Genomic DNA, 49,512 nt, shown 5'->3' on the forward strand with positions numbered 1-49,512 from the left:
GGCGGATTCCAGTGAACGTCGCAACACCCGACGCTAATCGGAGGTTGCGATGCACGACTCGACACAGCCCAACAGTGGGCACCCCGGTGTTGCTCTGACGGAGAAGCGGGAACAGTTCGCTCGGCTGATCCGGCAAGGGGTTGGTAACTCCGAGGCGTGCCGCCGTGTCGGAATCAACCGCCGGACCGGGACACGATGGCGGTTCGGGCGCACAATCACCAATACGGCCGGCGAGCCGGTGCACTATCCGCCAGTGACTTCTGACGTTCGCACGCGGCCTCGCTCGCCCCGCTACCTGTCCCTGGACGAGCGGATCATGATCGCAGATCTCCGCCGGGCCGGCTGCGGTGTCCGCGCGATCGCATCCGAGCTCAACCGATCACCGTCGACGATCAGCCGGGAGCTACGCAACAACGCCACCGACAATGAGTACCGTCCGCACGCTGCCCAGCGGCTGGCCGTGCACCGGATCGGGCGCCCTCGCGCCCGCCGCCTCGATACCGACGCCGTCCTGGGCGCGCACGTCGCACAGTTGCTCAGCGACCTGAAGTTCAGCCCGGAACAAGTCGCGCATCAGCTCCGCGTCGATTTCCCCGGCCAACGAAACCGGCATCTGTGCCCGGAGAGCATCTACCAGGCGATTTATGACCAACGGTGCGGCCTGACACGGCCCGCGAAACGGTCCTTGCGGACCGGCCGATACCGGCGTCGCCGCCGCCTGTCGGGCTTGGAACGTCGCGGCCGGTTGACGAATATGACGATGATCGACCAACGACCCGACGAGGCGGCCGACCGCAGCGTGCCCGGGCATTGGGAAGGTGATTGCATCATGGGAGCGGGGAACAAGACGGCGATCGGCACGCTGGTCGAACGACGAAGCCGGTACTGCATGCTGATTCACCTTCCCGGCCGAAACCGTGCCCAGGAACTTCGTGACGGCATCGCGGCGGCGATGGCAGCACTGCCGCCGCAGCTTCGGAAGACCCTGACCTGGGATCAGGGCAAGGAGATGGCATTGCACCAGCAGATCTCCGCCGAGACCGGCCTGGACGTGTTCTTCTGTGACGCCCACTCGCCGTGGCAGCGCGGCAGCAATGAGAACCTCAACGGGCTTCTGCGTCAATACTTTCCCAAGAGCAGCGACCTCGGCATCTATACGCCGGAGCGTCTGGTCGAGGTTGCCTCCCAGTTGAATAGTCGACCCCGCAAGACCCTGGAGTGGGCAACTCCGGTCTCGCTTCTTACTGAGATACCGTCATCCCACGACAGGCCCAACTGTTGCGACGTTCGCTAGATTCTGCCCCACGAATTCCGGCCCCGGCTGAGGTGGCCGGTGGTTGCGGACGGGTGGTGCGGCGTGTCGGCACGAATCTTGGCCCCACCCGGGTTCGGATTCTCCTCGTTGGACGTGTTTCAGCGAGGGAGGACCGGTGAAGAGATCGGGTTCGCGGATGGAATTATTCGAGCAGATCCGCCGTGATCGGCGGGATTCGGAATTGTCGATTCGGGAGTTGGCCCAGCGGCACGGGGTGCATCGACGCACGGTGCGGCAGGCGTTGGCCTCGGCGGTGCCACCACCGCGCAAACCGTATCGCCGCCGGGTCCGGCCGGCGATCGATGACTGGGCCGAGCTGATCGATTCCTGGCTGATTGCCGACCAGCAGGCGCCGCGCAAGCAGCGACATACCGCGCGGAGGGTGTGGCAGCGGTTGGTCGCCGAGCACGGGGCGACGATGTCGGAAGCGACGGTGACCCGGTATGTGCGCCGCCGACGCAGCGAGTTGGGGCTGGTCGAGGTCGAGGTGACGGTGCCGCAGACCCACCTGCCGGCCGCGGAGGCGGAGGTTGACTTCGGGGAGGTCTACGCGGTCATCGGCGGGGAGATGACCAAGTGCTGGATGTTCGTGATGCGCCTGTCGCATTCGGGGCGGGCCTGTCACGTGGTGTTCGGCACCCAGGCGCAGGAGGCGTTCTTCGAGGGACACGTGCGGGCCTTCGAGTGGTTCGGCGGTGTGCCGCATCGTATCCGCTACGACAACCTCAAACCCGCTGTGGTGCGGGTGCTTCGGGGCCGTGACCGGGTCGAGTCGGACCGATTCGTCGCCCTGCGCAGCCACTACGGCTTCGATTCGTTCTTCTGTATCCCCGGCCGGGGTGGCGCCCACGAGAAAGGCGGCGTGGAAGGCGAGATCGGCAGATTCCGGCGCCGGCACCTGGTTCCGGTGCCGAAGGTCGCGTCGTTGACCGAACTCAACGAGAAGGTCGCCGCCGCGGACCTGATCGACGACACCCGGGTCATCGGGGCCGACCGATCACGGTGGCCGCCGCGTTCGCCGACGAGCAACCCGCGTTGCTCCCGCTGCCTGCTGAGCCGTTCGACTGCGCGCGACTGTTGTATGCGCGGGTCGACACCCATGCGCGGGTGTCGGTGCGGCAGAACTTCTACTCCGTGCCCGCCCGCTACGCGGGCCGGCGGTTGCCGGTGCGGCTGAGCGCGGGCCGGGTCGAGGTGCTCGACGGGTCCAGGATGGTCGCGGTTCACGACCGGGCCTTCGGCCGGTTCACCGAGGTCCTCACCCTCGATCACTACCTCGAGGTGTTGATCCGCAAACCAGGCGCCCTTCCCGGGGCGACCGCGTTGGCGCAGGCCAAGGCGGTCGGGGCGTTCACCGTCAGCCACCAGCGGTACTGGGACAGCGCCCGCAACCTGCTCGGTGACCGCGCCGGCACCCGCGCCCTCATCGACGTGCTGCTCGCGCACCGCGGCCTGGCCCCCGAAGTACTGCGCCAGGCCCTGGACCGGTCCATCGAGACCGGGTGCATCGATCCCCAACTCGTCCTCATCGATGCCCGCCGACTGGCCCGCACCGATTCCACCCCCGCGGTCCCGATCGGAGTGCTCACCCGTTACGACCGTCCCGTTCCGTCGTTGACCGCCTACGACACCCTGCTCACCGGAAGCTGAGTAAGTGTTTGGAAAGCTGTGCGATTTCGGCCCCGAAACGAATCGGTGACTCATGATGGGGGATGGGTTCTCGTAAGCAGCATCGCAAGCCGAAGCCGTATCCGTCCGATCTGACCGATGCGCAGTGGGAGTTGGTCGCACCGATGGTCCCGGTACCTTCGGCTGGTCGCCCGCCCATCCACTCGCGCCGCCGGATCGTGGACGCGATCTTGTATGTCAACCGCACCGGCTGTTCCTGGCGCCAGTTGCCGCATGATTTTCCCAAGTGGGAGACGGTGTACTGGTACTTCAAGGTGTGGAACGAGTCTGGGGTGACCGACCGGATCCACGACGCACTGCGGGCGCGGGTGCGCGATCGCGGTGGGCGGGATCCGATGGCCTCGGCGGGGATGGTCGACGCCCAGGCGGTCAAGGGTGCCGACACCGTCGGGACGGACACGCGCGGTTGGGACGGCGCGAAACGAGTCAATGGGCGCAAAAGGCACTTGGTGACCGATACGCTCGGCCTACTCGTGGTGGTGTTGGTGACGGCGGGGAGTGTGCAGGACCGTGACGGCGGACGCCGGGTACTGGCGCGGGCGAAGACGGCGATGCCGTCGATGGTCGTGGTGTGGGCCGACGGCGGCTACGCCGGGAAGCTGGTCGCCTGGATCGACACGCACTGCCGCATCGCACTGGATATCGTTCGGAAACCCAAAGGGCAGCGTGGGTTTGCTGTCCTACCGCACCGCTGGGTGATCGAACGGACGCTGTCGTGGCTGGTGCGCTGTCGCCGCCTCGACCACGACTACGAGCGCCTCCCCGCACACTCGGAGGCATTCATCAAGTGGGCCATGATCGGGCTCATGACACGACGACTCGCACCGACACCGGGACGCCGCCCATGGCAATCGACCCGCGCATCGTGACCATTTCCAAACACTTACTCAGGTGAAATGCGCATCGTGGGGTCATCCGGATAGTCGATCGGCAGGCGATTCGAGATCTGCTCCGGACTCCACGCCGTCGCCCACCGACGATCACCGCGCCGAGGCTTGTTGCGGCCAATCCAAGCCGCATCCGGACCGGACACCACGGTTCCATCGTCGGCACGAATCACACCGGACAGCTTGTCCTGCACATATTCTCGTAACCGATCGTGTTCGGCGAGCTTCGCCGGCTTCGGGCGCCTCGCGGCGAGATCGGCCTTCCACTGCGCGGTCGACGCGCGATACTCGAGCTTGCCATTGCGGGTGGCGGCGTTCCGCCGCAACTCTCGCGAGATCGTCGACGGTGACCGTCCGATCCGGTCAGCGATGTCGCGCATACTCATACCCTTGGCTCGCAGCAGCGCGATATCCTCACGCTCGGTGAACGACAGGTACCTCCCCGAGACCGGGGTCAACTCGATCGGTGGCATCCCACCAGCCTGGCGGAACCACCGTGTCCCTACCGGCCCCGACACGCCGCATGCGGTCGCTGCGTCGTCGCTCGTGAGACCCTCGGCGATCCGCGTCCAGAATGCCCGCTCTAGATCTCGGCGTATCGGAGGACGTCCCGGTGACCGCATCACCGCACGCCCCGTCAACGCTGCCGCCCACCCGGGTGGTCGTCCCATCCCACACCTCCGTTATCGAGGTGTTGCTTCCACCGGTTGAGCCTGGTCATACCACCATGATCATCATCGGGATCGATGCGCACAAGCGCACCCATACGGCCGTTGTCGCCGATCAGAACGGAAGCCAGCTGTCGACGAGAACCATTCGGACCACCAGCAAGGACCATCTGGCGCTGCTGCGTTGGGGCGCGGAACAATGCGACGATCGCATGTGGGCGGTCGAGGACTGCCGGCACCTGAGCCGCCGCCTGGAGCGGGACCTGTTGGCCGCCGGAGAACGGGTCGTGCGGGTGCCGCCGAAGCTGATGGCGAATGTGCGCGACGGGGCCCGTACCTACGGAAAGTCTGATCCGATCGACGCGCTCGCGGTGGCTCGTGCCGCCCTTCGGGAGCCAAACCTACCGGAAGCCCGTCTCGACGGTATGGAGCGAGAAGTCCGGCTGCTGGTCGATCACAGGGACGATCTCGTCGCCCAACGGACTCGCATCATCGGGCGGTTGCGCTGGCACCTGCACGAACTCGATCCTGGCTGGACACCGCCGAAGAGGTTGGATCGGGCCAGCGCCTACGACAAGATCGAGGCCTTCCTGTCGGAGTTGTCGGGGCTCGTGTCGGACTTGGCGACGCGCCTCGTCGACCATCTCCGGCGCCTCACCGTCGAGATCAAGGAACTCGCCACCGAGATCACCACCCGAATCACGGTGCTGGCACCGTCATTGCTGGCCATCCCCGGATGCGCGCCGCTGACGGCGGCCAAGCTGATCGGTGAGACCGCCGGCGTTGATCGCTTCCGGTCCAAGGATGCCTTCGCCCGCCATAACGGAACCGCACCGCTGCCGGTGTGGTCGTCGAACCGCGCACGACATCGTCTCTCGCGTACGGGAAATCGGCGGCTCAATGCAGCAATCCATATCATGGCACTCACCCAGGCTCATTGCCACGACGATGCTCGTGCACTCATGTCCCGGCGTAAGGCCAACGGCGACGGTGGCATGGAAGCTCTGCGCATCCTCAAGCGCAGACTTTCCGATGTCGTCTATCGCGCCATGCTCGCAGACCGACCATTGATGGGCTCCGCTACCGCTGCTTGACAGAGGAGCAAGTGACACTTGCCGATCTTTCAAGGGTGCCCGAGTACGGCGCAGTCACGACTACGCCCGCAGCGGCGTCACCAGCCTGTTCGCGGCGTTCAACATCGCCGACGGCACGGTGATCTCCGAGCTTCACCGACGTCACCGGGCCGTGGAGTTCAAGAAGTTCCTCACCGCGATCGACAAGGCCGTCCCCGACGAGTTGGACGTGCATCTCGTCTGCGACAACCTGGCCACCCACAAGACGCCGGCAGTGGGCGACTGGTTAGCCAAGCACCCACGTTTTCACGTCCACTTCACCCCGACCGGGTCCTCCTGGATCAATCAGGTCGAGCGATGGTTCGCATTCCTGACCGATCAGCTGCTCCGCCGTGGTGTACACAAAAGCGTTGCAGCATCGGAGAAAGACGTTCGCAACTGAATCAAGACCTGGAACGACGACCCGAAGCCGTTCGTCTGGCACAAGACCGCCGAGGAGATCCTCGATTCCCTCCGCCAAATATACCTCACGAATTTCTGACGCGGGACACTAGCCACCGGCGAACGGAGGAAGAACGTCCACCCTGTCTGACATCTGGTAGGTCAAGTCTCGGGTGATTTCGCCTCCAACCAGATAGGCCGATATCGGCAATAGTTGGGCGATTCCTTGGCCGTACTGCTTGAGCAACTGCTTGTGCAGATCGCCGAGAGATGGTGACTCCGTGAACGTGATCGTTTCCTCGTCTCGCCCGATGATGTCCGCAGCCGCGGCGAAATAGCGGATGCGTATGTGTCTTTCAGCCACCGATTGCTCCCATGCTTCTGACGGGTGGTGCGAATCCGGCGTTTCCGATTTCATGTCCGAACGGTTTGCGCCACATTGCATCGCGCCAGGAGTGTGCGAGTTCTTGGTCGCTTGCGCCGGCACGCAGGGCGGACCGGAGGTCGGTCTCGTTGTCACTGAATAGGCAGGGGCGAACTGTCCCTTCCGCGGTCAGTCTCGTGCGATCGCAGTCCGCGCAGAATGTACGGGTTACCGAGGCGATGATGCCGACCCGAGCTGGGCCGCCGTCGATCGCCCATTCCTCGGCGGGGGCCGATCGATCGATCCGGCCGTGCGGCGTCAACCGGAAGCGTCGTCGGAGGACACCGAGGAGGTCGTCTGCGGTGACTGTGTTGGTGCGATTCCAGGTGCGGTCCGCGTCGAGCGGCATTTGCTCGATGAAGCGTAGGTGCACGTTCTCGTTCAGGCACCACTGCAGCAGGTCCTCTGCTGTGATGAGGGTGTCGGCGTTGAGTACCGCGTTGACTTTCACCGGGGTGAATCCGTGGATGCGGGCTGCCCGGATACCGGCGAGGACGGACGGCAGACGGTCCCGGCGGGTGAGTCTGGCGAACAAAGCGCGGTCGACAGTGTCCAGCGAGATGTTCACTCGATCGAGTCCGGCTTCGGCGAGGCGCCCGGCGCGTCGGTCGAGTCCGATCGCGTTCGTGGTGATCGACAGTGGGAGCTGAGAATGCAGCTGTCGGCAACCCGCGATGATCTTCTCGAGATCGCGGCGTACGAGTGGTTCACCGCCGGTGAACCGCACTTCTCGTATCCCGAGGTGGCGGACCGCGATGTCGACGAGTCGAACGATCTCGGATGCAGTCAGCAGGGCATGCGAGTCAATTGGGGGTAGCCCTTGTTCGGGCATGCAATAAGTGCATCGCAACGTGCATTTCTCGGTTATCGAAACCCTCAGGTCGCGTGCGACTCGGCCGTATTCGTCGATCAGCTCCGGATGTGGTGGGCGCCCTGGTTGAACACCACGACTGCGAATCGTTGGGAAACCCAGGCCGACCGACGTCACTTGGCCGGCGCTTCGAGGTTGGATGCCGGTGCCCCGACCCACTCGATGGTGCCGTCGGCGAAGGTTTGGTGTTTCCAGATCGGAACGCAGACCTTGATCCGGTCGACCAGAAGTGTGGAGACGGTGAAGGCATCTGCTCGGTGCGGAGCGGCGACAGCTGTCACCAAGGCAAGATCACCCACACGGAGCGTGCCGACCCGGTGCACCGCGGCGACGGAGAGCCCGAACTGCTGTGCAACACCTTCGCAGCAGTCGCGTAGAAATCGTGCGGCGTCGGGATGGAATCGGTATTCGAGGCCCGTAACGATCTGGCCGTTGTCGAGGTTGCGCACGACGCCGGTGAACAAGACCGTGGCGCCGTTTTCGGGACCGGCGACCGCGGCGTTGACAGCGACGGGATCGATCGGTTCCGTGGTGATGCGGGCGAGTACTTCGGTCATGCCGTTCTCCTCGTCATCCAGGGAAGGATGGCTCTGGGCCGGAGGCGACCTCCGCCTGGGTTCCGGATGTGCGCTGTGTTGAGGATTCTTCGTGCTCGTGGATGGGGCATTCGTGCGCGGGCTCTGTTCCAATGCGGTTGATTTCCGCGGCCGCCTCCTCGACGGCGTCGACGATTCCGACGTATCCGGTGCATCGGCAGATGTTGCCGGACATTTCTTCGCGGATCCGCTCCCGGCTGGGTTCGACTTCCCGGTGGAGAAGGTCGAGTGCTGACATGAGCATTCCTGGGGTGCAGAACCCGCACTGAAGGCCGTGGCGGTCGCAGAACGCCCGCTGCAGGGGGTGCAGTGTGCCGTCGTCGGCGGCCATGCCTTCGACCGTGGTGACCGACGACCCATCGGCTTGGACGGCGAACATCAGACATGCCCGCACGGGGCCACCGTCGACCAGGACGGTGCAGGCTCCGCAGACGCCGTGCTCACATCCGAGGTGGGTGCCGGTCAGCCCGAGATCTTCGCGGAGCGCATCAGCGAGGGTCTTGCGGGGTTCGATGTCGATCGCGGCTCGTTCACCGTTGACGGTCAGTTCGATACGCATCAGTTCACTCCTGCCTTGATTCCTATTGCCTGGGTCAGCGCTCGGAGCGTGAACTCCTCGGTCATCGCGACTCGGTAGTCGGCCGATGCGTGCAGATCCGACGCTGCGGTGATCGCGGTCGCGGCGACGCGCGCCGCCTCGGCGATCCTGTCGTCGGTCATAGGCCCTGCCGCGAGGATCGCTTCGGCCGCCAGGGGCCGGATGGGTACGGCGCCGACACCGCCGATGGCGATCCGCACAGTGCCGGCCACCTCGGCGACGGCGACGGTGACGAGGCCGAAGTCGCCGTGCCGGCGGGCGAATTCGGCGAATCCGGACCGTTCCGGGACCGGGAAGTCGACGGCGGTGACGATCTCGTTTTCGTCGAGGGATGTCTCAAGGGGGCCGACGAAGAGGTCGTCCACCGAGAGTGTGCGTTTACCGCCGGGCCCGTGGACGTGAATAACCGCGCCCAGCGCGGTCGCCACGACCGGTAGCTCCGCGGACGGGTCGGCGTGGGCGATGCTGCCGCCGGTGGTGCCCCGGGTGCGGATGGCGCTGTGGCCGATCCACGTTGCCGCCTCCGACAGCAGGGGCAGGTGGGTTTGCTCGATCAGCATGGAGTGGCGGACGAGGGCACCGACTCGCACGGTGGTGTCGTCGAGCTTGTCGATGGTGTCGAGTCCGGGCACGCGGTTGATGTCGACCAGGATCGTCGGGCGCCCGAGGCGCATCGCCAGGACCGGGACGAGACTCTGTCCCCCGGCCAGGACTTTGCCGTCGCCGCCCGCGGATTCCAGGGTCTTGACGGCCTCGGCGATGCTGGAGGGTCGGCTGTAGTCGAATGGTGCAGCCTTCATGGGTGCATCCTCACTTTCCCACGAATTTCGGCGAGCGGTTCTCGGCTCGGGCGAGCTGGCTCTCGGCGAAGTCCTCGCTCGCCCAGCACTGATCGAACTCGGCGTCGAGCCGGTCGTCCCAGATGTCGGGTTCGGTCAGCGCCTGCACAGCGTGCTTGGAATACATCAGCGAGAGCGGGGCATAGGAGGCGATCTCCTGCGCGAGCTCACGTGCATCGTCGACGGTACCGATGCGGTCCGTGAGCCCACGGGCGAGCGCCGCCGGTGCGTCGAGGGTGTCGCAGGCGAGCAACACCGCGCGGGCGGTTCCGCCCCCGGCCAGTCCCGCAAGCCGGCGGATCGTCCACGGGTCTACGGCCAGCCCGTTGCGGGCCGTCGGGATCGCGAACTTCGCGCCCGGTGCGGCGACGCGCAGGTCGCACGCGATGGCCAGCTGCGTGCCGGCCCCGATCGCGGGCCCGTTAACCGCAGCGATCACGGGAATCGGTGCCGAGGTGATCGCACGCAGTGCGGTGTAGAGGGCGGTGCGGAACCCGTCGCCGTAGACGCCGCCGAAGTCGGCACCGGCACTGAATGCGCTCCCGGCGCCGGTGATGACCAGTGCCCGCCGCCCCGACGACACACATCCCTCGACGGCGGCGGTGAGCTCGGTCAGGTGCGCAATGTCGAGGGCGTTGCGCTTGTCGTGACGATCGAGGGTGATCTCCGCGAAGTCGCCGTGCTCGGTCAGGGTGATCATCGCAGCGCCTCCCACAGGGTGGCCGGTGTGATCGGTAGATGATGAATCTCGATACCGACCGCGTTGTGCACCGCACCGGCGAGGACTGCATTGGGCCCGAGTGTGCCGCCCTCGCCGACACCGCGTACCCCGAGAGGATTGTCAGCGGGGACGGAGATGTGTTCGATGATCATCTCCGGCACCTCATGACTGGTCGGCATCAGGTAGTCCATCAGCGTTCCGGTCGACAAGTTGCCGGAGTCGTCATAGATCAGATGCTCATACATGGCACCGCCGATGCCCTGCGCGATGGACCCGACGATCTGCCCCTCCACGACCATGGGGTTGATGACGCGGCCGGCGTCCTCGGTGCAGACCCATTTGAGAATTTTCAGGTCGCCGGTCTTGCGGTCGATCTCGATGGTGGCCGCCTGGGCACCCGCGGCGAACGCACCGCGGATCGGGTCGAAGAATCGGGTGGCTTGCAGGCCGGGTTCGATTCCTTCGGGGAGCTTGTTCGACTCCAGGTACGCGATTCGTGCCAGCTCCGCGAGCGTGGCCAGAGGTTTGGTGTCATCGGGGCCCCAGATTTCGCCGTCTCGGCAGTCGAGGTCTGACTCGTCGACTTCGTGCAGGGCGGCGGCGAGTTTGAGGACCTTGGCTTTGACCGCTTCCCCCGTTCTGTGCGCGGCACCGCCACCGATGACCGCCTGCCTAGAGGAGAAGGCGCCGAATCCCCACAGGGATTCGTTGGTGTCGCCGATGCGCACGTTGACATCGTCGTAGGGGACGCCTACCGCGTCGGCGACGATCTGGGCGATGGTGGTCTCCGAGCCTTGCCCTTGGGTGGTGACCCCGCTGAGCACGGTCACCCTGCCGTCGGGGTCGATGCGCACGGTGCACGCGTCGTGGCCGGTGCGAAACGGCATCCGCGGGCCGGCGGCGGCGGCGCGGCCGAGGCCGGTGAGTTCGTTGTAGCAGGCGAATCCGATGCCGATCGGGTTCTCACCTGTCTGTCGCCGGCGTTGTTGTTCGGCGAGGAACTCGTCGTAGCCGATCGCGTTGACGCACTTGTCCAGACAGGCCCCGTACCAGCCGGAGTCGTCGACCAGTCGACTCGGCATCCGGTACGGGATCTCCTCCGGAGTGACGAGGTTCTTCCGTCTGATTTCGAGGTCGGTCATGCCCAACTCGTCGGCGGCTGCGGTCAGCAGAGATTCCATCGCGAACACCGTTGCGGGCCTGGCCACTCCGCGGTATGGCCCCGCATAGGATGTGTTGGTGGTGACACCGCGGGTCACACAGCGGTAGTTGTCGAGCCGGTACGGTCCGGACAGCAGACCACCGGCCATGAGCGGTTCGATACCCGCGGTCCATGGATACACCGAGTAGGCGCCGACGTTGCAGGTAACGTCCGCGTCGAGGGCGAGCAGCGTTCCGTCCTCCGCGAACCCTGCCTTGACGAGGTACCGGTGGTCGCGGGCGTGGGCGGCGGCTTGCAGATGCTCGGCCCGGTCTTCCACCCACTTGAGCGGGTATCCCCGCATTTCGCGGGCCATCACACACAGTGCGAGATCCTCCGGGTAGAGCACGGCCTTGGTGCCGAACCCGCCGCCGACGTCAGGGGCGATGACGCGCACATTGGATTCGGCCAGGCCGAGTAGTTCGGCGAGCATGTTACGCACCAGATGCGGAATCTGTGTTCCCGACCAGAAGGTGAGCTTGTCGTCGACCGGATCCCACAGTGCCACTCCCGCACGGCATTCCATCGGGTTACCGGCGTGCCGGTTCGTGGTGAGTTCGCGTTCGACGACGACATGTGACCGCGCGAAGGCGGCCTCGACGTCCCCGGCATCGAACTTCCGTTCCAGCAGAACGTTATCGGGGGCTTCTTCGTGGACCGGCACCACAGGCGGGTTCCAGGCAACTACCGTGGCCGGCAGCTGCTCGTAGTCGATGTCGATCCGCTCGATCGCATCCTCCGCGACGTAGCGACTTTCGGCCACGACCGCTGCCACCGCCTCACCGGCGAAACGGGCCTTCTGCCACCCGAGGATGGGTTGCGCGGTCTCGACGTAGGACGGGAGCGCCGACTGAGCGCGCAGCGCGATCGACCGAAACGCGGACATTCCGCCGGCGAACACGCCGTACACACCCGGAACGGCCTCCGCAGGGGTGACGTCGACGTGGGTGATGGTGGCATGCCCGTACGGGCTTCGGAGAAAGGCCACATGCCGCATCCGCGGCAGCTCGAGATCGGAGACGTAGCGGCCGTGGCCGGTGATCAGTCGCGCGTCTTCCTTGCGGCGAACGGACCGGCCGACCGCACCGGTGACGGGTTCTGCAGCATGCTCGTGTGTCATGGCATCGAATACCCACCGTTGACGGACACGATCTGGCCGGTGGTCCAGGATGACTTCGGTGAGGACAGCAGCAAGATTGTCGGAGTGACGTCGTCGGGGGTGCCGAATCGGCGCAGCGGATATGCCGAAAGGATGCGCTTCATTTTCGCGTCGTCGGCGTTACCCGTATGGGCGTCGAGGCTGCCGGTCTGCACGAGTGCGATCGAGACGGCGTTTGCGCGGATCTTGTAGCGTGCGAGTTCCTTCGCAAGGGATTTCGTCAGTCCCACCGTGGTAGCCCGGGTAGTTGCGGTCACGAGGAGGCGGGATTCACCCACCCGGCCGGAGTCGCCCATCAGGTTGATGATCGAGCCCTCGACGTTGCAGTCGACCATCTGCTGGGCCACGGCTTGGGTGACGCGCAGTGTGCCGGCAACGGTGATCTCGATTTGCGGCGCCCAATCCTCCTCCGTCGTCTCCAGGAACGGCTTGCTCTGGGTGACGGCGGAATTGTTGATGAGGATATCGATCGGTCCGAGTTCGGACTTCACTGCGTCGACCGCGGCTTTCACGGCGACACCGTCTGCCAGGTCGGCGCCGACAGCGATGGCACGCACACCGAGGGTCGCGGCCTCCTTCGCTGCTTCCTCGGCACCCCGAGCGGACGAGTTGTAGTGGAAGGCCACATTGGCACCCTCGGCCGCGTAGGCCATTCCGATCGCGCGGCCGAGGCCCTTGCCGGCTCCGGTAACGAGGACGGTCTTGTCGGCAAGATCGAGGTTCATAGTCAGTTCTCCTTGGTGTAGACCCAGCGCGGTGCACCGTTGGTGGTGGTCAATCGTCCGGCTTGCATGCCGGGGAAGTGTGCGGCGAGGATGTCGGTGTCGGTGTCGGTGAATTCTCGGACGAAGTCGGCGCGGACGGTGGCGGCCGCGACGGAGTCGAAGTCGAAGGCGAAATGCCAGTGCGATTCGATGAGTTCGACTGGGGTGTGGGCGAGGTCGCCGATCAGTGCGGCACGCTGCCCCTCGCTGGAGATGATGAAGGTGGTCGATCCGGGGGTGTGGCCGGGGGTGTGCCGGGCGTCGAGTCCGGGGGCCAGAGTCTGGTCACCGGCGAAGAGTTCGAGCCGGCTTTCGAGCGGTTTGAGCTTGCGTACGGCGCCCGGTTCGGCGCCGGGGCTTTCGACGAAGTGCTCCCAGTCCAGCTTGTGCACCCGGTACGTTGCGTTCTCGAAGACGACGGCGCCCTTCTTCGTCGCCCATCCAACGTGGTCGAAATGCAGGTGCGTGAAGACCACATCGGTGATGTCGTCCGGATCCAGCCCGTGGGACTTGAGGCTTTCGAGGAACTGGCCGCCGCGGTACTTGCCGTTGTCGATCGTCCCGACACCGGCGTCGACGAGAATGTTTCGCTCGCCAGCTTGGAGGAGGTACCCGCCGACGGCGAGTTCGAGGTTTCCGTTCTCGGTGAGCAGTTCCGCGTGGTCGTCCCAGGGATCACCGGAGATCTCGGGCCGGAACAAAACTTCTCGGGGGTCCTCGTAGCCTGCGCCGTCGATAAGCGGCGTGAGAAGCAGCGAACCTATCTTCATCGGGTCTCCTCGGCGGTGCTTGCATAAGACGGGAAGACCGAGCCGGCATCGGCGAACGGTCGCTCGTGCCCGGTGCTGGTGGGAAAGATGAGGTTGATAGCGAGCGGAAGTCCGATACCCGCCGTCGGGTATCCGGCACCGAACGCAGCGGGCTGGAAGGCTGGTCCGCGTCCTCGCCCCTTTCGGGCGATCAGCGTGATCAGCGCGATTACAACCGCCAGCACTCCGGCGCCGGGCAACGCGTACTTCATCACGGTTCCGCTCATGCTGCCCATGACATCGAGCGGTTCGACCTCGTCGATCGTCTTGGGACGCACGGGTGCACTGGTGGAGCCGTCCGCGCCACCCACGATTTCCGCCTCGAGGTTCTTGGCGAACTGACCGAGGATCTTGTTGGACACATCAGCGATGACGCCGCGTCCGAAGCCCGCCGCACGCCCCGAGAGGGCGAGATCGGTGAGCACGTGGACAGCGGTGCCCGACCCTTGTTCGGAGAGGGTGGCGGTGATGGTGGCCTTGGCCCCGCCCTGGCCGCCCACGTCCTTGCCCTCGGCCGCGATGACGGCCCGGTAGCTGGCCGGATCCTTTTCGACGAACCGACCGGCGCCCTTGTACTGGGCCGAGACCGGGCCGACCTTGATCTTGACGGCGCCCTCGAATTCGTCGCCATCGAGGCTGAGGACCGCAGCCCCGGGCAGACAGGGGATCACCCGTCCGAGATCGAGGAGGGCGTCCCAGGTCTTGGCCACGGGAAGGTCCACGGAGAAGGTGTTGGTGAGTTCCACAAGAACCATCCTAACTAATAATCGTTAGTATCGAGAGTACGGAGCGTGCATCATGGTGTCAATGTTCAATCGGAACTCGCGGCGGTCGTTGCAATCACCGGGGCCGAAAAGGCACGATCGTCGTGCAATAGTTCATTGCCCCAACCTTTTTGGCGACCACGAGGATGTTCGTCGCGGTGCGATGGGCCCCACAGAAACGGAGTTCGAGAAATGAGCGCAACAGCAATCGACGTGCCGGAGCACCTGACGGTGGCGGACTTCGCGGTGCGCCGCGCGGCCACCACACGGTGGTCGGACAACGACATGTACGGCCATCTGAACAACGCGGTGTACTACCAGCTCTTCGATGCAGCGATCAACAGCTGGCTCATCGAGCAGTCCGGGTTCGACCCGGTCACCTCCCCCACCCTCGGTGTCGTTCTCGAGTCCGGATGCCGCTACTTCGAACAACTGGGTTTCCCCCAGGAGCTCGAGGTCGGAATTCGTGTGTCCCGGCTGGGCCGGACGAGCGTCACCTACGACCTCGGGCTCTTTCGTGCCGACGCGGCGAAAAACGCATCGGTCGCGGCACGGGGCCGGTGGGTGCATGTCTACGTCGACCGGGACACGCGGCGCCCGGTGCCGATCCCCGCCGAGCTGCGCCGACTGTTCGACGCGGTCGCTGGGTAGCGGAGGCAATCACGAGAGGGTTCTGTGGCTGCGGACTTCTCCGCAGCCACAGAACCGATTTCTAGGAGGTTTCGGCACCTAGCCCGACCTGGGAGCGGACCCGCAGCTCGGTGAAGGCACTGTCCTGTCGTGGGTCGGGTTTGCCGATAAGCGTTCCTATCCAGCAGGCCACGAATCCGACGGGAATCGATACCAGCACTGGGAAGGTCAGCGGGAAGGGGGCGCTCTCGGCGCCTCCCGGCCACACCTGGGGGCCGAGGATGATCAGGGCGACCGAGGTGAGCAGTCCGGCACCGATTCCGATCACCGCGCCGAGGGTATTGAAGCGCTTCCAGCTCAGGCTAAGTGCGAGTGCCGGGAAGTTTGCGCTGGCCGCGATCGACAGCGCCAATCCGACGAGGATGGCAACGTTGATGCCGGAACCAAGTAAGAGGGTCAACAGGATCGCGACGACTCCGACACTGCCCGCGGCGATTCTGGCGACGACGGCGCCTTCGCGTTCGGAGGCGGGTCGCCGTTTGACGACGTTGAACCACAGGTCGTGGGACAGCGCGCCCGAGGCGGAGAGCACCAGCCCGGCAACCACTGCGAGGATGGTGGCGAATGCGACGGCGCTGACCAGCGCGATGAAGACGTCGCCGCCGAAGCTTCCCTCCCCGCCGCCGAGGTATTGCGCGAGCAGTGGGGCGGTCAGATTTCCTCCAGCGGTGGCCTTTTCCGATCCGGGGGGAAGAATCGCGCGTGCTCCGTATCCGATGATAGAGGTCATGATGAAGAAGACGCCGATGATCCCGACCGCCCATCCGACCGAGCGTCGGGCGGCGCGCGCGTCGGGAACGGTGAAGAAGCGGATCAGAATGTGTGGAAGGGCCGCGGTGCCGATGGCGTAGGCCACCGCCGAGGACAGGGTGTTGAGCGGGTTCGCGCTCGACCCTCCGGGGGCCAGGTAGCCGTCGCCGCGGGGATGGTTGGCGGCGGCCGCTTCGAACAGGCTCAACGGGTTGAAGTTGAATTTCCACAGCACACCCACACACATCGCGCCGCCGACGATCAGCAGCAACGCGGCCTTGATGATCTGGACCCAGGTGGTCGCGAGCATGCCTCCGAAGACGACATAGAACAGCATCGCGACGCCCGTGATGATCACCGCAGGGGTGAAGTTCATTCCAGTGAGAGCTCGGATCAGCACGCCCGCACCAACGAGCTGGGCGATGAGGTAGAAGACGACCACCACCAGCGTGGCGAGTGAGGTGGCGGCCCGAACGGGGCGCTTGTTGAATCGGAAGGAGAGCACGTCGGCGATGGTGTATTGGCCGGCGTTGCGCATTTTTTCCGCGAACAGCAGCAGAATCAGTAGGAAGGCGAAGATCGCGGCCGTGGCCAGCACCCAGCCGTCGAATCCGGTGAGGAAGATCAGTCCGGTGAAGCCGAGGAAGGTGGCCGCGGACATCAGGTCCCCGGAGATGGCGAATCCATTCTGGACGCCGGTGACGCTGCGGCCGGCCGCGTAGAAGTCCGACTGGGTGCTCGTGCGGCGAGCGGCACAGAACGTGACGATGACCGTGATGGCGAGTACGGCGGCGAAGAAGAGCAGGCGGGTGAGGTTCATGCGCGGCCTTCCGGCGTGGGGGGATCTGAGATCGCATTCAGCGCTTCGTGTTCGAGCGGAACGAACGTCCGAGTCGATGCACGGAGGTAAGCCGCGGTGACAATCCAGACGAGCGCGAATTGCGACAGACCGAGGACATAGGCGACCGTGAGGCCCGGCAGCAGGACTTGCCCCATGAACTCGTGTGCGTAGGCGGTGAGCAACAGGAACGCACCGAACCACAGACCCGATCCGGCGAGAGCGGTTGTGACAAAGCGGGATCTGCGGTCCACTAGCTCATTGAAATGCGGTGATAGAGAGACCTTTTCAACGCTCAAATCGATGGGTGCATCCTGGGCACGCCGGGTGTTGGAGTAGTTCACTTCCATGGGCTTTCCTCTCGGGCGGGCCGCCGATATCGGCGCGCGGCAGGTACTAACTAATATGCGTTAGTATTATGTTGTGATCGTCCTCACGTCAAGATGCTCCGAGCCGACGTCGCCACACGCGCCGACCTTCCGTCAGGGCCGAGGGTCCGACGACAGATCGTCGCCCCGATTTCCGCATCCCCCTTCCCTCACCACCACCCGAGGACTACACTAACTAACAGTAATTAGTCTATCTGGAGGCATCGTGCTGCACACCGACGTGATCGCGCCCATCCCTCAACTGCTGGCCAAGCATGCGGCGGAACGGCCTGATCAGGTCGCTTTCCGCGACCCCGACAGGGCCGTGACCTACGCGGAACTCGACACGCGAACCGCGCATCTCGCAGGCCACCTTCTCGACCTCGGCATGATCCCCGGCGACCGGCTGCTGATGTATCTCGACAACTGCGTCGAAGTGGCCGAGGGATACCTGGTCGCTCCGCGAGCCGACATCGTGACCGTTTGCGCCAATCCGGGCGGAACGAGACACGAGTTCGAACACATCCTCACCGATTCCGACGCCACCGCCGTCCTCACCGACGATGCCCATCTGCCGACAATCCTCGAACTGATCGAGAACGACGAAGCCGGTACCTCGCCGGTACGAGTCGTCATCGTGACCGGTGCACGTGGTCACCACGGCTCCACGGCGGGCGTCAAAGTCGTCTACTACGACGAACTGCTGGCTGCGGCTCCTCGGCACACCGCACCCGATTCCACCGACCTCGACTCCTGGTGTTGGATGCTCTACACCTCCGGGACCACGGGCCGGCCGAAAGGGGTGCACCTTACCCAGCGCAGCTGCCTGTGGGTGGTCGGTGCGTGCTGGGTGCCGATCGCCGGACTGAGCAGTTCCGACGTGGTGCTCTCCGCCCTCCCCCTCTTCCACTCCTACGCCCTGGTGCTGTGCGTCCTGGGAGTCGCGGCCACCGGGGCCACGCAGCACCTCCTACCGAAGTTCTCCCCTACCCAGGTACTGCACGCACTCGCCGACGACGACATCACCTTCCTGCCCGGGGTGCCGACGATGTTCCGGTACCTGATGGACTCGACGACCGACCCCCGCCTCGACGCGCCGACGCTGAGACTGTGCGTCTCCGCCGGAGCGTTGATGGCCACCGCCCTCAACGAGGCATTCGAGGAGTTCGCCGCGGTACCGTTGCTGGACGGATACGGCATCACCGAAACCTCCACCATGGTGACGATGAACTCACCGACCGGAGGCAGAGTCCCCGGCTCGTGCGGCCTACCCCTTCCCGGCCTGACCGTCCGCCTCATCGACCCGGCGACCGGAACCGACGCCGCCCCCGGCGATGAGGGTGAACTGTGGGTGCAGGGCCCCAACGTGATGCAGGGCTACCACAACCTGCCGGACCCGACCGCCGAGGTACTGACCCACGGCTGGTACCACACCGGGGACCTGGCCCGCCGCGACGACAACGGATTCCTCCGCATCAGCGGGCGGATCAAGGAACTGATCATCCGCGGCGGCGAGAACATCTACCCCGCCGAGATCGAGGACGTCCTCATCGCATGCGACAGTGTGGCCGACGCAGCCGTCGTCGCCGCACCCCATGACGCACTCGGTGAGGTCCCCATCGCGTTCGTTGTCGCCGCGACCGACACCGGCATCGACGAGGACGAACTGCGCGCGCGCTGCGCAACGGCGTTGTCCTACTTCAAGGTGCCGACCGAATTCATCGCGGTGCCCGCGATCCCGCGCACCGGGTCGGGGAAGATTCAGCGCCATCGGCTGCACCGACCGGCACCGACCGCCAGCAAGTAGTGCACCGCATTTCGCTCACACCAGCCCTGTCACCGGAGCGCGCCGAGCGCAGCTGCCAGACGGCCCAGGAAGGGAACCACACGATGAAAATTCACGGAGCAGTCCTCGAGGCGAGCGGCCGCCCACGCCCCTACGCGGACTCCACACCGATCACAATCGCCGAACTCGACCTCGACGAACCCGGGCCGGGCGAGGTCCTCGTCCGGATCGAGGCCGCCGGGATCTGCCACTCCGATCTGTCGGTCGTCGACGGCAACCGTCCGCGGCCGGTCCCGATGCTGCTCGGGCACGAAGCGGCCGGGCGGGTCGAACGGCTCGGCGAGGGTGTATCGGAACTGAGTGTCGGTCAGCGCGTGGTCATGGCCTTCCTGCCCCGCTGCAATGACTGCGCCGGATGCCGGACCGACGGCAAACTCCCCTGCTCCCCCGGCAGCGCCGCGAACAACGCCGGCACCCTGCTCGGTGGCGGAATCCGCCTGCACCGCGACGGCGTCGACGTCAAGCACCATCTCGGCGTCTCCGGCTTCGCCACCCACGCGGTCGTCGATCACCATTCCGTGGTTCCCGTCGGCGACGACGTGCCACCCGAGATCGCTGCCGTGCTCGGCTGCGCTGTGCTGACCGGCGGCGGTGCCGTCATCAATGCCGGCCACCCGCAGCCCGGACAGACCGTGATGGTCGTCGGGCTCGGTGGTGTCGGGATGGCGGCCCTGATCACCGCCCTGTCCCTCGGCGAGGGCGAGGTCATCGGAGTCGACTTCAACGCCGACAAGCTCACCCAGGCAACGAAGTTGGGTGCATCGGCGACCTACACCCCACACGAGGTCGCCGAGCTGAACATTCAGGCGCCGATCGTCATCGAGGCGGCCGGGCACCCGAGCGCCTTCGAAACCGCCGTCAACGCCACCGCCGCCGGCGGAACCACCGTCACCGTCGGACTCCCGGCACCGGACGCCCGGTCCACCATCTCCCCCCTGGGGCTGGTGGCCGAGGCGCGGACCGTCATCGGCAGCTACCTCGGTTCGGCGGTACCGGCCCGCGATATCCCGCTCTATGCGCAGCTGTGGCGTGAAGGAAAACTCCCGGTCGAGAAGCTGATCTCGTCCCGGATCGCCCTGTCGGACATCAATTCCGCGATGGACCAGCTTGCCGACGGCAACGCCATCCGGCAAGTCATCGTTTTCGACGAGAAGTGAGGAATCATCTTGACCACCACCACCGCTCGAACACCCCGGCAGCTGCTGCTCGAGACCGTCCCGACCGGACTGTATCTCGGCGGCCAGTGGCGCCCGTCCGGCTCGGGTAACACGTTCCCGGTGCATGATCCGGCGACCGGCCGGGAACTCGCCGTCGTGGCCGATGCCACGGTCGCCGACGGGGCCGCCGCCCTCGACGCCGCGGCAACGGCCCAGAAGGCGTGGGCGCGCACCGCCGCCCGCGAGCGCGCCGAACTTCTCCGGTCCGCGTTCGACGCGGTGATCGCCCGAGCCGACGACTTCGCGCTACTGATGACCCTGGAAATGGGCAAGCCGCTCGCCGAGGCACGCGGCGAGGTGACCTACGGCGCCGAGTTCCTCCGGTGGTTTTCCGAGGAGGCCGTCCGGGTGTCGGGCCGATACGCGGCGGCGCCCGACGGGAAGACGCGGCTGCTGGTCCACAAGCGTCCCGTGGGCCCGTGCCTGTTCATCACTCCGTGGAACTTTCCGTTGGCCATGGCGACCCGCAAGATCGCCCCGGCGATCGCGGCCGGCTGCACCATGGTGGTCAAACCCGCCACCCTGACGCCGCTGACCACGCTGTTGTTGGCGCAGGTCCTCGACGAGGTCGGGCTGCCGGCCGGGGTGCTCAATGTCATCCCCACCTCACGGGCTGGAGCGGTCACCGGGCCGCTCATCGCAGACCCCCGGCTGCGCAAGCTTTCGTTCACCGGATCGACCGAAGTCGGCCGGCGACTGCTCGCGGACTCGGCCCAGCAGGTCCTGCGCACCTCCATGGAACTCGGCGGCAATGCGCCCTTCCTCGTCTTCGCCGATGCCGACATCGACGCCGCCGTCGAGGGCGCCGTGGCCGCGAAGATGCGCAACATGGGCGAAGCCTGCACCGCGGCCAATCGGTTCATCGTGCACGAATCTGTCGCGGACGAGTTCGCGGCCAAGCTCGCCGACCGGTTGGGTCGTCTAGTCGTCGGACCGGGCATCGAGGCGGACTCCCAGGTCGGCCCGCTGATCGACCAGGATTCCCGGGACAAGGTCCACGCCCTCGTCGAGGACGCGGTACAGACCGGCGCGTCGATCGTCACCGGCGGCGCCCCGGTGCCCGGCGACGGATTCTTCTACTGCCCGACCGTGCTGACCGGGGTGACCGCGGATGCGCGGATCCTCCACGAAGAGGTCTTCGGGCCCGTTGCTCCGATCACGACCTTCCGCGACGAAGACCAGGCCGTCGACATCGCCAACAACACCGACTACGGACTGGTTGCGTACGTCTACACCCGTGATACCGCCCGCACCCTCCGCATGAGCGAGGAACTCGAGACCGGGATGCTCGGAATCAATGTCGGTGTCGTGTCCAACCCGGCCGCACCGTTCGGCGGAGTCAAGCAGTCGGGTCTCGGCCGTGAAGGCGGCTTCGAGGGGATCGACGAGTATCTCGAGACTCGGTACGTCGGGGTCGCAGACCCGTATGCCTGACCGGGCATGCAGGAAGCCGGTTGCCGCCGCCTCGTCAGCGGGCGGCGGCCCGCTTCCGTGTCCCGCTACGGCGAGTGGCCGACGCCCGTTTGGCGCCCACCAGACTCAAGGCGTACTCGCTGTACTGCCGGGCCACCTCCTGCGCGGTCAGCTCACCACCCTCGTGAAACCAGCGGGCGATGCTCACACACATCTCCCGAATCGCGAACGAGGCGAGCTTGGGAGTCTCGACGACGAACACGCCGGCCTCCTGGCCGTCGACGATGATCTGGCGGAACGCCCGCTCGTGGTCCCGGCGAATCTGTTGCGCACTGGTGCGCTCGGGCTCGTCCAGGCTCGACGAATCCTGATTGACCACTAACGCCTCCCGGGGATGGGTGGCATGGTGCAGCGCATACACCTCGGTCGCCGCGCGCAGCCGTTCCACCGGATCCTCGACCTCGGCGAGCACCCGGTCGAAGTCCGCCACCACACGGTCGAGGGTGCCGAGGACGATCTCGCGCAACAGCGAACTCTTCGACTCCATGTGGTTGTAGAGGCTCGGTGTCCGAATGTTGAGGCGCTCCGCAACCTGCTTGAGCGAGGTGCCGTGGTAGCCGCGTTCGGCGAACAGTGTCAATGCTGCATCGAGCACGTCCGCACGAGTGACGGACGGCGCGGATGCCGAACGCTTGTCGATGTAGTCGGTCATGGGCCCCATCTTCTCAGTCGCCGAAACCGGGCGTGCTCGCCCATAAAACGAATGTTAATTAGTTTAGGTCAGTGTTTCACCTGGGAGGTATCGCATGCGCGAGATTCTCGATCAACTCGTCAGCTGGGCCGGCGAGGGAACCCGCTACGCGGTCGCCACCGTGGTGCGCACGTTTGGTAGCGCTCCACGAGGACCCGGCGCCGCCATGGCCGTGTCCGAGACGGGCACGGTGGTCGGGAGCATCTCCGGCGGATGCGTGGAAGCAGCTATCGTCGACATCGCCCACGATGTCATCGCGACGGGGCAGTCGTCCTACCAACGATTCGGTGTCTCCGACGACGACGCCTTCGCCGTCGGCTTGACCTGCGGCGGCACCATCGAAGTCATGGTCAGCCCGCACACCCCCGAACTCGGACAGATGCTCAAGTGGATGCGGCAGAGGGCAGCGACGCACACACCCGCGGCCCTCGCCGTCACCCTCGAGGGCCCCCACCCCACATACCTGTTCTACGACGGCACTCTGCACGGATCCACGGGCGAGGCCGACCTCGACCGTGCCGTCGAGATCCGGATGGCCGGCATGCTGGACGCCGGCGCCACCGCGGTTGCCGAATGCCGCGCCGGCGACCACTGCCAGTCCGCCGTGCGACTCTTCGTCCACAGTTTCGCCCCACCGCCGCGCATGGTCGTCTTCGGGGCGATCGACTTCGCCCGCGCCGTCATCCAGGTCGGCAAACTCCTGGGCTACGTCGTCACCCTGTGTGACGCTCGACCGGTCTTCGCCACCCGTGCACGGTTTCCCGAGGCGGACGAGATTGTCGTGGACTGGCCACACCGGTACCTGGAATCACAGCACCTCGATACCCGGTCAGCGATCTGCGTGCTGACCCATGATGAGAAGTTCGACATACCGCTGCTCGAACGGGCTCTACGTCTCGAGGTGGGGTACGTGGGAGCAATGGGCTCCCGCCGAACGTGCCACAACCGCGAACAGCAGCTGCGACTGCTCGGTCTCACCGACACAGAACTCGATCGACTGCACGCACCGATCGGACTCGATATCGGCGGCCGGACGCCCACGGAAACCGCAATCTCCATCGCAGCGGAAATCATCGCCGCTCGCGAACACCGGCCAGGTCATCCACTGCGGGAAGGCCTTTCGTCGATCCACACCCCGGTTCGCGAGGCGATGACCGCGGGGCCGCGTCTATGAAGGACATTCCAGCCCGGCCCGGTCCGGGCATGGTCCCATCACGGAGTGCCGCGACCGCGCCCTCGGTTGATATCAACACTGCGCGCACGACCGCCACTCAGCAGGACAGGAGCCGTGCACTAGGTCTGGCGCAGGCGCGCTGGACGGGTGGAGCGCCTGACGGTAGGCTAACTACCATTAGTACGTTCCCTCTCGGTCGCCCAACCCGGCGAGGCCCCTCATCCATGCCGCGGTTTTATCAACGATGCACTGCCACTCCCACCACGAAGGGTCAGCGAATGCGACTTGTCCTCATTGGTCCACCCGGCGCCGGAAAAGGCACGCAAGCGCAGTTGCTCTCCGAACGCCTCGGGGTGCCGCACATTTCTACGGGTGAGCTGTTTCGCACTCATATCCGACAGGAGACGACTCTGGGTAGGCAGGCCAGTCGCTACCTGGATGCCGGTGAACTCGTTCCGAGTTCGTTGACCATCGACATGGTCCGCGATCGTCTCGCCCAGCAGGACACCGAGATTGGATTCTTGCTCGACGGGTTCCCACGGTCGCTCGACCAAGCGGAAGCACTAGGCGACATGTTGGCGCAGGACGGCCGGACACTCAACGCCGTCCTCTCCTTCGAGATCAGCGACGAGTTGGTCATCGAACGCATGCTGGCACGAGGGCGGCCCGACGATTCTGAGCACGTCATTCAGAACCGCCTGCGCGTGTACGCGGAAGAGACGACCCCACTGCTCGATTACTACTCGGACCACATCATCGCAGTTGACGCGTCCGGCGAGGTAGATCACGTGAACCGTGACGCCCAGCAGAAGCTTCGCGACGTAGCGCACTCCCGCTGATCCGACCATGTCTGGATCCGTGAAGCCGGGAGAGGACGACAACATGACGCGTCGAGTGCAGGTGCGGTCGGCCCCTCCTCGGTCGGTCACGAAAGCGGATGTCTTGGAAGCCGCACTGACGCTCTTCGCCGAACGGGGGTACCACGGCACTTCACTGAAGGAAGTAGCGGAGGAACTAGGCATTCGAACCCCCAGCCTCTACAACCACATGGAGTCGAAGAACGCCTTGTTGAGGCAGATCGTGCTCCAGACACTCCACCAAGTGGTCGACGACTTCGAGTATGTGCTGGCGCAGACCAGCGATCCGACTCAGCGTTTGCGGGCGGCAACGGCTGTCTATGCGTACCGGCACGCCACCCACCGGCGCGAGGCACTGGTGGTCAATCACGAGGCGGTTCATTTGGAGGATCCCGATTGGACGGGAGCGCACGATATCCGACGTCAGCATGAGCACGGGTTTCGCCAATTGATTGCTGATGGGTGCGCTGCAGGTGTTTTCACGGTCGATTCGCCGAAGGTGGCATCGTTTGCGATTCGTGAGATGTGTGTGTCGATCGCTCGATGGTTTCGCGCCGACGGGCCTTTGTCAGCGGTAGATGTGGCCGAACAGTACAGCGCGTTCGCGCTGAGCATTGTCGGTGTCGACACAGCAGCTTCGCGGCCGGCTCCGCTGGCTCAGTCGCTGATTGATGGTGCGCATCTCCCTTCGCGTTGTCCTCTGGGACGAATCGAGGATCCGACGGCCTGAGCGGCGGCGGCGTGGACCCTAAAAGGAGTCCACGTCCGCCATCGTCCATTCCGTTGTGGCTCAGCGTCCATGCGGTGGGCTCGCCAGGGTGTCCTCCTCCCGCCGCTCGACCGTCTCAGGCGGTGGAGGGCAGTCGGACACCGCCGTCTGCCCGTGCCGACCGGAAGAGCTACGCCGCCGCCCGCCTCGACCGTGGCTACGCGGACCAGAGGGCTATCGACGCCGCTTTCTCCGGCATCCCAGGACGGCGACCGACATCGGCGCCGCCCCCTCCCAAGGGGCTGAGCAACGAAAGCCTCGACCTCGTCCGGCACGCACTGGCAGGTGGGGAAGAACTCTCCGCGACCGTCTGCGGCGAGGCCACCGGCATGGCCCGCTCCACCGTCCGCCGCTACCTCGAATACCTCGTGGAAACTGGGGAAGCCAAAGTTCGGCACAAATACGGTGGCGGCCGACCCGAACGGCTCTACCAGGTAGCCCTCTGACGACAACGGTGGCAAGACAAGTCAACTACTGTCGGCGAGTTCGGGTGCACGACAGTCGCTGTCGACTCCGCTGACGCCGACGACGGTGACATACGTTCGAGAAGAGGGACAACGTTCTGTCTTCCATCAACGTGGTAGGACGCGATGCCGGAAACCCTCTGATTCGCGCGTCTCAGCGGCCGGGAGAGCGGTGTCGTCGATCACTCACGGCGGTATTGGGAGTCGATGGTTCGGACGGTGCCCGACTTTGCGCGCATGACAATGGATTGCGTGGTGACAACGCCCGGGGTGTAGCGCACGCCGCGCAGTAGGTCGCCGTCCGTGATTCCGGTGGCGGCGAAGAAGACGTTCTCCCCACCGACGAGGTCTTCGGTGGTCAGTATTCGGTCGAGGTCGATTCCGGCAGCTTCGGCCCGGCACTTTTCGTTCTCATCGACCGGAGCGAGGCGACCTTGGATGGCGCCGCCCATGCACCGGATCGCGGCGGCGGTGATGATGCCCTCGGGGGTGCCGCCGGTGCCGATCATCATGTCGGTCCCCGATCCGGGACGGCACGCTGCGATCGCGCCTGCGACGTCGCCGTCGGCGATCAGGCGAATGCGGGCTCCTGCGCCGCGGACCTCGGCGATCAGTCCCTGATGGCGGGGGCGATCGAGGATGCAGACGGTCAGGTCGGCTGTGCTGACGCCGCGGGCGATGGCGAGGCGGTAGATGTTGTCGGCGACGGGGGCGGTGATGTCGATGAGGTCGGCGGCCTCTGCTCCGACGACGATCTTGTCCATGTAGAACACCGCGGAGGGATCGAACATGGCCCCGCGTTCGGCGACGGCGAGCACGGAGATGGCGTTGGGGATGCCTTTGGCCATCAGGGAGGTGCCTTCGACCGGGTCGACGGCGACGTCGCAGGCGGGCCCGGTGCCGGTTCCGACGTGTTCGCCGTTAAACAGCATTGGTGCTCGGTCCTTCTCGCCTTCCCCGATCACCACCACCCCGGTCATCGAGACGGTGGAGAGGAGTTGGCGCATGGCGTCGACGGCGGCGCCGTCGCCGCGTTCCTTCTCACCGCGTCCGACCCAGCCGGAGGCGGCGAGCGCGCCTGCTTCGGTGACGCGGACGAGTTCCATGGCGAGGTTGCGGTCCGGGATCAGTCCGGTGGTGGCGGTATCGGCGAGAGTCATGCTCGGGTTTCCTTTGTCGGATGCGGGACCGGGTGCGGGAGGGTTCGTCAGGATCGGGTGATCTGGGTCTTGATGCCTTCGCCGCGGCGGACCAGGTCGATGGCCTTGTCGATGTCGGGCAGCGGAACTCGGGCGGTGACCAAGGCTTCGCCGTCGATCACGCCCGCGGCGAGGGCCTGTGCGGCGCGGCCGAAGGTGTGTTGCAGGGATTGGGATCCGGTGATGGTCAGTTCCTTGGCGAAGATGTCGTATGGGGACACCTGCGCGGTCGTGTCGGGGCTCGAGACGCCGAACACGTGGAATCGGCCCGCCGAGCGCACGGCGTTCAGGCCGGCGTGGAAGCCGCCGACCGATCCGGTGGCCTCGACGACGAGATCCCAGCCCCCCGGTTGGTTGAGGTTGCCGATGTCGGCGGCGGTGCGGTGTGCACCGAAATGCCGGGCACGCGAGTGGCGCTCGGGATTGCGGTCGACGACGTCGACGCGTGCTCCGGACGCGGTGAGGAGTTGGCTGAGGATCAGTCCGGTCGGGCCGGCGCCGAGGACCAGGGCGGTGTCGCCGGGATGGATGGGCCCGATCCGGTCGAGTGCGTGCAGCACGCAGGACAGCGGCTCGACCAGCGTGGCCCACTTGCGGGGAACGGCGGGGGGCAGCGGCTGGGCGTCGACCGCCCGCACCCGGACGTATTCGGCGAAACCACCGGGCAGGGTGACCCCGTAGCCCTGCCAGTTCGCGCACAAATTCGTGCGTCCGGCGCGACACTGCCGGCAGTGGCCGCACTCGACGACGGGGTCGACGACGACGAATGCGCCCTCCTCGAGGTGCCGTGCGTCGGCGCCGCGGGCGACGACCGTCCCGGCGATTTCGTGTCCGGGCACGATCGGGAGCCGCGCCGCGGGGTAGTCCCCGTCGATGATGTGCAGGTCGGTGCCGCAGACACCGCAGCTGTCGACCTGGACGATGACGTCGGCCGGTCCGGGGGTCGGGTCGTCGACGGTGGTCAACGTCAACGCCCCGGTGCCGTCCGCGATGGCTGCGCGCACTGTCGTGTCTCCTGTCTGAGGGGTTCGGGGATCAGTTGCCGATGCGGTCGCCGCTGACCGGGTGGAACAGATGCACCGGTCCGGCACTAGTGCGCAGTCCGATGGTGTCGGCGAGGCGGGCCGGGGCCCGTCCGGGGGCGCGCGCGACCAGGGACAGCGCATCGTGACCGGCACCGACGTGGGCGTACACGTAGGATTCGCTGCCGAGTTCTTCAACGAGGTCGACCACGGCACGGATGCCGTCGGCTTCGCCGGCGAGTTCGAGTTGCTCGGGGCGGATCCCCACGGTGACGGTGTCGAGGCCCAGTTTGGCGACCTCGGCGAGTTGGTCGCGTTCGACCTTCAGGGTCGATGACCCCACCTGGACCCCGCCGGTGGTGATGGGTGCGGTGATCAGGTTCATCGCGGGCGAGCCGATGAATCCGGCGACGAAGGCGTTGACCGGCTTGTCGTACAGCTCGGTCGGCGAGGAGAACTGCTGCAGAACACCGTTCTTCAACACGGCAACGCGGTCGCCCATGGTCATTGCCTCGACCTGGTCGTGGGTGACGTAGACGGTGGTGGCGCCCAGACGCCTTTGCAGGGCAGCGATTTGGGTGCGTGTTTGCACCCGCAGTTTCGCATCGAGGTTCGACAGCGGTTCGTCCATGCAGAACACCTGCGGTTCGCGGACGATGGCCCGCCCCATCGCCACCCGCTGCCGCTGCCCGCCGGACAGCTTGGCGGGTTTGCGGTCGAGGTACTCGGTCAGGTCGAGCATCCGGGCGGCCTCGGCGACACGCTTCTTACGCTCCTCGACCCCGACACCCTGCATCTTCAGGGCGAAGCCCATGTTCTCCCCCACCGTCTTGTTCGGGTAGAGGGCGTAGTTCTGGAAGACCATCGCGATGTCCCGGTCGCGGGGGGCGACCCCGCGCATGTCCTTGCCGTTGATGGCGATGTTGCCGGAGTCGATGTCCTCGAGGCCGGCGAGCATTCGCAGGGCGGTGGACTTGCCGGATCCGGAAGGGCCGACGAGGACGACGAATTCACCGTCTTCGATCTGCAGGTCGAGGTTGTCGACGGCGAGGGTGCCGGCGCCTTCGTAGATGCAGGAGGCCTGCTTGTAGTCGATGGTGGCCATGGGATTTCTCCTGACAGGAAAGGTGTGTGGGTTATTTGATGGCGCCGAAGGACAGGCCGCGCACGAGCTTGTTCTGCGCGAACCATCCGGCGAGGATGACGGGGAGAGCGGCCATGGTCGCGGCGGCGGACAGCCGCGCCCAGTACAGGCCTTCGCCGGTGATGAAGCCGACCAGGAATACCGGAACCGTCTGCGCCTGCACGGCGGTGAGGTTGACGGCAAAGAAGAATTCATTCCACGAGAAGATCACGCAGATCAGGGCGGTGGCCGCGATGCCCGGGGAGACGATCGGCAAGATCACTTCGCGCACCGACGTCCACAGGCTGGCTCCGTCCATGCTGGCGGCCTCGAGCAGTTCGCCGGGGACTTCGAGGAAGAACGAGCGCATCATCCATACCGCGATGGGCAGGTTCATGGCGGTGTAGAGGATCACCAGGGTCCAGATGTTGTCGAGCATCCCGATGTCGTTGACGATTACGTACAGCGGGATGATCGCGGCGACCACCGGAAGCATCTTGGTGCTGATGAAGAAGAACAGGGCGTCCTTGGTGCCCTTGACCGGGTGCAGCGACAGCGCGAACGCGGCTGGGACACCGAGCAACAGCACCAGAACGGTGGAGACGGCGGTGGCGAACACCGAGTTCAGCACCGCGGTGCCCAGCCCGCTGTCGAAGACGGCCCGGAACTGGTCGAGGGTCGGGGTGAACAGCAGCTTCGGGGGGTCGGTGTAGGCGTCGGTTTCCTGCTTGAACGCCGTGAGGACCATCCAGAAGACAGGGAAGAAGAACCCCAGGCCGGCGATCCAGGCAACGACGCTCCAGGGGGAGAACTTCGTGTGCTTCTTCGGCGCCTTCCGGGCGGTGGCGCTGGGCGTGCCCTGGCCAGTGGTGGTATGGGGCCGGGTCAGTGCGGTACTCATCAGGCTGCCTCTTCCTTTCCGGTGAAGCTGGTGAAGATCAATCGCAGGGCCAGGGTGGAGACGGCGATGGTGGCGATGACGGTGACCACACCCATGGCGGCGGCCTGGCCGATGTCGAAGCCGAGGAACGCTCGTTGATAGATGTAGAACGGCAGGTTCGAGCTGGCGACACCCGGTCCGCCCTGGGTCATCATGTAGACCGCGTCGAACGTGTTGACCAGGTAGATCGCGCCGAGGACGGCACCGAGTTCGATGAACCGCCGCAGGTGCGGGAGGGTAATCTCGCGGAACAGCTGGAAGGCGTGGGCGCCGTCGACCCGGCCGGCCTCGAGGATGTCGCGGGGCATCGACTGCAGTCCGGCGAGGATCAGCAGCATCATGAACGGGGTCCACTGCCAGATCAGGTCGGTCATCACCGCGGCCATCGGGAATCGGCTGACCCAGTCGATCTGCCCGACCCCGAACGGGGAGAGAACGAAGTTGATGATGCCGAAGACCGGGTCGAACATCGAGGTCTTCCACACCAGTGCGGCAGCGACGGGGGTGACCAGGAAGGGGGTGATCAGCAGGGTGCGGACGATTCCCCGGCCGAGGAAGGCTCGGTCGAGCAGTAGCGCCAGCAGCAACCCGAGGATCACCGAGATGATCACGGTGCCGACGATCATGATGACGGTGTTGACGGCGACAGTTCGGAACTGGGCGTCCTGGAAGACGTCGATGTAGTTGTTGAGCCCGTTGAACTCTCGAGAACCCGGGCGCACCAGGTTCCACGACTGCGTCGAGTAGTACAGGGTGAACAGGAAGGGCACCTGGGTGATGACGATCATGAAGATCAGCGCCGGCAGCAACGGTCCGCGGCGGCGCCATCCCTCGGCGCGGCTCACTGACGGCTTCTGGTGTGCCCGGACCTGTGAGGTGCCGGGGCGGGGTGTGGCGATCGTGGTCATCGTCCCTCCTCCTGATAGGTCTTGCCGACCACCTCGGCGTATTGCTGGGCCTGGTCGAGTGCGTCGTCGACGCTGGTGCGGCCGGCGATCGCGGCACTGATCTGCTGGCTGACCCGGGTGCCGAGGTCCTGGAACTCGGGGATGGTGAGGAACTGGACGCCGGTGTAGGGCACCGGTTGCACGGTCGGATGCTGGGAGTCGGCGTTGTTGATCGACTCGAGGGTGATCGGCCCGTAGGCGGAGCTGATCTCGTCGTACTGCGGGATCTGATAGGTCGAGTTCCGGCTGCCAGGCGGGACCCGTTCCCAGCCGAGGTCGGCGCCGACCTTCTCGATGTACTGCTTGTTCGTCATCCAGGACACGAACTTCCAGGCGGCGTCCTTCTGATCACTCGATTCCGGGATGCCGAGGGACCAGGTGTAGAGCCACCCGGGGTTCTCCTTGACCTTCATCGGGGCGGTGGCGTAGCCGACCTTGCCGACGACCTGGCTCGATTCGGGGCTCTCGACGGTGTTCACGGCGGAGGTGGCGTCGTACCACATCGCGGTGTGCCCCTGCGCGAACTGCGTGGCACACTCACTGAAACCGCTTGTCGCAGGACCCGGTTCACCGTACTCGCGGACCAGGTCGACGTAGAACTGGACCGCCTCCTTCACCTCGGGGCTGGTGAGCTGGGCGTTCCAGTTCTCGTCGAACCAGCGGCCGCCGAAGGTGTTGATCACCGTGTCCAGTGGGGCGAGGACCTCACCCCAGCCGGGCTTGCCGCGCAGGCAGATTCCGGTCATGTCGTTGTCGGAGTCGTCGAACTGCTGCGCCCAGCCGGCCACCTGCTCCCAGGTCGGGTTGTCCGGCACGGTGATCCCGGCCTGGTCGAACAGGTCCTTGCGGTACATCAGGAACGACGACTCACCGTAGAACGGAACCGAATACATGTCCCCCTGGTAGGACAGGGCGTCCTTGATGGAGGGGATGAAGTCGTCCTGGTCGTAGCCATCGGTCTTGGCGATGTACGGGGCGAGGTTGGTCAGCCACCCGTTCTCCGCCCATTGCGGGGTTTCGTAGTTGCTGATCATCGTGACGTCGAACTCCCCGCCGCCGGTGGCGGTGGAGGCGGTGATCTTCGCGCGGGCCTCGTTCTCGGGCAGGGTCACGAATTTCAGATGGATGCCCGGGTTTTCGGCTTCGAACTGTTCGGACAACTTGATGGCGTCCTGCATCTGGGGGTTGGACACCATCGCGATGGTGACGGTGTCACCGCCGGAGCTGCCGAGCGATCCCGCTCCGGCACATCCGGACGGCGCTGTCACGTTGCTGAACGCGGCAAACTGGGAGCTGGGAGAATGTGGCGTGACCACCCCAATGCCGTCGTACAAAGGCCACCGCTACCCGGTCGAGATCATCAACCACTGCGTGTGGTTGTACTTCCGGTTCCCGCTCAGCTTTCGCGAGGTCGAGGAGATGATGCTCGAACGCGGTGTCGTGGTCAGCTACGAGACGATCCGGCGGTGGTGCGCCAAGTTCGGACAGGCCTACGCCAACCAGCTGCGCCGACGGCGGGCACGGCCCGGTGAGAAGTGGCACCTCGACGAGGTCTTCATCCGCATCAACGGCACCCAGCACTACCTGTGGCGCGCGGTCGACCAGGACGGCAACGTGCTCGACGTGCTGGTCCAGTCCAGCCGAAACGCGGCGGCGGCCAATCGGTTCTTCCGCAAGTTGCTCAAGGGTCTGCGATACGTGCCGCGGGTGATCATCACCGACAAGCTCGCAAGCTACAAGGTGGCGCACCGCGAGGTCCTGGCCTCGGTGGAGCATCGCCAGTCGAAGTATTTGAACAATCGAGCCGAGAACTCGCATCAACCTACAAGGCAGCGGGAACATGCGATGAAGCGCTTCAAATCGCCCGGGCACGCGCAACGATTCCTGTCCGCTTTCTCGGGTATTTCACCGCATTTCCGGCCCCGTAGGCACAGACTCTCGGCGCCCGAATGGCGTGCCGAGATGACCGATCGCTTCGCGGTCTGGCAGGAAGTCACCGCGATCGATTCCGCCGCCTGAGAGTGAACGGCCCGGCAGTGTCCCCGTAACAGCCTGCCCCAAACCAACTGCGCCGCTTTACTTTTATATTAACGTGACAGTGCCGTTGATAGTCAGGCATTTCACCTGCCAGTATCTGACGGCGAGCCTCGCTCGTGTCGGCAGGCCGGATGTGTTCTCGACCATTCCGTGCACACCGGCCCGAGCCAGCGCGGCGGTGACTAGCGAAAGGCGTCCCGTGGGTCAGCTGCCGGGCAGCAGTGTCTGAATATCCCGCTCTACGCGTGAGTAGTACGCGGGGCAGAAGACCGACGTAGCCGCACCCAGATAAACCCCGATCTCTTCCGGTTCATAATTGGTGTTCTGCATCTCGATGATGAGAGAACGCGTCGAATTACCTCGGATGAGGGAGTTGCACAGGCTTCTACCGATGTCCACCTTGACGGTGTCGGAGTTCTTCGAATAAACGCGGCGACTGCTCCTCGCTCAAGACCTGCGCCGCTCGCACGCCGAGCTCCCGCGCCTCGAGTGCCATGACCTTCTCTGTCAGGTCGACATCAGGTAGAGCGGCATCACCCGCGGATAGCCGTTGCAGACCAGGAACGTACGAGCGTGCCTCATCGAGTGAATCGTCCTCCGAAACGCGCACCTCTAGGACTCGGCGGCGGAGGTGACATGGGTCGTCGCCTGCCGGCACCGCGACCGTGAACGCGATACGTCCCGTTCCTGCGTCCAGACGATAGAGTCGAACGGAAACCAGAGCCGAGAACGGCACGAAATAGGGGCTGAACCAACTCAGTACTCCGGGTGTATCGGGATCAAGCAAGATGGACACGCTTTGGTGGTCGATCACTAGTCCGCCATGTGTGGTTTCGTACCACTTCTCGGACTCAGCCTCAGATCCGCCTTCAATCACGCTTGCCCCTCTCGCCGCTCGTCCACACGTCCAGATCGAAAGGCACGTCGATGTTTGTCGAGACAACCGAGTGTCGCTATGGAACGAATTGGTGTTACACGGACGTCATCGCCTTTCTGTGGTCGTCCCGAAGAACACTCCGCCTCTCTTCGGCATTACGAGCTGCGCTTCCAGCTCCGGGCCGGGATCTGGCGCACTTTTCGTGAAGGCGTTAGGCGTGTCGCCACGGTGCGCTGACCTGCGACGGGTGAGGATCGTCGGCGTGTGATTTCGAGAGCGTGCGGGCGTTGCTGCCCCACCTGGTTGGTGTCGTTGTCGCAGGGGTGCGTCGGGTCGGTTCCACGATCCGCATTTCGGCGGAGCCGAAGGGCGACCGGGGACGGTGTCCGCGCTGTGATGGTGAGTCCGCTCGCGTGCATTCCCGGTACCGCCGACAGCTGGCCGACACTGCGATCGGTGGGCATCCGGTCATGATCGATCTTCGGGTGCGCAGGTTCTTCTGTGACACCATTGATTGCACGGCAAAGACTTTCGCCGAGCAGGTACCGGGTCTGACCAAATCACGGTCGCGACGCACGCCCGTGCTCGGCGCGATGGTCACAGCGATCGGATTGGCCGTGGCCGGGCGAGCCGGGGCCCGGCTGGCCACTCGCCTCGGGGTCACAGTTGGCAGGGACACCCTGTTGCGGGCCGTCCGGGCCATGAGCGATCCGAAGGTCGGCGAGGTCAGCATCCTGGGCATCGATGACTTCGCGATCCGCCGCGGTCACGTGTACGGCACCCTCGTGCTGGACATGGTCACGAGCAGGCCGATCGATCTGCTCGCCGACCGCACTACGGACACCGTTGCCGACTGGCTGAAGGAACATCCCGGCGCCGAGGTGGTGTGCCGTGACCGCGCCGGCGCCTATGCCGAAGGCATCCGGGTCGGTGCTCCCGACGCCGTCCAGGTGGCCGACCGCTGGCACCTGTGGCACAACCTGGCCGACGCGGTGGAAAAGACCGTCACCCGTCACCGCGCCGACCTGCGTCTGCCCGTCGAGGAGGCCGAGGATGTCGATGTTGTCACCGCTGGGATCGACGAGTACGCCCGCCCAGCGAGCGAGCCGATCGATGGCCGGCTCGTCACCCGAACCCGCGAACGGCACGCCGCTGTCCGGCAGCTGGCCTCCCAGGGAATGTCGATTTCCGCGATCGGGCGGAAGCTCTCCCTCGACCGCAGGACGGTACGGCGGTTCGCCCGCGCCACCGAGGTCGAGGAGCTGCTGACCAAGGCGGAATCCCGCGCCAGCCTGCTCGACGAGTTCAAGCCCCACCTCCACGAACGCTTCAACGCCGGGTGCACCGATGCCGCCCGACTCACTCGTGAGATCGCCCTGTTGGGCTACCGCGGCAGCGACAAGACTGTCCGCCGCTACCTGCAGCCGTTGCGGAGCGCCCGCGATCCGCTTCCATCAGGACCCACTGCGCCGTCGGTCCGGCAAGCCACAGGCTGGCTGACCCGCCATCCTGATCGGCTCACCGACGACGAACGCACTGCGCTCGAGGCGCTGCTCGAACGCAGTCCCGCCCTGGCCACCACACGGGACCTCGTCCACGACTTCGCCGAGATCATGGTCGAGCGGCGCGGGCGCGACCTCGGCGCCTGGATGACGGCCGTTGACGCCAACGGAGATCGGGCACTGCGGTCCTTCGTCACAGGTCTGCGCCGAGACCTCGATGCCGTCACCGCAGGGCTGACGTTGCCCTACAGCTCCGGCCCTGTTGAAGGACACATCAACCGCATCAAAATGCTCAAACGCCAGATGTACGGACGCGCAAACCTGGACCTGCTCCGCAAACGTGTCATCCACACCGTATAGATAAGGCCGACAACAGAATCACGAAAATTGCGCCAGATCCGTTTTTCATGTCCGCCGACAATGATATCCAACTCCCGCTGCAGACTCCGGCCGACAGTCCGGCTCGGCCCTGCGGGGGGTTCCCGACAGCCCACCGTGAACACCCCTGACTGCGCGAAGGACTGGTCCTGAATGTGACTCGCTCCGCGCCCCGCAGCGGTCTTCTGTTTGCTTTGTGCATTACATATCTTGGCAAGCAATCACTTTCGAGTGCCAATAAGATATATATGTAAACTAGTGGTGTGTCTCTGATTTAGCTGATCTTTTCCAGTGCGACGCGGCCGCGCGCAACCTTGGCGAGGATGGATTCGGCGGTCGCGGTCCATTCGTACGGTCGGGGGCTTTCATTGTGGGCATCGAGGTATTCCTCAATGGAGGCGATGAGGTGCGGTACGGAGTGAAAGACCCCGCGCCGCAGAGCTTTATCAGTCAGCTCTCGGAACCAACGTTCGACGAGATTAAGCCACGAGGAGGAGGTGGGAGTGAAGTGCAGGTGGAACCGTGGATGCTTATCGAGCCAAGCCCGGACCTTCTCGTGCTTGTGAGTGGCGTAGTTGTCCAGGATCAGATGGATCTCCAAGTCCTTGGGCACCTCACGGTCGATGGTGCGCAGAAATCTCAAGAACTCCTGGTGACGGTGGCGCGGCAGGCACTGGCCGATCACCTTGCCGGTAAGGACGTCGAGCGCGGCAAACAAGGTGGTGGTGCCGTGACGCTTGTAGTCGTGGGTCATCGTCTCGCCGCGGCCCTTGATCATCGGGAGCGAGGCCTGGGTACGGTCGAGGGCTTGCACCGACGACTTCTCGTCCGCGCACAACACGATCGCCCGCTCGGGCGGGTTCAGGTACAGACCGACGACGTCGACGAGCTTGTCCTCGAATCGCGGATCGTTCGACAGTTTGAACGTCTCGACCCGGTGCGGCTTGAGTCCGCGAGCGGACCACACGCGCTGGACGGTGTCCTTGGAGACCCCGACATACTCTGCCATCGTCCGGCAACTCCAATGAGTCTCGCCTTTCGGGCGGTAGTTCTGCGTCAGATCCACAATCTTCTCGATCGTTTCCTGTGGGATCGAGGGCTTGCGGCCACGACCCTTACGTACCTCTCCCAACCGCGCCATCCCGTCCTCGGCGAACCGTGCCCTCCAGTTCGCCACCGATCCCGGCGATACCGACAACGCCTGCGCGATAGCCGTGTTAGTGCCGCATCAGGCAACGTTTGCCTTGTTGACAATTTCCCGTAATTTCTCGTCGGCGGCGTGCTTGTTCCGCCAGATGATGTAGCGGCGGATCATGCTGGACTGCTCGCGATGAGAGGCATGGTCGGTGCCGTCAAGCGCGAAGTAGCGCAGTGCGGTGAACTGCGCCTCGATCCGGTTCAGCCACGAACTATTCGTCGGTGCGTAGGCGATCTCGACGTTGTTCGCCTCTGCCCAGTTTGCGACCCGACGACACCTGCGCGTGGTCAGGTGCGGCGAATAGTTGTCGCACACGATCGCCAGCCGAACGTCCGTCGGGTACAGGCTGCGGAGGTACCGGCAGAATTCGAGAAACGTCGTGCGGTTCTTGGTGAGCTTGACATGCCCGTAAAGCCTGTCGGTAGCCAAGTCGTATGCGGCGAACAGGTGCCGCACCCCCTGCGTCCGGTTGTAGGTCGCTCGCCGGCGGCGCCTCGGCTCCCGCTCGGGATCCTTGTGCCTGCCGCCGCGTTCGGCCCACTGCCGGCCCGGATGCGGCTGCAGGTTCAGCGGGCCGAACTCGTCGAGGCAGAACACCACCTCCGGCTCACTGGGCTCGGGCACGACCTCCCGGTCGGCGATCGCGTACAGGTGCTCGACGCGGGCCTTCTTGACCGCGTATTCCGGATCCTTCGAACGTTTCCAGGTCTTCACTTTTTGAAACGACACGCCCTCCTCTCGGAGCAGAACCCGCAGGCCCTCATGGCTGATGTCGTCGACCACCCCCTCGGCGACCAGGAAGTCCGCCAGCTTGGTCAGGCTCCAGGTCGAAAACGGCAGGTCGTGTTCGACCGGGGTGGACTTGGCGATCTTCTTGATCTCACGCCGTTCGGGCAGTGTGAACGTCTTCGGGCGTCCTCCTGCGTATTTCGGGTATAGCGAGTCGAACCCGTCGGTGTTGAAGTTATGGATCACATCGCGCACCCGATCTGCGCTGGTGAAACTGACTTCGGCGATCTTCGGGACCGGCATGCCTTGCGCGGACAGCAAGATCATCTGGGCGCGCCGCCAGGTCACCACCGACCCGGTGCCGCGACGGATGATCCGCACCAACCGATTGCCTTCGTCGTCGTCGAGTGGACGCACTCGTACTCGTTCCGCCACCCGACCAGGGTGACCGGTGTCGTGGCCGATATGCCGCAACCTGGCGGCGTGTCGCCAATCAGGGCAAAGGTTCCCGGGCACGGCACTAGTACTGCAACGACAGTTTGTGACTAATGGGACTGTTGTGGTAATTGATCTTGTGTGCAGCCAGAGGTGCTGGAGTGGTCAGCGGGGTTCACGGCGTTCTGTGCGCGGTTCGCCCACCGGTTTTCGCGGGTGGAGTCGCGGCGGCGGATGGGCGCGTATGTGCGCGGACTGCTCGGTGAGGTCGAGCGCAAGAACGGATGGACACTGGCCGAGGCGGCCGGTGATGCGGGCCCGGAGGGCATGCAGCGGCTGCTGAACTTCTACTCCTGGGACTGCGAGGGGCTCCGCGACGACGTGCGTGAGGTCGTGGTCGAGACGATCGGTGACGCCGACAATGGCGTGTTGATCGTCGACGAGACAGGGTTTTTGAAGAAGGGCACGCGCTCGGCCGGGGTGGCCCGGCAGTATTCCGGCACGGCCGGACGGATCGAGAACAGCCAGATCGGGGTGTTTCTCGCCTACGCCTCCGACCGGGGCCGGGCGCTGATCGATCGGGAGTTGTATCTGCCGAAGGCCTGGACCGAGGACGGCGAGCGGTGCCGGGCCGCCGGGATCCGGCGACGAGGTGGCTTTCGCGACGAAACCCGACCTGGCGCAGACGATGATCGAACGGGCTCTCGATGCCGGGGTGCCGTTCGGATGGTTCACCGGTGACGAGGCTTACGGGCGGGTCGGCCGACTCCGGATGTGGCTCGAATCCCGTGGTGTGGCCCATGTATCCGGAGCACCTCGAGTCGAATAGGAACTAAAGTGAATCCTGCTATCGTTCCGACTTTTTCGGTGATTCACCCTGGCCAGCCGGCGCCGACATAAGGGCCAGACCGTACCGATCGCAAACTAAAAGATAGTCGACCAAGGTGGGTCGAGGCTTCGCGACGCAGTACGCGTACGCGCGACACCTACCTTGTGGGACGCGACCGGACTGGTGACCGCGTCGGTGCGGGGTGGTGTGCCCAGACGATGGCGCGGACCGCTAGCGGTTCCGCGCTCAACCCGGCTCACGTACTCATCGTCGAGTGACCGGTCGAGCCATTCTCTCTTTCACTTCACTGCCGCCGTCGTCGTCGCGGATGTCTCTGCCAGCGGTTCCGCCCAGATGCCGGCGCACCTTCGCCTCGTGAGCGTCGACCTTGTACCTCAGCGGTTTTCCGGCCTTGGCCACCCGACGTCCCGCGACAGTCAGCATCGGTCGTGGAATCCCGATACCCATCACCGGCACGCCTGTCACATAGTTCTCCTTGAACAGGAACATCGAGGCGTCGACCACTTCGTCGCGGGTGAGCGGCGAAGCCACCCACCCGACCTCTGCTCCGATGGCATCCGCGTCCAGAATCGGGCTGCGATAACCCTCCGTTGTCTTCGCAAGAAGCCAACGCAGAACAGCGTCACGAACCGCCCACTGACGATCGGTAGCTGCACTCACATTTCAGTCCTCCAACTAGATGCCACTAACGCTGCCCTGCACCATAGCCATCGGCAAGAAATTCGCAAGTCCCGTGAAATTTCCTGCGCGCCTTGCACCTCGGAAACTCCCGACGGACAACGGCACGACGACCGCACCGGGCGCAGCTGGCGTCGGGGAGAATTTCGGATCGGGGAACAGTCCGCCGACGACCCCGTCGTCATGAAGCCCTTACCAACCGCCTCTGATCGGCCGCTGAACTGGACTTATTTCTTTTGTTGGGTATGGTCGAGGTTAGTTCGCGGTTGCCGATTCGGAAAGGACCGACAATGGCTGACAAGTCCGCTGTCAAGAGTTCGAAACAGTCCGCACGGGCCCTCAAGGAGCGCCGGGCGGAGAAGCGAGAGAAGGCGCTCGAGTCCACTCAACTCACCCGAAAGAGGAAGAGCTGACGCGACACTGGCGTCAACACCGCATTCTGCCGCCCTCTTCGCCGCCTGACGATCGATGATGTTGCCCCGGGAACTCGGCCAACAGCCCTGACCCGCGCCCACATCAGACGTACCAGATTCGGAAGAGAACGGCTCGGAACCTGGAAATATCATCGACTGCACTCTCGTCCAATTTCCTACAGCGGCGAACGAGGCTCACAAAACCCTGCCGAGTTCGAAGGAAGCACACCGCAGTCTTTATTGGTCCGCCCCGCGTGTGACCACCCGATCGGGGGGCCAACTTCCGGCCTCTGACACGCCCGTCCCGGCCCCTCCGCGGCCGGGACGGGCGTGTTCCCAACGAGAGCAGGGTGAGCGAGCCAGGGGCACGCACACAACATCCGGTGAGATGACCGTCTCCCGTGCCGACCTATTGGTCGGTGCAGGAGTGCCGGATGTGTCGAGAATTGATGGAACAAAAAATGAATCGTCCTGGACTCGTCACCCGCCGGCCGGACCCGACCTCGCTGTCGTCGAAGAGAGGCCGGGCAATGTTGCGGGTCATCCTGCTGCCGTTGGATATCGTCGAAAGCGCCGACCCGGTCCCGGTAGCCGCGGTCGACGAGGTCGAACCGTTCCTGCCGGCGTGCATCAGCGCCCCCACCGCCACCGGAGACGATGGCCCCCACGCACAGTTGCTGGCGTTCCGGCACATCGTCGACCGCAGCAGTCCCCCGATAGCGTTCGGCCTCGCACTCGATAGCCAGCGCGCGCCTGACGGCCCACAACGCCGCTACCTCGGTCCCCCGGCCACGTGCCTGTCACTGTGGGAAGTACCCGGCAACGGACTGGTACTGGCCTGCGAGGAACTCACCCCCGACCGCGCCGGCAGCCTGATCGACCGACACAATGATCCGCTTCGCGACGGCGGTAGCCCCGAATTCTGGGCCAGCATCGAAGCATTTCTCCGCCCCTTCGGTCTGACGGCCGACGCCACCCCGACCGACATCTTCCCACGACTGAACACCCGACTGCCCAGATCCCGGGTCTACCGGCCGCTGCGCAGCCTGACAATGCACGGCCCTAGTTGGACCGAACGGGACACCCTCGAGAGCCTGATCATCGAGGTCCACACCGACGGGGTCGATGCGGTTCGGCGACTGGTCGATGAACCGGGCACCACACCCTGCGCCGGGGCCGCGTCCCGCTCCGACCGTGGCCACTTGGGCTGGCACCGGGTCCCGCTGATCGACAGAGCGTCACGTCTCGGATCGGGGATCGCAATTCGCGACGACGCCCGAGCCCTCGCCGTCGACCTCGGTGCCGCCGCCACCGGTCCCGGCCCTCTCGACCGGGGCACCCGTGAGATGCTCTACTGCCTGATCGGCTGGATCGCCCTCCGCGCACAGCACTCGGCGGACCACCGACGCGTACTGTCGCTCCTGCGCAACCGCCACCAACTGAACGAACGCGACGCCCTCGGGGGCCTCGGCGACATCGCGGCGGCCCGCAGACGGATGATCGAGACACGGCTTCTGCAAACACACCCCGCGGGAGCGCACCGGCTCCCGCCGCGGATCGAATCGACACACCTTCGATCAACGCTGGCGAACCGCACCGCCGACGAGATCGCGTTTCTGCATACCGAACTCGGTGAGCTGTGTGACAGCGCTGAAAGCTGTCTGCTGCCCCACGCGCTCGCCTCCGCCCGAGACCGGCGGTCCACGCTCGTATCGGTCGCGGCCGCCGGTGCACTGTTCGCCACCTCGCTCCACGCGGCCGTCGCGGCATCGCCGGAGTACCTCCAGCGCTGGGGGTTCACCGTGGCGGTTGCCGCCGCGATCGGCGCTGTCGCCCTACTCGAGGTTGTCGCACGTCGTCGCCCCTGCAGGACACTGACCACACCGACACCGGTTGCGATACCGCGTGCCTCGCCCGCCATGACACCTGTCAGGGACCTCGAACGTCGACGGCGGGAGTCGATCTTCCCCTTCGAGACGCAAGTGTGGCACACCGCTCCGAGTCGCCGCGACCTGACGCCCACGCTGCGAGAGTGCCTCGAGGCCAACAACCTTTCCGGCGGCGTCCCTTCCAACGCACTGTTGGTGACGGCAAGTTCGACATCCCGTCCAGCACCAAAATAGACCCGACCTTCAACAGCACCGGCACCGACACCGACACCGACATCCTTACGGGACCGTATGTTCAGCGTGACGGTCGCGGCCGGTCTTATCGTCTGATCGTCAACGGAATATTCGCGCGATGCTCGCGACCTCGGGCCCTGTCCTGGTAGCAGACGTTGGCGATGTTGTCGGTGGCCGTGGTGCTGTCCACGGCGGTGGGTTGGCGCGGCAACTGCGGTCGCAGTCCGCCGGGATGCGTGCCCGTACCCGCGCCGGTCTCGGCGCCGCACTGTTCCTGATCTTGCAGCCGAGATGGCCCAGGGTGCCGGCGGCCAGGAGCACGGTGGCCGAGTCCAGCGTCTCTCGCCAACTTGACCGGCTCCCAGTGGGAGCGAACCGACTCAGTCCACACCGTGTGCCGCCGTGCCGCGTCAACGGGATGGCGCACGCACCACGGCAACCGTGTCCCCGGGGCCGGGCGCCCCATGACCGGGTCGCCCTTGCACTTTCCCGTGGTCACGGGCGCTCGCACCCGCCGTACCCCGAGTCCGGACATCTCGGCTAAGGAGGTTACGTGTCCACCGCGGGATCGCAGGGTAGTCATGGTCCGGATTCGTCATCGACGAACACCGATAGCCGCGACCCGGCCGCCCGGACTTGGCCTCGGCGGCGGCACAGTGCTCGACCCGATTCAGGCACAGCAACGCTCGACCCGGAGGAAAGTCGTTCTCGATGACCACAATCGGGTCTGCTCCGTGTACGAGACGGACCGGGTCCTCGAATACACCACCACGACCACAGACCGGTCGCCGCCTCCACCAGATCCCGGCCGTGCTCGAACACTGTCGCCTGTCCGACATTGTCGCAGAACCGCTGCCACGCCTGCCGGCGGCGCCCATCCGTGTCACCGGCCGTCAAGGGGGTGAGGGAATCCACTCGATCACCAGGCAGCTCACCCGCGTACGGATCAACACCTTCCCCCGCCGAGGGGTTTGGTGAACCGCAACGCGGCGTCACCACAGTTTCCCGACCTCGCAAGTATCACTAGTCGTCGCTGGCGATGGCCTTCATGGCCTTCCAGCCATTGGTTACGCCGCCGCCCGCTCGCAGGACAGCGGCAACCATCACCGCCTCGGCCACATCGGCCTTCGAAGCTCCCGCCGCCACCGCACGCTTCGCGTGGTCCCCGATGCAGTACGGGCACTGCGTCGTCACGGCGACGCCGACAGCGATGAGTTCACGCGTCGCCAGAGAGAGACCGTCAGAGTTCTTATTGAAAACAGCCTTGTCGAAACCGAAGTAGGCCGACACCATCTCCGGCACAGCCTCTTTGATGTCGGACATGAACATGGCTTCTTCGTTGTGCGAATGCATTCAGTCAGTTCCCTTTCCATCGAGATACTATTCGCGACATTGCCGGTGCGGGTCTGCTGCATCCCACTGACACTGCCGTGATCGTCGGATCCGTAAAAAGTCGGTCGATACCGATACGGATCCGACGATCGCCTCCCGTGTCGCTTCCGTCAGGCGAGGGCGGCCGCCGAGCGTCCATCGAGGGCGGACTGCACCAGGTTGCTCTTGGGCAGCGTCGAGCCCGACCTCACTGCCTCGATCCACTGCACGGTCGTCGACACCGCAGCGAAGTTCGACTGCAGCAACACCATCAGCGCAGTATGCAAGGACTCGGCGGAGATCGTGCCGGCCTCGTTGGCGAGATCGATCGCACCCGTGGCGTCGGACAGGATCTCGGTGGCGAACCCGAGCACCTCGGCCTCCACCGCCGTGGCGAGATCGCAATTATTGGTCATGTATCCAACGATCGTGATGGTGTCCACGTTGTGCGCGTGAAACCATTGCGCCACATCCGTACCGGCGAACACACTCCCATACTGCTTGTGCACCCGCTTGGCTGCCGGATCGATGCATTGTTCGAACTCTGGATGCAGCGACCACCCCGCGGTGCCCTCGACGAACACGGGAGCGCCCTTCGGCATCAGATGCTGAACCACGAGAACCGGGAGGTCACGCGCGGTGGCCGTCTTCATAGCGTTGACGATGTTGGCGAGGGACTCCGCGCGCGGCGGGTACTGGATCTCGAGTGGCCCCTCGAAGTACTCCTGCTGGACATCGACGACGACAAGGGCGCGGCGGGGTGCGGTCATCAGGTCTCTCCTTCAACGGTGATGGCGCCGCGCCACCCTGTGGGCGCGGGCCCGTCCCCAGTGTTCGGCACCTCGCTTTCGCCCGCGAGTGGCATGGATGCATACTTTCGATGGAATCAGGCCAACCTCGGAGGCATCATGCGCATCGCGATCTACGCGTTCGACGACATCACCATGTTTCACCTGGCGGCACCGTTGATGGTGTTCGGCGAGGTGGACCGCCTCGGCCTTGCCGACGACTGGCAGACGCGGTTGTGGTCCGATCAGGCAGGCACCATCCGCACCATCGAGGGATACCCGATCGGCGAGGTCGCGGGGCCGGACACCGTCGAGTGGGCCGACATCATCGTCATTCCCTCCTGGCCCCAGTCCCTCACCCCTGTCAACGACGTGTTGAAGACCGCGATTACGGCCGCGCATGCCCGCGGTGCCGTCATTGCCGGCCTGTGCCTGGGCGCCTTCGCGCTCGCCGACACCGGCCTGCTCGCAGGACGCTCCGCGGTCACGCACTGGGAGGCGATGCCTCTACTTGCCGAACGCAGCATCGGCAGTGACGTGGACTCCTCGGTGCTCTACATCGATCACGGCGACGTCCTCACCTCCGCGGGCACGGCCTCGGCGATCGACGCCTGCCTCCATCTGGTGCGCACACACCTCGGATCCGCCATCGCTACCCGGATCGCCCGCAGCCTGGTCGTCGCCCCGCACCGGGAAGGAGGGCAGGCACAGTACATCGACCGGCCCCTGGCTCAGCCGGCATCCGACACCACGATGGCCGAAGTCCAGCAATGGGCACTGACCCATCTCGACGAACCGCTCACCGTCGACCGACTCGCCGATCAGGCACAAATGAGCAGACGCAGCTTCGTCCGCCACTTTCACCAATCCACCGGCACCACCCCGGCACGCTGGATCCTCGAACACCGCCTGCAACACGCGCGGGCCCTCCTCCAAACAACCGACTGGGGAATCGACACCATCGCCACCAAATGCGGCTTCGGAAGCAGCGTCACCCTCCGGCAACGATTTACGGCAACCTTCGCCACCTCCCCCACCGCATACCGGCGGCAATTCGCCGACAAGCGCGGCACCATCGCCGCCCGACCCCAATAGAGCAGAGGCCGCTGCTCGACGCTGCCGCCGCGTTGCGAAGTCCGCCCGGACACATGGCCATGCCCTCGCGACAGGTCAACGACCCGTAATTAGTTCGGTGTCAGGAACCGTTGACTACTAGGTCGATAAGCCAAACGAGCCACGGTATCCCACCTTCAACTGGCAACTCCCACATCGTTTCCTCCCCATCTCTTTCGGCGCGGTGTGACCGCCATTGTTCCCCACCCACAACAACCAGACCAGGCACATCCCCGGCGAGTCCCGAGCCGATACCTGTGACGAATACAGACACCGATCGAAGGCGTCGACCGCGCACTTACTGCTCGGCAATTCGGGGATGCAGAAATTTGTTCAATGGCGTGGATCACAGTCTCTGGACTTCCCGGTGCCGGCTCACGAAAATCAGTGGTGCGCTGCTCGTCACTGATGTGCAGGTTGTCCGTGTAGCGCCCCTGCCAGCTGATATCCATCGTTGGCGGGGGCTGCGCCACACGAAAACTCACGTCGTCGCCCCCAATACCCCCTCGGTGCGCTGCCGCTGCTCGACGGCAACCGATCCAACTGTGTTCGATGTTCGGATCAGAGGTTCAGGTCACCGGCGAGACGGCTGATCGGATGCGGTTCGATAGTCAGATTCGTGGCCGCCGACGGGCCGGTGACGCACACGCCGGCGCTTGCCCGCAGATGAGCGGCCCCGCCCAACCGGACGGTGGCGGTATCCGTCGCAGCGATGATGCTCGCACCGAAGGCTTGGACGTGACACTGACAGTGCGCGAGAACAATAGCGCTGTCCTCAGCGCGGATCCTGGAATGATCTGTCCCCACGAACCTGACTCTTCCCGCGGGCATCGACGGTACTGGTATCGAAGGCCTCGACGTGGGCGTACTCGTAGGCGGTCACTCGTGCCTCGATCGACACCTGAGAAAGCAGCGGCCGACAGCCACGACGGCGCCGCTAATGCCGCCGCACGACTGTCCAATCAGCTTGACCGCAACGTCCCGCGGGATGAACCCGAGATCGAACCAGCGAAGGGCCTCCCGGACCGGATTCAGATGTGCCAGCTCGGTGCCCAGGACCTGGCACCGCAATGACCAGGAGTAGATCCCCAGGACCGCCAACGCCGTCGAGGTGGCCTGCCACACCATCCACGAAACGCTCCGTCGGCCCCAGACGCCGGCTCAGGGCCGCATGAGCTCTCCTACCGCGGACGACACCATGGCGCCCATTCAACCCCAGCACCCCACCGAACGGGTGAGGCACAACTACCGCGTACCCCACCAGGCCAACCACTCAGGGCGAGTGCCCGACATGTCGAGGGCGCCGAAACTGTACCGCCGCTGGTCACGTCAGCTTGCCACGTCGTGCTGCTCACGGAGATACGCAGCACGCTCCGACTCGGACATCCCGCCCCAAATTCCGAACGGTTCCGCCGCGACCAAGGCATGCTCGCGGCACTCGATCAGGACCGGACAGCGCCGGCACAGCGCCTTGGCGCGGGCCTCCCTATGGGCACGGGCCCCACCGCGTTCACCGTCGGGGTGAAAGAAGACGGCGGAATCGACTCCGCGGCACAGGCCTTCCAACTGCCAGTCCCATACATCCACGATCGGCGCGAGACGGTGATGATGTGCAGGCGGCACGACGGACTCCTCAAACTTCACGCTCGATATCGAGCGGACCGACTTCGTCCCCGTCCTGTACCCCCGCCCCTGTGCACAGAAACAGCGCCGCCCGGGCCCGGCGGGACGTCGACGCGGCCAGCCGACGTCTCCACTGGAGTCTGCGATTCCGGCACACCGTGGTCGCCGTCCGGCGAAAAATGGCCCTACATCGCCCGAAAGGACCCGGTCATGAAGGATTCATCGCCCCCCGGTCTGCCGCGCCTTCTCGCGGCCGGAATCACAACCCTGGCGACGCTGACTGCTGCGATCGTCGGCGCACCTGCCGTGTTAGCGGCACCGGTCGACACGGTTCTGCCAGTGCCGGTAGCCGGCAACACGCTGTCGTTTCAGTATGCGACGTGGATGGGCATCTGCCAGGGCCGCGTCATCGCGCGAACCGATACCGCGACACCGGGTCTCACGTACTTCCGCATGGAGACCGGATGCACCGGGACCGTGCACTGGCGCAACCTCACCACCGGCGCGGCCGGGGATGCCGAGGTGCGAGCATCCAACTCCCCGCAATCACCGCCACCCGCGGCCGCCGCGACCGGATCCGGTGTCCTCGTCGCCACCATCACCCTGGGCATCCCCTACAGCACCACCTTCTGGCGGGGATGGGTATGTGGCCTGTGCCCTGACCCGGAGACTTGGGCTGGTTTCCAGGCACGCCGGTGACGTGGCAGCGGATACTCAGCACCGGTGACGTCATCGGGGCGCGACCAACCCCATTCCTGTCACCCTTCATACCGGTGACCAGCACCCGGGCCCTGGACGGCATCAGGTGGGATCCCACGGTGATCGTTCGAGACTGTTGAGCTCATCGAGGGCCTGGTCGATGGCGGTGGTCGGGATGCGGAAGTCGTTGCCCTCCGAAGCCCGGAGGCGGTCGCGTACGTGGGCGAGCATGGCGAGTTCACACTCGACGTCTGCTGCGGTGCGGTCGCTCACGGTCGCATTTTGTCCTGAGAGGGCGGTGATCAACAGCATGCACCCCTTCTACTCGCCGCAACGAAAGCAACAATGTAAGGTTGCGGTGCAAACGTAGCAAGGAGTGCGCATGTCGACCCACCGATCGATCTCTCCCCGGCGACACCACAAGCTCGCCGGCCACCGCCTGCGCCGAGACACCGCCACCGGCCGCTACACACGTACCAGCGACCGCCCGCACGCCGCTCCGTCGCCGGACGAACGGCGTTTGTCGGATCTGTCGACCCCCGAACTGATCGACGTCGTCGCCTCCGAACTCGCCGCCCGCCCCGAGATGCACCTGGTCCGCAACCAGGTCACCGCGCTGCTGGCGATGGCACCGACCCTGACCGACCGCACCCAGGCCGCCCGGATCGGCGCCGACCTCGTCGACGACGCCATCGCCCAAGCCGAGATCGAGCAAGCCGCCCGCCGGCACATCCTCGACCACGCGATGCTCACCGCCGGCCAGGTCGCCGCCGTCCTACGCCGGCCCGCAGCCGATCGCACCGTCGCCTCGAGGCTTCGCACCACCGGCAAGGTCGTGGCCCTGCCCGTCGGCAACAGCTACCGGTACCCGGCATTCCAGTTCGACGAGGCCACCGCCTCGGTCCGCGACACCGTCGCCGCGATCAACACCACGCTCGGCGCCGACGCCGACCCGTGGGGTGTGGCGTCGTGGTGGCTGACCCCCTCCACCCGCCTACCCGAGGGGCAGACCCCCGCCGACCTCGCCGCCGACCCGGACCCCGCAGCCGGTCGGGAACTCGAGCGGCTCGCCGCCGCGGTGCTGCCCGACTGATGCCGAACATCGAACCACCGGCCGCAGGGTTACTCCGGCCGGCACACCGCACCGTGCTCACCGCCGGAACCATGGTGTGGCGGGTGCACAGCAGCCACCGCGCCCCACACGCCCCCAACCCCACCGCGCAACCGGACGAACTCGCCGGCGGCAGGTTCGACTCCCTCGACGGCAGCTACGCCTACCTCTACATCGCCGACAGCCCCGACGGTGCGATCGCCGAAACCATCTGCCGGGACCTCCCCTTGGACCCCACCATCGCCCGGATCGTGCCTGCCTCCGCCGTGATCGGCCGCACCCTGACCGCCCTCACCGTCACCCGCACCCTCACCGTCGCCGCACTCCACGGCCCACACCTCTCGTCGGTCGGACAGGACCTCTGGCTCACCAAATGCGAAGCCCGGCACTACGTCACCAC

General features: G+C 65.3%; 44 protein-coding genes and 7 pseudogenes. 22 read left to right on the forward strand and 29 right to left on the reverse strand.

Annotated elements, in window-relative coordinates; translation table 11 throughout:
- Positions 1 to 49: 49 nt before the first annotated feature.
- The 3 genes and pseudogenes from ACNJ7E_RS01695 to ACNJ7E_RS01705 all read left to right on the forward strand — a co-directional run bounded on the left by ACNJ7E_RS01695 (position 50) and on the right by ACNJ7E_RS01705 (position 3,873).
- A complete protein-coding gene (locus ACNJ7E_RS01695; RefSeq protein WP_489686813.1) occupies positions 50 to 1,294 on the forward strand; it encodes an IS30 family transposase in 1,245 nt (414 codons plus the stop codon).
- Positions 1,295 to 1,451: 157 nt separating this feature from the next.
- Positions 1,452 to 2,965, forward strand: a pseudogene (gene istA, locus ACNJ7E_RS01700) (IS21 family transposase).
- A gap of 62 nt (positions 2,966 to 3,027) precedes the next feature.
- Positions 3,028 to 3,873 (forward strand): IS5 family transposase, encoded by an 846-nt coding sequence (locus ACNJ7E_RS01705; protein ID WP_418338900.1) that lies wholly within the window; start codon positions 3,028 to 3,030, stop codon positions 3,871 to 3,873.
- Positions 3,874 to 3,890: 17 nt separating this feature from the next.
- On the opposite strand, the pseudogene ACNJ7E_RS01710 reads toward ACNJ7E_RS01705, so the two are convergent.
- Positions 3,891 to 4,562: pseudogene (locus ACNJ7E_RS01710) on the reverse strand (helix-turn-helix domain-containing protein); the annotation flags it as partial.
- Between the two features lie 56 nt (positions 4,563 to 4,618).
- Here ACNJ7E_RS01710 and ACNJ7E_RS01715 point away from each other — a divergent pair.
- Positions 4,619 to 5,653, forward strand: coding sequence for an IS110 family RNA-guided transposase (locus ACNJ7E_RS01715; RefSeq protein WP_489686815.1), 1,035 nt, complete (start codon positions 4,619 to 4,621; stop codon positions 5,651 to 5,653).
- 34 nt (positions 5,654 to 5,687) lie between these two features.
- A pseudogene (locus ACNJ7E_RS01720) lies at positions 5,688 to 6,186 on the forward strand (IS630 family transposase); the annotation flags it as partial.
- Here the strand turns inward: ACNJ7E_RS01720 and ACNJ7E_RS01725 are convergent.
- Genes ACNJ7E_RS01725 through ACNJ7E_RS01770 form a run of 10 tightly spaced genes read right to left on the reverse strand, consistent with a single transcriptional unit; the run spans position 6,183 to position 14,801 of the window.
- Positions 6,183 to 6,437: a MoaD/ThiS family protein gene (locus tag ACNJ7E_RS01725; RefSeq protein WP_418338903.1), complete on the reverse strand. Its 255-nt coding sequence runs from the start codon at positions 6,435 to 6,437 to the stop codon at positions 6,183 to 6,185. The pseudogene ACNJ7E_RS01720 and the gene ACNJ7E_RS01725 overlap by 4 nt on opposite strands.
- Entirely contained in the window at positions 6,430 to 7,485 is a 1,056-nt protein-coding gene (moaA, locus tag ACNJ7E_RS01730; RefSeq protein ID WP_418338905.1) for a GTP 3',8-cyclase MoaA, read from the reverse strand. Before moaA ends, ACNJ7E_RS01725 begins: the two co-directional genes overlap by 8 nt.
- On the reverse strand, positions 7,482 to 7,925 hold the full coding sequence (locus ACNJ7E_RS01735) for a molybdenum cofactor biosynthesis protein MoaE (protein WP_418338906.1): 444 nt from the start codon (positions 7,923 to 7,925) through the stop codon (positions 7,482 to 7,484). Before ACNJ7E_RS01735 ends, moaA begins: the two co-directional genes overlap by 4 nt.
- A gap of 13 nt (positions 7,926 to 7,938) precedes the next feature.
- A complete protein-coding gene (locus tag ACNJ7E_RS01740) occupies positions 7,939 to 8,523 on the reverse strand; it encodes a (2Fe-2S)-binding protein (protein ID WP_418338907.1) in 585 nt (194 codons plus the stop codon).
- Positions 8,523 to 9,362 (reverse strand): FAD binding domain-containing protein, encoded by an 840-nt coding sequence (locus ACNJ7E_RS01745; RefSeq protein WP_418338908.1) that lies wholly within the window; start codon positions 9,360 to 9,362, stop codon positions 8,523 to 8,525. The genes ACNJ7E_RS01740 and ACNJ7E_RS01745 overlap by 1 nt, the downstream gene beginning before the upstream one ends.
- Positions 9,363 to 9,372: 10 nt before the next feature.
- Positions 9,373 to 10,101, reverse strand: a complete 729-nt coding sequence (locus ACNJ7E_RS01750; protein WP_418338909.1) for an enoyl-CoA hydratase — start codon at positions 10,099 to 10,101, stop codon at positions 9,373 to 9,375.
- Positions 10,098 to 12,443 (reverse strand): xanthine dehydrogenase family protein molybdopterin-binding subunit, encoded by a 2,346-nt coding sequence (locus ACNJ7E_RS01755; RefSeq protein WP_418338910.1) that lies wholly within the window; start codon positions 12,441 to 12,443, stop codon positions 10,098 to 10,100. Before ACNJ7E_RS01755 ends, ACNJ7E_RS01750 begins: the two co-directional genes overlap by 4 nt.
- Complete coding sequence (locus ACNJ7E_RS01760; RefSeq protein WP_418338911.1) at positions 12,440 to 13,207, reverse strand: SDR family NAD(P)-dependent oxidoreductase; 768 nt, start codon at positions 13,205 to 13,207, stop codon at positions 12,440 to 12,442. Before ACNJ7E_RS01760 ends, ACNJ7E_RS01755 begins: the two co-directional genes overlap by 4 nt.
- Positions 13,208 to 13,209: 2 nt before the next feature.
- Positions 13,210 to 14,016 (reverse strand): MBL fold metallo-hydrolase, encoded by an 807-nt coding sequence (locus ACNJ7E_RS01765; protein WP_418338913.1) that lies wholly within the window; start codon positions 14,014 to 14,016, stop codon positions 13,210 to 13,212.
- A complete protein-coding gene (locus ACNJ7E_RS01770; protein WP_418338914.1) occupies positions 14,013 to 14,801 on the reverse strand; it encodes an SRPBCC family protein in 789 nt (262 codons plus the stop codon). The genes ACNJ7E_RS01765 and ACNJ7E_RS01770 overlap by 4 nt, the downstream gene beginning before the upstream one ends.
- A gap of 210 nt (positions 14,802 to 15,011) precedes the next feature.
- Between ACNJ7E_RS01770 and ACNJ7E_RS01775 the strand changes: the two genes are divergently transcribed.
- Entirely contained in the window at positions 15,012 to 15,470 is a 459-nt protein-coding gene (locus tag ACNJ7E_RS01775; protein WP_418338915.1) for an acyl-CoA thioesterase, read from the forward strand.
- A gap of 61 nt (positions 15,471 to 15,531) precedes the next feature.
- Here ACNJ7E_RS01775 and ACNJ7E_RS01780 read toward each other — a convergent pair whose 3' ends face one another.
- Both ACNJ7E_RS01780 and ACNJ7E_RS01785 read right to left on the reverse strand, forming a co-directional pair.
- Positions 15,532 to 17,079 carry a solute symporter family protein gene (locus ACNJ7E_RS01780; protein WP_418338916.1) on the reverse strand — a complete coding sequence of 516 codons (1,548 nt, stop codon included), beginning with the start codon at positions 17,077 to 17,079 and terminating at the stop codon, positions 15,532 to 15,534.
- Positions 17,076 to 17,447, reverse strand: coding sequence for a DUF485 domain-containing protein (locus ACNJ7E_RS01785; protein WP_418338918.1), 372 nt, complete (start codon positions 17,445 to 17,447; stop codon positions 17,076 to 17,078). Before ACNJ7E_RS01785 ends, ACNJ7E_RS01780 begins: the two co-directional genes overlap by 4 nt.
- 244 nt (positions 17,448 to 17,691) lie before the next feature.
- Here ACNJ7E_RS01785 and ACNJ7E_RS01790 point away from each other — a divergent pair, with 244 nt between their 5' ends.
- From ACNJ7E_RS01790 to ACNJ7E_RS01800, 3 genes are all read left to right on the forward strand, one after another.
- Entirely contained in the window at positions 17,692 to 19,272 is a 1,581-nt protein-coding gene (locus ACNJ7E_RS01790; RefSeq protein WP_418338919.1) for a class I adenylate-forming enzyme family protein, read from the forward strand.
- 83 nt (positions 19,273 to 19,355) lie between these two features.
- Positions 19,356 to 20,468, forward strand: coding sequence for an alcohol dehydrogenase catalytic domain-containing protein (locus ACNJ7E_RS01795; RefSeq protein ID WP_418338920.1), 1,113 nt, complete (start codon positions 19,356 to 19,358; stop codon positions 20,466 to 20,468).
- A gap of 9 nt (positions 20,469 to 20,477) precedes the next feature.
- Complete coding sequence (locus tag ACNJ7E_RS01800; RefSeq protein WP_418338921.1) at positions 20,478 to 21,962, forward strand: NAD-dependent succinate-semialdehyde dehydrogenase; 1,485 nt, start codon at positions 20,478 to 20,480, stop codon at positions 21,960 to 21,962.
- A 34-nt stretch (positions 21,963 to 21,996) separates the two neighbouring features.
- Here ACNJ7E_RS01800 and ACNJ7E_RS01805 read toward each other — a convergent pair whose 3' ends face one another.
- Entirely contained in the window at positions 21,997 to 22,653 is a 657-nt protein-coding gene (locus ACNJ7E_RS01805) for a TetR/AcrR family transcriptional regulator (protein ID WP_418338922.1), read from the reverse strand.
- A 94-nt stretch (positions 22,654 to 22,747) separates the two neighbouring features.
- Between ACNJ7E_RS01805 and ACNJ7E_RS01810 the strand changes: the two genes are divergently transcribed.
- The 4 genes from ACNJ7E_RS01810 (at position 22,748) to ACNJ7E_RS01825 (ending at position 25,938) form a co-directional block, all read left to right on the forward strand.
- Positions 22,748 to 23,866 (forward strand): XdhC family protein, encoded by a 1,119-nt coding sequence (locus ACNJ7E_RS01810; protein ID WP_418338923.1) that lies wholly within the window; start codon positions 22,748 to 22,750, stop codon positions 23,864 to 23,866.
- A gap of 278 nt (positions 23,867 to 24,144) precedes the next feature.
- Positions 24,145 to 24,705 carry an adenylate kinase gene (locus ACNJ7E_RS01815; RefSeq protein ID WP_418338924.1) on the forward strand — a complete coding sequence of 187 codons (561 nt, stop codon included), beginning with the start codon at positions 24,145 to 24,147 and terminating at the stop codon, positions 24,703 to 24,705.
- 43 nt (positions 24,706 to 24,748) lie between these two features.
- Positions 24,749 to 25,453, forward strand: coding sequence for a TetR/AcrR family transcriptional regulator (locus ACNJ7E_RS01820; protein ID WP_418338925.1), 705 nt, complete (start codon positions 24,749 to 24,751; stop codon positions 25,451 to 25,453).
- A gap of 122 nt (positions 25,454 to 25,575) precedes the next feature.
- Complete coding sequence (locus ACNJ7E_RS01825; RefSeq protein ID WP_418338926.1) at positions 25,576 to 25,938, forward strand: helix-turn-helix domain-containing protein; 363 nt, start codon at positions 25,576 to 25,578, stop codon at positions 25,936 to 25,938.
- Positions 25,939 to 26,147: 209 nt separating this feature from the next.
- Here ACNJ7E_RS01825 and glpX read toward each other — a convergent pair.
- The 6 genes and pseudogenes from glpX to ACNJ7E_RS01855 form a co-directional block, all read right to left on the reverse strand.
- Positions 26,148 to 27,116 (reverse strand): annotated as a pseudogene (gene glpX, locus ACNJ7E_RS01830) (class II fructose-bisphosphatase); the annotation flags it as partial.
- Positions 27,117 to 27,163: 47 nt separating this feature from the next.
- Positions 27,164 to 28,159 carry a zinc-dependent alcohol dehydrogenase family protein gene (locus ACNJ7E_RS01835; protein WP_418338928.1) on the reverse strand — a complete coding sequence of 332 codons (996 nt, stop codon included), beginning with the start codon at positions 28,157 to 28,159 and terminating at the stop codon, positions 27,164 to 27,166.
- 31 nt (positions 28,160 to 28,190) lie between these two features.
- Positions 28,191 to 29,282, reverse strand: coding sequence for an ABC transporter ATP-binding protein (locus ACNJ7E_RS01840; protein ID WP_418338929.1), 1,092 nt, complete (start codon positions 29,280 to 29,282; stop codon positions 28,191 to 28,193).
- A gap of 31 nt (positions 29,283 to 29,313) precedes the next feature.
- Entirely contained in the window at positions 29,314 to 30,201 is an 888-nt protein-coding gene (locus ACNJ7E_RS01845) for a carbohydrate ABC transporter permease (protein ID WP_418338930.1), read from the reverse strand.
- On the reverse strand, positions 30,201 to 31,148 hold the full coding sequence (locus ACNJ7E_RS01850) for a carbohydrate ABC transporter permease (RefSeq protein ID WP_418338931.1): 948 nt from the start codon (positions 31,146 to 31,148) through the stop codon (positions 30,201 to 30,203). The genes ACNJ7E_RS01845 and ACNJ7E_RS01850 overlap by 1 nt, the downstream gene beginning before the upstream one ends.
- Complete coding sequence (locus ACNJ7E_RS01855; RefSeq protein ID WP_418338932.1) at positions 31,145 to 32,455, reverse strand: ABC transporter substrate-binding protein; 1,311 nt, start codon at positions 32,453 to 32,455, stop codon at positions 31,145 to 31,147. The genes ACNJ7E_RS01850 and ACNJ7E_RS01855 overlap by 4 nt, the downstream gene beginning before the upstream one ends.
- Positions 32,456 to 32,507: 52 nt before the next feature.
- Here ACNJ7E_RS01855 and ACNJ7E_RS01860 point away from each other — a divergent pair, with 52 nt between their 5' ends.
- The gene (locus ACNJ7E_RS01860; RefSeq protein ID WP_418338945.1) at positions 32,508 to 33,206 is read left to right on the forward strand and encodes an IS6 family transposase; all 699 of its coding nucleotides are present in this window, start codon (positions 32,508 to 32,510) and stop codon (positions 33,204 to 33,206) included.
- Between the two features lie 222 nt (positions 33,207 to 33,428).
- Here the strand turns inward: ACNJ7E_RS01860 and ACNJ7E_RS01865 are convergent, their stop codons facing one another.
- Complete coding sequence (locus ACNJ7E_RS01865) at positions 33,429 to 33,623, reverse strand: DUF732 domain-containing protein (protein WP_418338933.1); 195 nt, start codon at positions 33,621 to 33,623, stop codon at positions 33,429 to 33,431.
- On the reverse strand, positions 33,610 to 34,101 hold the full coding sequence (locus ACNJ7E_RS01870; protein WP_418338934.1) for a hypothetical protein: 492 nt from the start codon (positions 34,099 to 34,101) through the stop codon (positions 33,610 to 33,612). The genes ACNJ7E_RS01865 and ACNJ7E_RS01870 overlap by 14 nt, the downstream gene beginning before the upstream one ends.
- Positions 34,102 to 34,424: 323 nt before the next feature.
- Here ACNJ7E_RS01870 and ACNJ7E_RS01875 point away from each other — a divergent pair, with 323 nt between their 5' ends.
- Positions 34,425 to 35,963, forward strand: a complete 1,539-nt coding sequence (locus tag ACNJ7E_RS01875) for an ISL3 family transposase (protein ID WP_418338946.1) — start codon at positions 34,425 to 34,427, stop codon at positions 35,961 to 35,963.
- Positions 35,964 to 36,255: 292 nt separating this feature from the next.
- On the opposite strand, the pseudogene ACNJ7E_RS01880 reads toward ACNJ7E_RS01875, so the two are convergent.
- Both ACNJ7E_RS01880 and ACNJ7E_RS01885 read right to left on the reverse strand, forming a co-directional pair.
- Positions 36,256 to 37,200, reverse strand: a pseudogene (locus ACNJ7E_RS01880) (IS630 family transposase); the annotation flags it as partial.
- 9 nt (positions 37,201 to 37,209) lie between these two features.
- The gene (locus ACNJ7E_RS01885; RefSeq protein WP_418338935.1) at positions 37,210 to 38,343 is read right to left on the reverse strand and encodes an IS630 family transposase; all 1,134 of its coding nucleotides are present in this window, start codon (positions 38,341 to 38,343) and stop codon (positions 37,210 to 37,212) included.
- 141 nt (positions 38,344 to 38,484) lie between these two features.
- Here ACNJ7E_RS01885 and ACNJ7E_RS01890 point away from each other — a divergent pair.
- Positions 38,485 to 39,163 (forward strand): annotated as a pseudogene (locus ACNJ7E_RS01890) (IS701 family transposase); the annotation flags it as partial.
- 308 nt (positions 39,164 to 39,471) lie between these two features.
- On the opposite strand, the pseudogene ACNJ7E_RS01895 reads toward ACNJ7E_RS01890, so the two are convergent.
- Positions 39,472 to 39,853: pseudogene (locus ACNJ7E_RS01895) on the reverse strand (serine recombinase).
- Positions 39,854 to 40,161: 308 nt separating this feature from the next.
- Here ACNJ7E_RS01895 and ACNJ7E_RS01900 point away from each other — a divergent pair.
- Positions 40,162 to 40,284, forward strand: coding sequence for a hypothetical protein (locus ACNJ7E_RS01900; RefSeq protein ID WP_269454428.1), 123 nt, complete (start codon positions 40,162 to 40,164; stop codon positions 40,282 to 40,284).
- Positions 40,285 to 40,745: 461 nt separating this feature from the next.
- Entirely contained in the window at positions 40,746 to 42,407 is a 1,662-nt protein-coding gene (locus ACNJ7E_RS01905) for a hypothetical protein (RefSeq protein ID WP_418338936.1), read from the forward strand.
- Between the two features lie 1,023 nt (positions 42,408 to 43,430).
- Here the strand turns inward: ACNJ7E_RS01905 and ACNJ7E_RS01910 are convergent.
- Together ACNJ7E_RS01910 and ACNJ7E_RS01915 are read right to left on the reverse strand one after the other, a co-directional pair.
- Positions 43,431 to 43,760, reverse strand: coding sequence for a carboxymuconolactone decarboxylase family protein (locus tag ACNJ7E_RS01910; protein ID WP_418338937.1), 330 nt, complete (start codon positions 43,758 to 43,760; stop codon positions 43,431 to 43,433).
- Between the two features lie 149 nt (positions 43,761 to 43,909).
- Positions 43,910 to 44,548 carry an isochorismatase family protein gene (locus ACNJ7E_RS01915; protein ID WP_418338938.1) on the reverse strand — a complete coding sequence of 213 codons (639 nt, stop codon included), beginning with the start codon at positions 44,546 to 44,548 and terminating at the stop codon, positions 43,910 to 43,912.
- A 138-nt stretch (positions 44,549 to 44,686) separates the two neighbouring features.
- Between ACNJ7E_RS01915 and ACNJ7E_RS01920 the strand changes: the two genes are divergently transcribed.
- On the forward strand, positions 44,687 to 45,661 hold the full coding sequence (locus ACNJ7E_RS01920; protein WP_418338940.1) for a GlxA family transcriptional regulator: 975 nt from the start codon (positions 44,687 to 44,689) through the stop codon (positions 45,659 to 45,661).
- Between the two features lie 1,347 nt (positions 45,662 to 47,008).
- Here ACNJ7E_RS01920 and ACNJ7E_RS01925 read toward each other — a convergent pair.
- Positions 47,009 to 47,302: a WhiB family transcriptional regulator gene (locus tag ACNJ7E_RS01925; protein WP_052024068.1), complete on the reverse strand. Its 294-nt coding sequence runs from the start codon at positions 47,300 to 47,302 to the stop codon at positions 47,009 to 47,011.
- Positions 47,303 to 47,512: 210 nt separating this feature from the next.
- On the opposite strand from ACNJ7E_RS01925, the gene ACNJ7E_RS01930 reads away from it, so the two are divergent.
- Complete coding sequence (locus ACNJ7E_RS01930; protein ID WP_418338941.1) at positions 47,513 to 48,001, forward strand: hypothetical protein; 489 nt, start codon at positions 47,513 to 47,515, stop codon at positions 47,999 to 48,001.
- Positions 48,002 to 48,103: 102 nt separating this feature from the next.
- Here ACNJ7E_RS01930 and ACNJ7E_RS01935 read toward each other — a convergent pair whose 3' ends face one another.
- On the reverse strand, positions 48,104 to 48,274 hold the full coding sequence (locus tag ACNJ7E_RS01935; protein WP_418338942.1) for a hypothetical protein: 171 nt from the start codon (positions 48,272 to 48,274) through the stop codon (positions 48,104 to 48,106).
- A gap of 109 nt (positions 48,275 to 48,383) precedes the next feature.
- Here ACNJ7E_RS01935 and ACNJ7E_RS01940 point away from each other — a divergent pair, with 109 nt between their 5' ends.
- Positions 48,384 to 49,094 carry a hypothetical protein gene (locus tag ACNJ7E_RS01940; RefSeq protein ID WP_418338943.1) on the forward strand — a complete coding sequence of 237 codons (711 nt, stop codon included), beginning with the start codon at positions 48,384 to 48,386 and terminating at the stop codon, positions 49,092 to 49,094.
- Positions 49,094 to 49,512 (forward strand): RES family NAD+ phosphorylase (locus ACNJ7E_RS01945; protein WP_418338944.1); only part of this gene is annotated, 419 nt, incomplete at its 3' end. The genes ACNJ7E_RS01940 and ACNJ7E_RS01945, both read left to right, overlap by 1 nt.

Origin of the sequence: Rhodococcus mengyinensis (genome assembly GCF_048381435.1) — a bacterium.
GTDB classification, from domain to species: Bacteria; Actinomycetota; Actinomycetes; order Mycobacteriales; family Mycobacteriaceae; genus Rhodococcus_F; species Rhodococcus_F opacus_D.

What these genes read in the sequence shown, in the direction of transcription:
- ACNJ7E_RS01795 (WP_418338920.1), top strand. Translation starts at nt 19,356, where the DNA reads ATGAAAATTCACGGAGCAGTCCTCGAGGCGAGCGGCCGCCCACGCCCC.
- ACNJ7E_RS01750 (WP_418338909.1), bottom strand. Translation starts at nt 10,101, where the DNA reads ATGATCACCCTGACCGAGCACGGCGACTTCGCGGAGATCACCCTCGAT.
- ACNJ7E_RS01755 (WP_418338910.1), bottom strand. Translation starts at nt 12,443, where the DNA reads ATGACACACGAGCATGCTGCAGAACCCGTCACCGGTGCGGTCGGCCGG.
- ACNJ7E_RS01745 (WP_418338908.1), bottom strand. Translation starts at nt 9,362, where the DNA reads ATGAAGGCTGCACCATTCGACTACAGCCGACCCTCCAGCATCGCCGAG.
- ACNJ7E_RS01930 (WP_418338941.1), top strand. Translation starts at nt 47,513, where the DNA reads ATGAAGGATTCATCGCCCCCCGGTCTGCCGCGCCTTCTCGCGGCCGGA.
- ACNJ7E_RS01740 (WP_418338907.1), bottom strand. Translation starts at nt 8,523, where the DNA reads ATGCGTATCGAACTGACCGTCAACGGTGAACGAGCCGCGATCGACATC.
- ACNJ7E_RS01805 (WP_418338922.1), bottom strand. Translation starts at nt 22,653, where the DNA reads ATGACCGACTACATCGACAAGCGTTCGGCATCCGCGCCGTCCGTCACT.
- ACNJ7E_RS01695 (WP_489686813.1), top strand. Translation starts at nt 50, where the DNA reads ATGCACGACTCGACACAGCCCAACAGTGGGCACCCCGGTGTTGCTCTG.
- ACNJ7E_RS01780 (WP_418338916.1), bottom strand. Translation starts at nt 17,079, where the DNA reads ATGAACCTCACCCGCCTGCTCTTCTTCGCCGCCGTACTCGCCATCACG.
- ACNJ7E_RS01845 (WP_418338930.1), bottom strand. Translation starts at nt 30,201, where the DNA reads ATGAGTACCGCACTGACCCGGCCCCATACCACCACTGGCCAGGGCACG.
- ACNJ7E_RS01940 (WP_418338943.1), top strand. Translation starts at nt 48,384, where the DNA reads ATGTCGACCCACCGATCGATCTCTCCCCGGCGACACCACAAGCTCGCC.
- ACNJ7E_RS01715 (WP_489686815.1), top strand. Translation starts at nt 4,619, where the DNA reads ATGATCATCATCGGGATCGATGCGCACAAGCGCACCCATACGGCCGTT.
- ACNJ7E_RS01785 (WP_418338918.1), bottom strand. Translation starts at nt 17,447, where the DNA reads ATGGAAGTGAACTACTCCAACACCCGGCGTGCCCAGGATGCACCCATC.
- ACNJ7E_RS01915 (WP_418338938.1), bottom strand. Translation starts at nt 44,548, where the DNA reads ATGACCGCACCCCGCCGCGCCCTTGTCGTCGTCGATGTCCAGCAGGAG.
- ACNJ7E_RS01820 (WP_418338925.1), top strand. Translation starts at nt 24,749, where the DNA reads ATGACGCGTCGAGTGCAGGTGCGGTCGGCCCCTCCTCGGTCGGTCACG.
- ACNJ7E_RS01920 (WP_418338940.1), top strand. Translation starts at nt 44,687, where the DNA reads ATGCGCATCGCGATCTACGCGTTCGACGACATCACCATGTTTCACCTG.
- ACNJ7E_RS01705 (WP_418338900.1), top strand. Translation starts at nt 3,028, where the DNA reads ATGGGTTCTCGTAAGCAGCATCGCAAGCCGAAGCCGTATCCGTCCGAT.
- ACNJ7E_RS01815 (WP_418338924.1), top strand. Translation starts at nt 24,145, where the DNA reads ATGCGACTTGTCCTCATTGGTCCACCCGGCGCCGGAAAAGGCACGCAA.
- ACNJ7E_RS01775 (WP_418338915.1), top strand. Translation starts at nt 15,012, where the DNA reads ATGAGCGCAACAGCAATCGACGTGCCGGAGCACCTGACGGTGGCGGAC.
- ACNJ7E_RS01860 (WP_418338945.1), top strand. Translation starts at nt 32,508, where the DNA reads ATGCCGTCGTACAAAGGCCACCGCTACCCGGTCGAGATCATCAACCAC.
- ACNJ7E_RS01735 (WP_418338906.1), bottom strand. Translation starts at nt 7,925, where the DNA reads ATGACCGAAGTACTCGCCCGCATCACCACGGAACCGATCGATCCCGTC.
- ACNJ7E_RS01905 (WP_418338936.1), top strand. Translation starts at nt 40,746, where the DNA reads ATGAATCGTCCTGGACTCGTCACCCGCCGGCCGGACCCGACCTCGCTG.
- ACNJ7E_RS01765 (WP_418338913.1), bottom strand. Translation starts at nt 14,016, where the DNA reads ATGAAGATAGGTTCGCTGCTTCTCACGCCGCTTATCGACGGCGCAGGC.
- ACNJ7E_RS01840 (WP_418338929.1), bottom strand. Translation starts at nt 29,282, where the DNA reads ATGGCCACCATCGACTACAAGCAGGCCTCCTGCATCTACGAAGGCGCC.
- ACNJ7E_RS01760 (WP_418338911.1), bottom strand. Translation starts at nt 13,207, where the DNA reads ATGAACCTCGATCTTGCCGACAAGACCGTCCTCGTTACCGGAGCCGGC.
- ACNJ7E_RS01910 (WP_418338937.1), bottom strand. Translation starts at nt 43,760, where the DNA reads ATGCATTCGCACAACGAAGAAGCCATGTTCATGTCCGACATCAAAGAG.
- ACNJ7E_RS01850 (WP_418338931.1), bottom strand. Translation starts at nt 31,148, where the DNA reads ATGACCACGATCGCCACACCCCGCCCCGGCACCTCACAGGTCCGGGCA.
- ACNJ7E_RS01900 (WP_269454428.1), top strand. Translation starts at nt 40,162, where the DNA reads ATGGCTGACAAGTCCGCTGTCAAGAGTTCGAAACAGTCCGCACGGGCC.
- ACNJ7E_RS01810 (WP_418338923.1), top strand. Translation starts at nt 22,748, where the DNA reads ATGCGCGAGATTCTCGATCAACTCGTCAGCTGGGCCGGCGAGGGAACC.